The sequence below is a fragment of the Flavihumibacter profundi genome (assembly GCF_020076305.1).
GTDB classification, from domain to species: domain Bacteria; phylum Bacteroidota; class Bacteroidia; order Chitinophagales; family Chitinophagaceae; genus Flavihumibacter; species Flavihumibacter profundi.
On record NZ_JAIQXE010000001.1, the window covers coordinates 2075104 to 2132774 of the forward strand.

General features: G+C 43.1%; 52 protein-coding genes, 1 tRNA gene, 1 rRNA gene and 1 riboswitch (1 of these 55 running past the window's edge). Of the genes, 23 read left to right on the forward strand and 31 right to left on the reverse strand.

The annotated features are described in order from the left end of the window. Both LAQ65_RS08955 and glmS read left to right on the forward strand, forming a co-directional pair. Nucleotides 1-330: the end of a S9 family peptidase gene (locus LAQ65_RS08955; protein WP_224116614.1), read on the forward strand. It extends 2025 nt beyond the left edge of the window; 330 of the gene's 2355 nt are visible here — the last part of the coding sequence; the start codon falls outside the window, past its left edge; its stop codon occupies nucleotides 328-330. A gap of 92 nt (nucleotides 331-422) precedes the next feature. Beyond that, a complete protein-coding gene (glmS, locus tag LAQ65_RS08960; protein WP_224116615.1) occupies nucleotides 423-2258 on the forward strand; it encodes a glutamine--fructose-6-phosphate transaminase (isomerizing) in 1836 nt (611 codons plus the stop codon). Nucleotide 2259: 1 nt separating this feature from the next. Here glmS and LAQ65_RS08965 read toward each other — a convergent pair whose 3' ends face one another. Then, complete coding sequence (locus LAQ65_RS08965; protein ID WP_224116616.1) at nucleotides 2260-3783, reverse strand: ADP-ribosylglycohydrolase family protein; 1524 nt, start codon at nucleotides 3781-3783, stop codon at nucleotides 2260-2262. Between the two features lie 121 nt (nucleotides 3784-3904). On the opposite strand from LAQ65_RS08965, the gene LAQ65_RS08970 reads away from it, so the two are divergent. Continuing rightward, entirely contained in the window at nucleotides 3905-6100 is a 2196-nt protein-coding gene (locus LAQ65_RS08970; RefSeq protein ID WP_224116617.1) for a DUF4954 family protein, read from the forward strand. On the opposite strand, the gene LAQ65_RS08975 is transcribed toward LAQ65_RS08970, so the two are convergent. The 7 genes from LAQ65_RS08975 to LAQ65_RS09005 form a co-directional block, all read right to left on the reverse strand. Further along, nucleotides 6089-8164 (reverse strand): T9SS type A sorting domain-containing protein, encoded by a 2076-nt coding sequence (locus tag LAQ65_RS08975; RefSeq protein ID WP_224116618.1) that lies wholly within the window; start codon nucleotides 8162-8164, stop codon nucleotides 6089-6091. The two genes, LAQ65_RS08970 and LAQ65_RS08975, sit on opposite strands and share 12 nt — an antisense overlap. 160 nt (nucleotides 8165-8324) lie before the next feature. Beyond that, nucleotides 8325-8516: a hypothetical protein gene (locus tag LAQ65_RS08980; RefSeq protein ID WP_224116619.1), complete on the reverse strand. Its 192-nt coding sequence runs from the start codon at nucleotides 8514-8516 to the stop codon at nucleotides 8325-8327. A gap of 97 nt (nucleotides 8517-8613) precedes the next feature. Continuing rightward, nucleotides 8614-9927, reverse strand: a complete 1314-nt coding sequence (gene der, locus LAQ65_RS08985) for a ribosome biogenesis GTPase Der (RefSeq protein ID WP_317196992.1) — start codon at nucleotides 9925-9927, stop codon at nucleotides 8614-8616. 62 nt (nucleotides 9928-9989) lie between these two features. Then, complete coding sequence (gene era / locus LAQ65_RS08990) at nucleotides 9990-10859, reverse strand: GTPase Era (RefSeq protein ID WP_224116620.1); 870 nt, start codon at nucleotides 10857-10859, stop codon at nucleotides 9990-9992. A gap of 229 nt (nucleotides 10860-11088) precedes the next feature. Further along, a tRNA-Met gene (locus LAQ65_RS08995) sits at nucleotides 11089-11163 on the reverse strand. Nucleotides 11164-11273: 110 nt separating this feature from the next. Next, nucleotides 11274-11993: a head GIN domain-containing protein gene (locus LAQ65_RS09000; protein ID WP_224116621.1), complete on the reverse strand. Its 720-nt coding sequence runs from the start codon at nucleotides 11991-11993 to the stop codon at nucleotides 11274-11276. An 18-nt stretch (nucleotides 11994-12011) separates the two neighbouring features. After that, nucleotides 12012-12731: a head GIN domain-containing protein gene (locus tag LAQ65_RS09005; protein WP_224116622.1), complete on the reverse strand. Its 720-nt coding sequence runs from the start codon at nucleotides 12729-12731 to the stop codon at nucleotides 12012-12014. 108 nt (nucleotides 12732-12839) lie between these two features. Beyond that, a riboswitch (TPP riboswitch) is annotated at nucleotides 12840-12953 on the forward strand. Between the two features lie 61 nt (nucleotides 12954-13014). Between LAQ65_RS09005 and LAQ65_RS09010 the strand changes: the two genes are divergently transcribed. Beyond that, nucleotides 13015-15360 (forward strand): TonB-dependent receptor, encoded by a 2346-nt coding sequence (locus LAQ65_RS09010; protein ID WP_224116623.1) that lies wholly within the window; start codon nucleotides 13015-13017, stop codon nucleotides 15358-15360. 226 nt (nucleotides 15361-15586) lie between these two features. Here LAQ65_RS09010 and LAQ65_RS09015 read toward each other — a convergent pair whose 3' ends face one another. The 4 genes from LAQ65_RS09015 to LAQ65_RS09030 form a co-directional block, all read right to left on the reverse strand. Beyond that, nucleotides 15587-15904, reverse strand: coding sequence for a rhodanese-like domain-containing protein (locus LAQ65_RS09015; RefSeq protein ID WP_224116624.1), 318 nt, complete (start codon nucleotides 15902-15904; stop codon nucleotides 15587-15589). Between the two features lie 16 nt (nucleotides 15905-15920). Further along, the gene (locus LAQ65_RS09020; RefSeq protein WP_224116625.1) at nucleotides 15921-16742 is read right to left on the reverse strand and encodes a PASTA domain-containing protein; all 822 of its coding nucleotides are present in this window, start codon (nucleotides 16740-16742) and stop codon (nucleotides 15921-15923) included. 43 nt (nucleotides 16743-16785) lie between these two features. Further along, nucleotides 16786-17778, reverse strand: a complete 993-nt coding sequence (locus tag LAQ65_RS09025; RefSeq protein ID WP_224116626.1) for a D-alanine--D-alanine ligase — start codon at nucleotides 17776-17778, stop codon at nucleotides 16786-16788. A gap of 165 nt (nucleotides 17779-17943) precedes the next feature. Beyond that, nucleotides 17944-18291, reverse strand: coding sequence for a 4Fe-4S dicluster domain-containing protein (locus tag LAQ65_RS09030; RefSeq protein WP_224116627.1), 348 nt, complete (start codon nucleotides 18289-18291; stop codon nucleotides 17944-17946). Nucleotides 18292-18349: 58 nt separating this feature from the next. Here LAQ65_RS09030 and LAQ65_RS09035 point away from each other — a divergent pair, with 58 nt between their 5' ends. The 4 genes from LAQ65_RS09035 (at nucleotide 18350) to LAQ65_RS09050 (ending at nucleotide 23423) form a co-directional block, all read left to right on the forward strand. Then, complete coding sequence (locus LAQ65_RS09035; protein WP_224116628.1) at nucleotides 18350-19357, forward strand: acyl-CoA reductase; 1008 nt, start codon at nucleotides 18350-18352, stop codon at nucleotides 19355-19357. 168 nt (nucleotides 19358-19525) lie between these two features. Then, entirely contained in the window at nucleotides 19526-21016 is a 1491-nt protein-coding gene (locus LAQ65_RS09040) for a trypsin-like peptidase domain-containing protein (protein ID WP_224116629.1), read from the forward strand. Between the two features lie 159 nt (nucleotides 21017-21175). Further along, entirely contained in the window at nucleotides 21176-22729 is a 1554-nt protein-coding gene (locus tag LAQ65_RS09045) for a sensor histidine kinase (protein ID WP_224116630.1), read from the forward strand. Nucleotide 22730: 1 nt separating this feature from the next. After that, the gene (locus tag LAQ65_RS09050; RefSeq protein ID WP_224116631.1) at nucleotides 22731-23423 is read left to right on the forward strand and encodes a LytR/AlgR family response regulator transcription factor; all 693 of its coding nucleotides are present in this window, start codon (nucleotides 22731-22733) and stop codon (nucleotides 23421-23423) included. Between the two features lie 88 nt (nucleotides 23424-23511). Here LAQ65_RS09050 and LAQ65_RS09055 read toward each other — a convergent pair whose 3' ends face one another. Continuing rightward, nucleotides 23512-24081, reverse strand: a complete 570-nt coding sequence (locus LAQ65_RS09055; RefSeq protein ID WP_224116632.1) for a hypothetical protein — start codon at nucleotides 24079-24081, stop codon at nucleotides 23512-23514. Nucleotides 24082-24456: 375 nt separating this feature from the next. On the opposite strand from LAQ65_RS09055, the gene LAQ65_RS09060 reads away from it, so the two are divergent. Then, a complete protein-coding gene (locus LAQ65_RS09060) occupies nucleotides 24457-24816 on the forward strand; it encodes a LytR/AlgR family response regulator transcription factor (RefSeq protein ID WP_224116633.1) in 360 nt (119 codons plus the stop codon). A 51-nt stretch (nucleotides 24817-24867) separates the two neighbouring features. Here the strand turns inward: LAQ65_RS09060 and LAQ65_RS09065 are convergent, their stop codons facing one another. Then, nucleotides 24868-25032 carry a hypothetical protein gene (locus LAQ65_RS09065; RefSeq protein WP_224116634.1) on the reverse strand — a complete coding sequence of 55 codons (165 nt, stop codon included), beginning with the start codon at nucleotides 25030-25032 and terminating at the stop codon, nucleotides 24868-24870. A gap of 197 nt (nucleotides 25033-25229) precedes the next feature. On the opposite strand from LAQ65_RS09065, the gene LAQ65_RS09070 reads away from it, so the two are divergent. Together LAQ65_RS09070 and LAQ65_RS09075 are read left to right on the forward strand one after the other, a co-directional pair. Continuing rightward, nucleotides 25230-26429 (forward strand): 4-hydroxy-3-methylbut-2-enyl diphosphate reductase, encoded by a 1200-nt coding sequence (locus LAQ65_RS09070; RefSeq protein ID WP_224116635.1) that lies wholly within the window; start codon nucleotides 25230-25232, stop codon nucleotides 26427-26429. Between the two features lie 834 nt (nucleotides 26430-27263). Further along, nucleotides 27264-28100 carry a sensor histidine kinase gene (locus tag LAQ65_RS09075; RefSeq protein WP_224116636.1) on the forward strand — a complete coding sequence of 279 codons (837 nt, stop codon included), beginning with the start codon at nucleotides 27264-27266 and terminating at the stop codon, nucleotides 28098-28100. Here LAQ65_RS09075 and LAQ65_RS09080 read toward each other — a convergent pair. Beyond that, entirely contained in the window at nucleotides 28062-28721 is a 660-nt protein-coding gene (locus LAQ65_RS09080) for a response regulator transcription factor (RefSeq protein ID WP_224116637.1), read from the reverse strand. The genes LAQ65_RS09075 and LAQ65_RS09080 overlap by 39 nt on opposite strands. Nucleotides 28722-29196: 475 nt before the next feature. Between LAQ65_RS09080 and LAQ65_RS09085 the strand changes: the two genes are divergently transcribed. The 3 genes from LAQ65_RS09085 to LAQ65_RS09095 all read left to right on the forward strand — a co-directional run bounded on the left by LAQ65_RS09085 (nucleotide 29197) and on the right by LAQ65_RS09095 (nucleotide 31948). Continuing rightward, a complete protein-coding gene (locus LAQ65_RS09085; RefSeq protein ID WP_224116638.1) occupies nucleotides 29197-29586 on the forward strand; it encodes a hypothetical protein in 390 nt (129 codons plus the stop codon). An 823-nt stretch (nucleotides 29587-30409) separates the two neighbouring features. Beyond that, the gene (locus LAQ65_RS09090; protein WP_224116639.1) at nucleotides 30410-31237 is read left to right on the forward strand and encodes a sensor histidine kinase; all 828 of its coding nucleotides are present in this window, start codon (nucleotides 30410-30412) and stop codon (nucleotides 31235-31237) included. A gap of 60 nt (nucleotides 31238-31297) precedes the next feature. Beyond that, on the forward strand, nucleotides 31298-31948 hold the full coding sequence (locus tag LAQ65_RS09095; RefSeq protein ID WP_224116640.1) for a response regulator transcription factor: 651 nt from the start codon (nucleotides 31298-31300) through the stop codon (nucleotides 31946-31948). Here the strand turns inward: LAQ65_RS09095 and LAQ65_RS09100 are convergent. The 9 genes from LAQ65_RS09100 to LAQ65_RS09140 form a co-directional block, all read right to left on the reverse strand. Next, a complete protein-coding gene (locus LAQ65_RS09100) occupies nucleotides 31945-32601 on the reverse strand; it encodes a 3-oxoacid CoA-transferase subunit B (protein WP_224116641.1) in 657 nt (218 codons plus the stop codon). The genes LAQ65_RS09095 and LAQ65_RS09100 overlap by 4 nt on opposite strands. Continuing rightward, complete coding sequence (locus LAQ65_RS09105) at nucleotides 32601-33350, reverse strand: hypothetical protein (RefSeq protein WP_224116642.1); 750 nt, start codon at nucleotides 33348-33350, stop codon at nucleotides 32601-32603. Before LAQ65_RS09105 ends, LAQ65_RS09100 begins: the two co-directional genes overlap by 1 nt. A gap of 16 nt (nucleotides 33351-33366) precedes the next feature. Beyond that, the gene (locus tag LAQ65_RS09110) at nucleotides 33367-34071 is read right to left on the reverse strand and encodes a CoA transferase subunit A (RefSeq protein WP_224116643.1); all 705 of its coding nucleotides are present in this window, start codon (nucleotides 34069-34071) and stop codon (nucleotides 33367-33369) included. A 43-nt stretch (nucleotides 34072-34114) separates the two neighbouring features. After that, nucleotides 34115-34513 (reverse strand): DUF4296 domain-containing protein, encoded by a 399-nt coding sequence (locus LAQ65_RS09115; RefSeq protein ID WP_224116644.1) that lies wholly within the window; start codon nucleotides 34511-34513, stop codon nucleotides 34115-34117. Further along, nucleotides 34510-35430: a type IX secretion system protein PorD gene (porD, locus tag LAQ65_RS09120; RefSeq protein ID WP_224116645.1), complete on the reverse strand. Its 921-nt coding sequence runs from the start codon at nucleotides 35428-35430 to the stop codon at nucleotides 34510-34512. The genes LAQ65_RS09115 and porD overlap by 4 nt, the downstream gene beginning before the upstream one ends. Continuing rightward, entirely contained in the window at nucleotides 35423-36619 is a 1197-nt protein-coding gene (coaBC, locus tag LAQ65_RS09125; protein WP_224116646.1) for a bifunctional phosphopantothenoylcysteine decarboxylase/phosphopantothenate--cysteine ligase CoaBC, read from the reverse strand. The genes porD and coaBC overlap by 8 nt, the downstream gene beginning before the upstream one ends. 95 nt (nucleotides 36620-36714) lie before the next feature. Next, a complete protein-coding gene (locus LAQ65_RS09130) occupies nucleotides 36715-37056 on the reverse strand; it encodes a DNA-directed RNA polymerase subunit omega (protein ID WP_224116647.1) in 342 nt (113 codons plus the stop codon). Then, nucleotides 37031-37846, reverse strand: a complete 816-nt coding sequence (locus tag LAQ65_RS09135) for an outer membrane protein assembly factor BamD (RefSeq protein ID WP_224116648.1) — start codon at nucleotides 37844-37846, stop codon at nucleotides 37031-37033. The genes LAQ65_RS09130 and LAQ65_RS09135 overlap by 26 nt, the downstream gene beginning before the upstream one ends. An 82-nt stretch (nucleotides 37847-37928) precedes the next feature. Further along, the gene (locus LAQ65_RS09140; RefSeq protein ID WP_224116649.1) at nucleotides 37929-39581 is read right to left on the reverse strand and encodes an OmpA family protein; all 1653 of its coding nucleotides are present in this window, start codon (nucleotides 39579-39581) and stop codon (nucleotides 37929-37931) included. 212 nt (nucleotides 39582-39793) lie between these two features. On the opposite strand from LAQ65_RS09140, the gene LAQ65_RS09145 reads away from it, so the two are divergent. Continuing rightward, on the forward strand, nucleotides 39794-40756 hold the full coding sequence (locus LAQ65_RS09145) for a polyprenyl synthetase family protein (protein ID WP_224116650.1): 963 nt from the start codon (nucleotides 39794-39796) through the stop codon (nucleotides 40754-40756). A 5-nt stretch (nucleotides 40757-40761) separates the two neighbouring features. After that, on the forward strand, nucleotides 40762-42471 hold the full coding sequence (gene recJ, locus LAQ65_RS09150) for a single-stranded-DNA-specific exonuclease RecJ (RefSeq protein ID WP_224116651.1): 1710 nt from the start codon (nucleotides 40762-40764) through the stop codon (nucleotides 42469-42471). Nucleotides 42472-42493: 22 nt separating this feature from the next. Here the strand turns inward: recJ and htpG are convergent, their stop codons facing one another. Then, a complete protein-coding gene (gene htpG, locus LAQ65_RS09155; protein WP_224116652.1) occupies nucleotides 42494-44341 on the reverse strand; it encodes a molecular chaperone HtpG in 1848 nt (615 codons plus the stop codon). Nucleotides 44342-44564: 223 nt separating this feature from the next. On the opposite strand from htpG, the gene rpsF reads away from it, so the two are divergent. The 5 genes from rpsF (at nucleotide 44565) to LAQ65_RS09180 (ending at nucleotide 47335) form a co-directional block, all read left to right on the forward strand. Beyond that, a complete protein-coding gene (rpsF, locus tag LAQ65_RS09160) occupies nucleotides 44565-44918 on the forward strand; it encodes a 30S ribosomal protein S6 (RefSeq protein ID WP_224116653.1) in 354 nt (117 codons plus the stop codon). A gap of 2 nt (nucleotides 44919-44920) precedes the next feature. Further along, nucleotides 44921-45184, forward strand: a complete 264-nt coding sequence (gene rpsR, locus LAQ65_RS09165; RefSeq protein ID WP_039144160.1) for a 30S ribosomal protein S18 — start codon at nucleotides 44921-44923, stop codon at nucleotides 45182-45184. Between the two features lie 93 nt (nucleotides 45185-45277). Continuing rightward, nucleotides 45278-45724 carry a 50S ribosomal protein L9 gene (gene rplI, locus LAQ65_RS09170; protein ID WP_224116654.1) on the forward strand — a complete coding sequence of 149 codons (447 nt, stop codon included), beginning with the start codon at nucleotides 45278-45280 and terminating at the stop codon, nucleotides 45722-45724. 223 nt (nucleotides 45725-45947) lie between these two features. Next, nucleotides 45948-46394 carry an RNA recognition motif domain-containing protein gene (locus LAQ65_RS09175; RefSeq protein ID WP_224116655.1) on the forward strand — a complete coding sequence of 149 codons (447 nt, stop codon included), beginning with the start codon at nucleotides 45948-45950 and terminating at the stop codon, nucleotides 46392-46394. Between the two features lie 65 nt (nucleotides 46395-46459). Then, on the forward strand, nucleotides 46460-47335 hold the full coding sequence (locus LAQ65_RS09180) for an aldo/keto reductase (RefSeq protein ID WP_224116656.1): 876 nt from the start codon (nucleotides 46460-46462) through the stop codon (nucleotides 47333-47335). 10 nt (nucleotides 47336-47345) lie between these two features. Here LAQ65_RS09180 and LAQ65_RS09185 read toward each other — a convergent pair whose 3' ends face one another. The 4 genes from LAQ65_RS09185 to LAQ65_RS09200 all read right to left on the reverse strand — a co-directional run bounded on the left by LAQ65_RS09185 (nucleotide 47346) and on the right by LAQ65_RS09200 (nucleotide 52001). Then, entirely contained in the window at nucleotides 47346-49991 is a 2646-nt protein-coding gene (locus LAQ65_RS09185) for an MGH1-like glycoside hydrolase domain-containing protein (protein WP_224116657.1), read from the reverse strand. 16 nt (nucleotides 49992-50007) lie between these two features. Continuing rightward, nucleotides 50008-50850 carry a diacylglycerol/lipid kinase family protein gene (locus tag LAQ65_RS09190; RefSeq protein ID WP_224116658.1) on the reverse strand — a complete coding sequence of 281 codons (843 nt, stop codon included), beginning with the start codon at nucleotides 50848-50850 and terminating at the stop codon, nucleotides 50008-50010. A 322-nt stretch (nucleotides 50851-51172) separates the two neighbouring features. Further along, a complete protein-coding gene (locus LAQ65_RS09195; protein WP_224116659.1) occupies nucleotides 51173-51430 on the reverse strand; it encodes a hypothetical protein in 258 nt (85 codons plus the stop codon). Between the two features lie 103 nt (nucleotides 51431-51533). Next, nucleotides 51534-52001, reverse strand: coding sequence for a hypothetical protein (locus LAQ65_RS09200; RefSeq protein WP_224116660.1), 468 nt, complete (start codon nucleotides 51999-52001; stop codon nucleotides 51534-51536). 221 nt (nucleotides 52002-52222) lie between these two features. Between LAQ65_RS09200 and LAQ65_RS09205 the strand changes: the two genes are divergently transcribed. Both LAQ65_RS09205 and LAQ65_RS09210 read left to right on the forward strand, forming a co-directional pair. Further along, a complete protein-coding gene (locus LAQ65_RS09205; protein WP_224116661.1) occupies nucleotides 52223-53335 on the forward strand; it encodes a sensor histidine kinase in 1113 nt (370 codons plus the stop codon). Continuing rightward, complete coding sequence (locus tag LAQ65_RS09210; RefSeq protein WP_224116662.1) at nucleotides 53332-54045, forward strand: LytR/AlgR family response regulator transcription factor; 714 nt, start codon at nucleotides 53332-53334, stop codon at nucleotides 54043-54045. The genes LAQ65_RS09205 and LAQ65_RS09210 overlap by 4 nt, the downstream gene beginning before the upstream one ends. 7 nt (nucleotides 54046-54052) lie before the next feature. Here the strand turns inward: LAQ65_RS09210 and LAQ65_RS09215 are convergent, their stop codons facing one another. Both LAQ65_RS09215 and rrf read right to left on the reverse strand, forming a co-directional pair. Beyond that, nucleotides 54053-57334 carry a TonB-dependent receptor gene (locus LAQ65_RS09215; protein ID WP_224116663.1) on the reverse strand — a complete coding sequence of 1094 codons (3282 nt, stop codon included), beginning with the start codon at nucleotides 57332-57334 and terminating at the stop codon, nucleotides 54053-54055. A gap of 173 nt (nucleotides 57335-57507) precedes the next feature. Beyond that, nucleotides 57508-57619, reverse strand: a 5S ribosomal RNA gene (rrf, locus tag LAQ65_RS09220). Nucleotides 57620-57671 lie beyond the last annotated feature (52 nt).

Here is a 57671-nt window from a genome sequence, read left to right on the forward strand (position 1 = left end):
CCGGTTACCGACTGGGCCCACTATAACCACGGCTACACATCAAATATCCTTAATGAACCCTTTACCGATAGTGTCGCTTACCGGCGAAGCTCCCCGATATACCATGCAGCCGGCCTCTGTGGCAAACTGTTAATCTGCCATGGCATGATTGACACCAATGTACATTTCGAAGATGTGGTTCGCCTAAGCCAGCGCCTGATTGAATTAGGCAAAGACAACTGGGAAATTGCCGCTTACCCGCTTGAAGACCATGGTTTTGTGGAACCCAGTAGCTGGACTGATGAATATAAGCGCATCTTCAGGCTCTTCGAAACAACATTAAAACAATAAATAATGTTACGAGGCGTTCGCTTTAAGGTATAGCTAATATTAACTATTATTGCCTCAAAATTACCTCATTTCGCCAAAGTCAACTGAATATCATGTGTGGAATTGTTGCTTATATTGGACACAGGGAAGCCTACCCGGTTATACTAAAGGGACTTAAAAGACTTGAATACCGTGGCTACGACAGTTCAGGTGTGGCCCTCATTAATAATGGACTGAGAGTATTTAAAAAACAGGGTAAAGTTGCCGAACTGGAAGAAACCCTGGTTGGCAAAGACCTGCATGCAAATATTGGCATTGGCCATACCCGTTGGGCAACCCATGGCGAACCCTGCGACCGCAATGCCCACCCGCATGTTTCCCGAAGCGGAAAACTGGCGATGATCCATAATGGCATTATCGAAAACTACATGCAATTAAAGCAGGACCTGGTAAAAAAAGGATACGAATTTACCAGTGATACTGACACCGAAGTTTTACTGAATTTCATCGACGATATCCATTCCAACAATGGCGGCGAACTGGAAGAAGCAATACGTATTGCCTTGAAACGTGTTGTCGGTGCATATGTTATTGTGGTCATCGACGAAGACCACCCGGATACTTTAATCGCGGCACGCAAAGGCTCACCGCTGGTAATCGGGATTGGCAAGGGTGAACATTTCCTGGCAAGTGATGCTTCCCCGATTATCGAATATACCAAAGAAGTGGTGTACGTCAATGACTATGAACTGGCCATCATCAAATCTGATGAGCTGATCCTTAAAAACCTGGGTAACGAAAAAATTACCCCCTTCATAACCAAACTGGATATGGAACTGGCTGCAATTGAAAAAGGTGGCTATGACCATTTTATGCTGAAGGAAATTTTTGAGCAGCCCAATACTATTTTTGATTGCCTGCGCGGAAGGCTTGATGCTGCTAACGGCAGTATCACCATGAGTGGCATCCAGCAATATGCAGAACAACTCACTACTGCCAGCCGCATTATAATTATTGCCTGTGGTACCAGCTGGCATGCCGGACTGATTGCAGAATACATTTTTGAAGAAGTGACCCGTATACCTGTTGAAGTGGAATATGCTTCAGAGTTCCGGTACAGGAACCCCATCGTAAATAAAGGTGATGTTATTATTGCGATTTCGCAAAGCGGGGAAACTGCTGATACCCTGGTGGCTATCGAAAGCGCAAAAGAAAAAGGGGCGATCATCCTGGGTGTAGTGAATGTAGTTGGTTCTTCCATTGCCCGTACCTCTCACGCTGGCGCTTATACGCATGCCGGCCCGGAGATAGGCGTAGCAAGTACAAAAGCATTTACGGCACAGCTTGCCGTGCTGACCATGATGGCACTGAAAATAGGCTACCTTAAAGGCACTCTTCCTGAAAAAAGATACATGCACCTGCTTACAGAATTGAATGATGTTCCGGAAAAAGTTGGGGCTGCATTATTAAACAAGGAAAATATCGAAAGAATTGCCTTGAAATACAAAGATGCTACAGATGCGCTCTTCCTTGGACGCGGTTATAATTTCCCGGTTGCCCTTGAAGGCGCCCTTAAACTCAAGGAAATATCATACATACACGCTGAAGGGTACCCTGCAGCAGAAATGAAACATGGCCCCATTGCGCTTGTTGATAATAAACTCCCCGTCTTTTTCGTGGCTACAAAAGACAGCTTCCATGAAAAAGTTTTGAGCAATATGCAGGAAATCAAAGCACGAAAAGGGAAGATTATTGCAATAGTCAGTGAAGGTGATGATGCCGCTAATTCCCTGGCTGATGACCTTATAGTTGTGCCTTATGCCGATGAGTTGATCGCACCAATTATAAATGCCATACCCATGCAATTAATTGCCTACTATATCGGCGTTGCCAAGGGCTATGATGTCGACAAACCCCGTAACCTGGCAAAAAGCGTAACTGTAGAATAATTTACTTTGTTTTTTGTACCGGCTTTGTTCCGTATATAAGGATATCAGATATCCGGCACTGTTCACCTGCAACCGGGTTCAGCAGTTTTAACCTGACCAGGTGTTTCCCCAAGGGCAACTTATATTTCCAGGTCAGTTCATGGCGGCGCGTAGTATAAGCAACAGGCAGTTTCGCTTTTTCAAATAGCTGGTTATCGATATACACTTCCAATTCAAAAACATACTGGCTGGTTGAATTCCACCTTGCAGTTTCACCTTTTACAACAAAACCTGTCCCCGTAAAATCAAAATTGTACTCACCCTCCAGCGCCTTGTTTACAAATTGCTGGGAAATTGGGTAAGCATCGCCGAAACTCTGCTCCAATTTTACTGCCTTGGGGGCTTCATAAGGCAGGCTGATAACATCTTTGCTGATATCCCCGCCATTCTTTGCAATATTCTGCAAGGCATGCTTGTAGCCAATTTCATAAACATCAGCCAATGAAGTGGAAGTATACTTGAAATCTATCTGCTCGGCATCTTTCAAGCCTTTTTTCCAGTAATCCGGAATTTTATTATAGCCCAGAATCGTACCCAGTATTCCTCCTGCGGAAGAAGGATTACAATCGGCATCCTGTCCGCATCGCGTTGTAATATCCATAGTTTTTGAAAAATCACCATTGCCATACAATAACCCGATCACTACATAGGCAGAGTTTATGGTTGCATCAATGTTGAAAGGTGCAAAAACGCCATCCGGGCAACCGATATCCTGGGCCCATTTTTTTTGCAATTCAAACCATGTCTTTGTCCAGTCTGTGGGATAAGCCTTATGCCAGCGAATCACATCCGAAATACATTGGTAATATTTGCTTTGCGAAGGAATTGTCTTCAGCGCTTCATTAATAATTTGCGGAATATCACTGGAAACAAAAGCCAGGGTATAACAGGATCCAAGGAACACACCACCATAATATCCATCACCATAATTCATGATATGCCCGATCTTATCTGAAATTTTCGCAGCCACATTTGGCATCCCTGGAGACATCAGTCCGGCGAAATCACTTTCGATCTGGTAATCGATACAATCGGCATGCGGATTATTTTCCCAGTACCCCGATTGAGGCGGCATTATGCCCTGCAAAATATTGTACCGTGCGGCCTGGTTAGCATGCCAAAGCGCATAACCTGCGTTGGCAAAGGCTTTCGCATGCGATGCAACCGGTGCATCCAATCCCTCTTTTTCAAACACTTCAACAAAAGTGAGGTCCATATACAGGTCATCATATAAGCCAGGGCTCTCCAGCATTGTTTTCTTCACATAGCCATCATACCAGGGAATAGGCTGGTATGCATTAATCATGGTACCACAATACCGAAACTCCATAGGTCCGCCATAGGTAACGCCAATAGTCTGGCCGGCCCATCCCCCTTTAATTTTATCCTTTAAGGCCAGCTTACTTATACTGTATTTTTTTTGCTGTGCGGTTACAACTCCGCAGGCAAATAATAGGCAAACAAAAAAAACAGCGGTTTTATGCATACAAAATATATTGAAGGCTGATTCAATGCGGAGAAATTACGAAATAAACCACTCCCGGTAAAATCGGGTTGTGTTATCTTTAATTCCGGTTGAATCCGCTTCACTAAACCATTGTAGTTGTATGAACCTTATACGAAAAAGCCCATTGCAGGCCCTGGGTTATGATTTTATTCCCGCCCCTTATCTTCCTGCAGGGAAAAACGAATACTACCTGCGTAACCAGCAGAATAAGAGTGGTATCAGCTACCGGCAATTAAGCGCGTACGAAATTGAGGTGCTGGTACGCAACCGCAACCAGAGTGACGACTGGAATAAAATTTTAGTGTCGGATGCTTTTAATCCGGAGCTCGTAAAGAATTGTAAATTCTTTGGACTTGTACGCATAGGGAAACTGGAACCCTATTGCATGGAATTCAACAACCTCCGCATGGCAGTTGGCTTATACAACAGTACTATTATCAGTTGCGATTTTGGTGACAACGTTGTGGTTGATAATGTGAATTACATGGCGCATTATATTATTGGGAATGAAGTGATGCTCGTCAACGTCAATGAACTGGCAACCACAAGCCATTCCAAATTCGGCAATGGCATAATAAAGGAAGGAGAAGATGAGAAAGTACGGATCTGGCTGGAAGTATGCAATGAAAACGGAGGCCGCAGTATCCTGCCATTTGATGGCATGCTGGCCGGCGATGCTTATTTATGGAGCCGAAACCGGAATGACAAATCCCTACAACAAAAATTTATTGATTTTACTGCCAGTCGCTTTGACACAAGGCGGGGTTATTATGGAATGATAGGTGATCGCACAGTTGTTAAAAACAGCCGTATACTAAAAGATACCTGGATCGGACAGGATGCTTACATTAAAGGAGCAAACAAAATAAAAAATGTAACTATTCATTCCATTCCTGATGCCCGCACACAAATCGGTGAAGGATGCGAACTGGTGAATGGAATCATTGGTGTTGGCTGCAGGGTCTTCTACGGGGTTAAGGCAGTAAGGTTTGTGATGGCATCCCACTCACAACTTAAATACGGCGCCCGCCTTATTAACTCTTACCTGGGAAACAATGCCACCATCTCCTGCTGTGAAGTTTTGAATTCCTTAATCTTCCCGGCTCATGAACAACACCACAATAATTCATTCTTATGTGCAGCACTGGTAATGGGACAAAGCAATATGGCTGCAGGAGCAACCATTGGTTCCAACCATAATTCACGAAGTGCAGACGGAGAACTGATTGCCGGAAGGGGCTTCTGGCCAGGCCTGTGTGTAAGCCTTAAACACAATTCAAAATTCGCTTCTTTTGCCATTCTTGCAAAAGGCGACTACCCTGCCGAACTAAATATTGAACTGCCTTTTTCACTAATCAGTAATGATGCAGCCAATGACCGGCTTGTTATTATGCCCGGTTATTGGTTCCAGTACAATATGTATGCCCTGGCCAGGAACGCGTGGAAATATGTTGACCGCGATAACCGCATTGACAAAACCCAACACCTGGAATTTGATTACCTGGCGCCTGATACAGCGAATGAAATGGTAAGAGCTGTTGCCCTGTTGGAAAAAATTACTGGTGAGGCCTACTATCGTTCTTCAGGCAAGGAGGTATCGGAACCAGTTGCCAGGAAAAAAGGGAAAGCCCTGCTTGAAGCAGGTGATGATGCGATTGCCCAACTTAATATCGAACTACACGGAGCAGAAAACAGCAGCCGCCCGGTTATAGTTTTAAAAGCCGCTATGGGTTACCGATGGTACCTTAGCCTGCTGGACCACTATGCTGCTAAAGAAATTTTACATTTCCAGCAAAGGCATGCTTTTTCAAGTGTTTTAAAACTATGCAACAAACTTCCAATGGCCGGCAAACCCAAAGAATGGGAAAACATAGGTGGCCAGTTGATCGAAAAGGATGCTGTGAATGCCTGCCTTGCACAAATTAAAAAAGGCAGCCTGAACAGCTGGGATGCCCTGCATGCTTTTTACAAAAAACAATCCGCGGGATATGGTGATCAGAAGCTGGCCCATGCCCTGGCCATATACAAGACAATTCATGGCGAAGACCTTTCGAAAAATAAAAACAAGGTCGTTCAACTGCTTGAAGAGAGTATCAGCTTCCGTAAGGAAATTACAGACCTGATCTTCGAGTCCAGGGAAAAAGACTACCAGAATCCATTCCGCCTGATGGTATATAATAATCCGGAGGAAATGGATGCAGTAGTAGGCAAGCTCGACCAAAACAGCTTTATACTGGAAGAGCAGAAATCATTCAGGAATTATAAGAAAATGGTGACTACGCTTTTAAAAAAATAATTTTTTAACCTGAACCTGACCTTGCTTATCCTTCAGTTGCAAAAAATAAATACCCGGTGGTAATGAAATCCCGGATAAGGTATAACCTGTAACACCGGGGTGCAACCGAAGGTTATCCCGGACAATTATTCTTCCGCCCTGGTCAAGCAATTGCATGGCCACAACCCGTTCCCTATCTGAATTAAACTGGATAAAATTTGTTCCTGCGGGATGAAGCACAGATACTTCCTGCACATCAGGATAGCTTTGTCCAAAACGCATCACATCCCCATGCATCGCAGATCCCTGGCGGTTAATAACACGGATGCGGCAAAACCCGGACTTCCACATAGCGGGAATAACCTGCTGGTACAGTTGCTGGTTACGGATGGCCTTTACCTCGGCAACTGTATTATATGACAAACCATTTCCTGATAGTTCAATTGCAAAATAGTCGGCTTCCGGATTACCATCCACTTTCCAATTACAAAACCAGCGATCCAGCTTCTGGTCCATCCATTGCATCTCCATTAAAACAGGCAATACATTTGTTAAGCTGCTGGAACTGGCCAGTGTGAAAAATTTCCCGGATACACCTACACCATTCAACAAAATGCTTACAACAGAACCGTCCCCAGAAGCAGCGCCTGTTGTTGCCTGGTTACCCGCATCATTCCATTGACCGCCACTCCATGCCGCAACCCGCAAACTGGCCAGGTCAGATACGCCGCCACTGAGTTCATTATTAAAGGATAAACCAACATGCGCTACTGTTGCCGATTCGCCCAGCAATGACCAGTATTCAAGTTTTGAAATATGATCCAGAGCAGGGTCAAGTGTATTACCAATAGCATAAGCTGATCCAGGGTGATATTCTGCGGTAATGTCTCCACTTGCATTTTGCAGGGATAACCAGCGAAGGGAACCATTCCTGCCAACAGGAAATAAAAAGTAGCTGTTTGCAAGCCCTATTTTCTTTATTGGTCCATTGATATAACTGGATAGTATTGATGAATCAGCTTTTACAACCCCTCGCGCGCCAATTGTCAGTAATTGTGTCGTACTGGTAGTTAGAATTCCCTCATCAAGTTTAAGTATATAAGGGAGGCTCAACGGGTTTTGCAGTATAGCACCTGCCTTATTTTTGAGCACAACAATGATACTATCGGTAACACCCCCGGTGCATTGTATTTTTTGCAATGCCGAACCCTGCAGGAGAATCGTCCCGGTTTTTTGCTGGAGGTTGGTTTCTGCAATTGCCCCTCCTGTTTGCAGCCAATCCCCTGCAAGTTGTAGTACTGAAGACCGGTTGCCACTGGCCATATTAAAAACAGCATTGTTCATGACAAGGTTTCCCGAAACCATTATCGTGTCGTCTAGGTTAATAGCAAAAGAAACACCCTGTTCTAACGCCAGGTCACCTCTTATTATAACCGGGTTGGTTCCTGAAGCAGAATAAGTGGTTGTTCCATTCGCGGTAGCCGCGGCAGACAATTGCAGGCTGCCATACACCCTTCCGCTCAGGGAAACAATTGATGCCGCATCAGTATTTTCAAAACGGAAAACACCATTTTCTGTCCCGGTTTTCCTGCTCAGGAATTGCACCAGTTCAGCATGCCCGGTTCTCGTACGATGAATATACGTGCCGCCATTGTCTACCCGCAGGGAATCATTCAACCTCAATGAATAACCGCTACTGCTTCCCGATGCATTTATAAATACTGCACCCCTTCCAATAATTAAGGAATACCCGTTTCCGGTGGTTGTTAATGCACGTTCTGCAAGGCTGCCCGACGCACTGCTTACCAGGTTGGTAATCGGCAGCTCTGCGATTATTGCATTAAATGGGCCGGGAACAACCTGGAGCGACCGGACGGTAACTGCAAAATCGGGCAGGCGTACTGTGTAATCTGCTGCCAGTAAACTGTTATCAAGAATAACATCATCAGCATTCCCCGGCAGGATACCATTCTCCCAATTCCCGGGATCAGCCCAAAGCCCGTTTCCGGTAACACCGGTCCACCTGATTTCTGCACCTGCTTCCAAAGAAAGCAGGCAAAGCAACACCAAACATCTGCAATTCATACTTCACTTTTTTGCCTGGCACAAAGTACAAAGCAAAATAAGCGGAAGCAAGCGCCAATGCAGGTATGGGTGAAAAAACGGTTGGCCTATGTGCAATAAAAAACCCCTTTCGTTTGGAAAGGGGCCTTCTTGCAAGAAGTTATGATAACGAAAGAAGCAATTACTTCTTCAGGGTATCAACAGCAGCTTTAACTGTAGAATCGATTTTTGCAGCAGCTGTATCAACAACAGCAGCAGCTGTATCAACTACTGCAGCAGCAGTAGAATCAACTTTAGCTTCAGTTGTAGAAGCAGAATTGTTACAAGCAGCGATTGTAGCGGCGATAGCCAGAACAGCAAATACTTTTTTCATGATTGTTATGTTTTTTATGCGGTTTGTTTTTTCCGCGTGCAAAATTACACATTTTTCCCAACAAAACAAATTCCAGGCCATTTTTTTAGCCTCCGGCCTATTTTTTTCGGAAAAATATCCGCACCGGCACTCCTTTGAAGTTGAAATTTTCCCTTAGCTGGTTTTCAAGGTAGTTCCTGTAAGGCGCTTTTACATCATCAGGGTAATTACAAAAAAATGCGAATGAAGGCACTACAGTAGGCAATTGTGTCACATATTTAATGCTCACCGGGTTTCCCCTTACAACCGGCGGATGGTAAGCTGAAATAGCTTTAAGCATGGTATCATTCAGTTGTGAAGTAGGTATCTTGCGCTTCCTGTTTTCCACAACTTCCAGCCCTATTTCAATAGCTTTGAATATCCTCGTCTTGTCTTTCGCAGAAATGAATAAAACAGGCACATCAGTAAATGGCGCAAGCCTTTCCTTCAGTTTCTTCTCATAATCCCTGGCAGTATTGGTGGATTTCTCCATCAGGTCCCATTTGTTAACCAATATCACGATCCCCTTTCCTTTTTTTGCTGCAAGGCTGAAAATGGTGAGGTCCTGGGCTGCAATCCCTTTTTCAGCGTCTAAAACTATAAGGCACACATCGGCTTCATCCATGGCCTTTATAGCCCTGATCACTGAATAAAACTCGAGGTCTTCGTTCACTTTTTGCTTGCGTCTTATGCCTGCTGTATCAATGAGTATAAATTCCTTCTGGAAGAGGTTATAATGGGTATGGATGGTATCCCGTGTGGTCCCTGCTATATCACTTACGATGGTCCGTTCCTGGCCTACCAGTGCATTTAACAATGACGATTTACCTACATTTGGCTGACCGATAATGGCAAATTTCGGAATGCCTTCTCCTTCGTTTTCCGCATAGCGGTCTTCAGGAATTTTCTCTACAACAGCGTCCAGTAATTCCCCTGTGCCGCTTCCGCTGATGGCAGACAAGAAAAATATATGCTCAAACCCAAGGCTATAGAACTCTGATGCTTCCAGCAGGCGCTGGTTATTATCCACCTTGTTCACCACCAGGTAAACAGGTTTTGTTGAACGCCTTAATACATCTGCCATGGCTTCGTCAAGGTCGGTAATACCGGTAGAGGTATCCGTCATAAAGATGAGCGCATCTGCTTCGTCAAGTGCAATCAATACCTGCTTTTTGATCTCCTGTTCAAATACGTCATTACTGCGGGGTACGAATCCACCGGTGTCAATCACGTTGAAAGTCTTGCCGGTCCATTCTGCCACGCCATACTGGCGATCACGCGTTACACCACTTATGTCATCTACAATAGCTTTTCTCTGTTCGAGCAAACGATTGAAAAAAGTACTCTTTCCCACATTCGGCCTGCCAACAATGGCAACTGTATATCCAGCCATATTACAATGGTTTGTTATTTCTAAATTTTTCTTCTCTTACCGCTCACCGCTCACCGCTTACCCTAATTATACCCATACTCCCGCAAATGCAAATCATTATCCCGCCATTTCGGCCGCACTTTTACAAAGAGTTCCAAAAACACTTTTTGCCCCAGGAATTTCTCAATTTCTATCCGGGATCGTGTGCCTAATTCCCTTATCATTTTGCCTTTCTCCCCTAACACAATCCCTTTCTGGGTATCACGCTGCACAATGATATCAGCCATAATCTTTACCAGGGTCGATTTCTCCTTAAACTCCTGCACCAATACAGCAGTATGGTAGGGAATTTCATCCTGGTATAACTGGAATATCTGTTCCCGGATCAGCTCTCCCACAAAAAAGCGGGTAGGCAGGTCAGTTAGGTTGTCTTCATCAAAGAATGGTTCCCCTTCCGGCAACAGGGAAATTATTTTCTGCAGCAATTCATCTATGCCTTCTTTTTTCAGGGCTGAAACTGCTACGACTTCCTTTACATATGGCTTGCCTGTAAAAAATTGGCGCGCTTCTTCCAGCCTGCTTTTAGTGAGGCCATCGATCTTATTCAAAACCAGTAGCGCAGGCATCCTCAGGCGGAGCGAGGAAAAAATCGCATCGCTTTCAGCCCAGTCGTCATAAATATCCACCAGTAACAAGGCCAGGTCAGCATCTTCCAATGCGCCTTTTACAGCCTGCATCATTTTTTCATGCAGCCTGTACTTTGGCTCAATTATACCGGGAGTATCGGAAAAAATTACCTGGTAACCAGGCTCTGACAATATGCCTTTGATACGGTGACGGGTTGTTTGCACTTTTGGGGAAACAATTGCCAGTTTCTCTCCCATAAACGCATTCAGCAAAGTGCTCTTACCCGCGTTAGGCTTTCCGAAAATATTTACAAATCCTGCTTTCATCTTTAGTGTTTGCTGGCAACAATTCATACGCTAAAGAATACAGGAGGTAGTCAGATTCTGCCGCGTGGCATTGCCGCCATTAGCATAATAAAGAGCGCAAAGGTAGGCCAAATCAGCCGGATAAGGAAATGATTCACTTCTTCCCGGGTTAGCGGCTTGTTATCAACGCTTTATCTTGCGTTGAAAAAGAAAAAGCAGAAATATGGAATTCCATTATTTCTGCTTTCTTTGGTTGCGAAGCCAGGGATCGAACCTGGGACCTTCGGGTTATGAGCCCGACGAGCTACCGCTGCTCTACTTCGCGATGCAAAGGTAATAGGCCGGGGCTTCCATTCCAAATAAATCTGATCATTTACATGCATTAAATGGGAAAGTCCCGGCTGGCGGGACTTTCAAAGATGTACACTATTTTATTCATCCATCCTTTCTGTTGATACTACTTGCCCCGCTCGATTTCATTTCCCTGATTACGCCATTTCCCTTATAGTTAACATCACTGGCACCATTGGCCTTTACTTTCATTTCCTTATTTACAATAACGTTTATGGATGATGCACCACTGGCGTCAATATCACAATTCTCAGCAACCAGTCCCCAGCCTTTTATAGAACTGGCACCGCTTAGCTTAACAGATACATTGCCTACATTACCACTGAGTTTGGTGTCACTTGCCCCGGAAACATCCATATCCAGGTTATTGCATTCCAACTCACCCGACAAATCACTGGCACCGCTCAGGTCAATGGATAACCTTTCTGCCTTAACCTTACCCATAAACTTCACATCACAGGCGCCATCAGCCTTAATCATTTCAAGGGTTTTTACAGATACATAAGCCTTCATATGCTTATTTCCCTTCCAGTCATTCCAGCCTTTGCCATCAAACCAGATATTCAAAACCCCGTCTTTTACTTCAGTCATAATCCGGTCACGCACTTTTGTATCTGTTGAACTCACGGCTACGCCAATTTCATTACCCTGGGAAATATATAAATCAATTGCACTGGATACATGAACACCCGAAAACTCATTAACCTGCCTGGCAACGGCATTGGCATCATTTACGACAAACTTTTGTGCATTTGCGGTCAAACCAGCCAGGACAACCAACCCGAATACGATTATTTTTTTCATATAAACTGTTTAAAAAGATCAACTATTTGATTTCACGCTACCACCACTGCTGGTATGTAATTTACGGATCACTGCACCACCTTTGTAATCAATCATACCACCACTGCTGGCTTCGGCATTTAATTCCTTGGTAACTGTAGTATTTATCATTCCGCCGCTGCTGGCATCTGCAGAGCAATTGGTAGAGGAAAGGTCAAAGCCTTTGAAAATAGCGCCGCTGCTGGCTTCTACTTCAAGCATTTCTACATTGCCTTTCAATGTGGTTATTGCCCCGCTGCTATTGTCTACACTAATACTCTGCCCTTTAAATTCTGCTTCAATGATTGCGCCGGAACTGCAGTCTATATCCAGCTTGTTTACATTTACCACCGCCCCGGTTTTTACTGTTGAACCGGATGAGGCCGACAATTTATCCAGCTGCCGGATTGAAACATACGCTTTGAACTTTACATTCCTGCGCCAATGCGAATCACTATAAACATTATCAATAGAAATTTTCAACACGCCTCCTTCCACAACAGTCTTGATCCTGTCCTGGTATTCCGGACGGCTACAACTCACGGCAACGGCATCCTTATCACCCTGCTGCAACAACAATTCAATGCCCGCAGATACCTTCACACCAGTAAATGCACCAACCTCACGCACACGTGCGTTTGGATCATTCACCGTTGTCGTTTGGGCCCGTACACCCGCCGTGGCCAGCAATAAAAATGCGATCGTCAATATTTTTTTCATTGTATTTCTTTTAGGTTATGAAGGTGTGACGGGCACCAATTACAAAATGTTACAGTAATTAGGAAAAAATGCCTTTATTTTTGCTTTTCGATTACCAAAGTAATCGAAACAGTTTCCTCGGGGTGCTGCTGGAATGGTAACAATAACTTTTCAGATGCTGAGATAATACCCGTAGAACCTGGACAGGGTAATGCCTGCGCAGGGAAGGTGGCCGGATATTCTATTCCTCCTTTTGCTTTCGCAGCATTTCTCTCAAATCATTTTTTCAAATTAATGTAACAACATGAAAAAATTGTTTTTGGGGATTTGCGCTTTAATGACTGTATTTCCCCTCCTGGCGCAACAACGCCGGATCATTGTTTCAGACGCCCAAACCAGGCAGCCTCTTGCGGGTGCCACTATTGAACTGACAGATGGCACCAGCATGGTTGCTGACCAGGATGGCAGGATCCTGCTGCCCATTGGCGCCAGCAAACTGGCAGTTAGCTGTATTGGCTATCGCACCAACAAACTTGCCCTTGCCGGCCAGGATACCATCCTGCTTGAAAGGCTTAACCTTTTCCTTCAGCCCGTTGAAGTGAAAGCGATGAGGGCGGGTGACAAAGCCCCATTTGCCAGGACCAACCTAACGGCAAAAGACATTGAAAAACAAAACCTGGGCCAGGACCTGCCTTTCCTGCTGAACCAAACACCTTCAGTAGTGGTCAATTCAGACGCCGGCAACGGGGTTGGCTATACCGGTATCCGAATCCGTGGCACAGACGCAACCAGGATCAACATGACCCTGAACGGCATCCCTTATAACGATGCAGAAAGCCAGGGCCTTTACTTTGTCGACCTTCCAGATTTTGCCTCTTCAGTAAACAGCATCCAAATCCAGCGGGGCGTTGGCACTTCGAGTAACGGTGCCGGTGCATTCGGTGCAACCCTTAGCCTGGGAACCAATGAATTCAACGAATCACCATATGGTGAACTAAACAATAGTTATGGCTCTTTCAATACCTGGAAGAATACGGTTAAAGCCGGCAGCGGACTGATCAATAACCATTTTACCATAGATGCCCGGCTTTCGCGCATCAGCAGCGATGGCTACATGGACCGTGCGAATTCAAACCTTGGCTCCTTCTATCTTTCAGGTGCCTACCTCTCAAAAAAATCAAGCCTTCGCCTGAATATATTTTCAGGGAAGGAAAAGACCTACCAGGTATGGAATGGGGTATTACAGTCCGACCTGGAAAATTGCCGTACCTGCAATAGCGCCGGTACTGAAAAACCCGGTAAACCATACGAAAACCAAACCGACAATTACCAGCAGGACCATTACCAGCTGTTTTTCAACCATGCTTTCACTGACAAACTTTCCCTGAACACAGCTGCCTTCCTGTCCAGGGGCCGTGGATACTATGAAGAATACAAAGCAGGCCAGGCTTATGCCGATTATGGACTTCCAAACCCGGTTTTCGGCGATACCACACTTGAAAACACAGACCTGGTGCGGCAACTGTGGCTCGACAATTATTACTATGGTGGCATTTATTCACTGCACTATAAAAATAAAGGCACCCAATTGACATTTGGCGGCGGCTATAACCAGTATAAAGGCCGGCATTACGGTAAAATCATCTGGGCCGGCGCCGGCATTCCCGATAACTATAAGTGGTATGACCTCGATGCCCTGAAAACCGACCTCAGTTTTTATGGCAAATGGCAACAACAGGTTTTTGGCCATTGGCAAACATTCCTTGACCTCCAGTACAGAAGGGTGAAATATGATATCAATGGCTTCGAGGACAATCCCAGCCTTTTGGTCAGCAATACCTACAATTTCCTGAATCCCAAAGCGGGCATAAGCTATAGTAAAAACTACTGGACTGTATTTGGCTCATTTTCCGCAGCGAGTAAAGAGCCCAACCGCGATGATTTTGAAGCGGACCTGAACCACCAGCCCAAAAAAGAAACACTGAATGATTATGAATTCGGGGTTGAACACAGAAGAGCAACAACAAACTGGAGCGCCAATTTATATTACATGAATTATCATGATCAGCTTGTATTAACAGGAAAGCTGAATGATGTTGGTGCCTATACGCGCACAAATATTGATCGCAGCTACCGGCTGGGCGTTGAACTACAGGGCAGCATACGCCCGGTGGAATGGATGCAGTTAAGCGGTAATATGACACTTAGTGAAAATAAAGTACTGGATTTTAAGGAATACCTTGATGATTATGACGAAGGTGGCCAGAAAATAAATCAATACCATAAAACAGATATTTCTTTTTCACCGGCATTTATCGCAGGGGCTACAGCCAGTTTCATTCCTATCCGCCAGGGTGAAATCGCCCTTATCGGGAAGTATGTCGGCCGCCAATTCCTCGACAATACCTCCAACACGCAAAGAAGCCTTAATGCATTTTATGTGCAGGACCTTCGATTACGCTATACCGTTAAAGAGAAACTGTTGCACGAAATCAATTTCATTTTCCAGGTGAACAACCTGTTCAATAAACTGTACGAACCAAATGGATATACGTTTAGTTACATCTACAACAAAACCACAAATACGGAGAATTACGTATACCCAATGGCAGGAATCAACTGTATGGCAGCCGTAAATATCCGGTTATAATAACAGTTCGTAAAAATCCATGTATTAATCCTATGTGGATAAGTCGGGTTTGGCATCATTTTGATGGATAAAAAATGTCAAATCATCCATAACCGATGAAGAAAACCATTGTAATGAATGTGATTTTCATTCTGCTGTTCTTCCTGTTCTTTTTCTATGCAGGCGGGAAATAGCAAGGAAACGTAAATAGGTGGATAGGTCAATAAAGGAGTGTTGACCTGTTCACCTATTTTTTGGTCGCACCAAATTTCTCCTGCCAGGCAAGCATACCGCCTTCAAGGTTTTTGGTATTTTTAAAGCCCATTGTCTCCAGGAACATACAGGCAGTCATGCTTCTTTTACCACTGCGGCAATGGATAATCAACTCTTCATTCTGAAGGCCATCCAGCTCGTCGATCTGCATCGCCTGGATCTTACCTAATGGCACCAGCAGTGCGCCAATATTAAAATCAGCATATTCCTCCGGTTCACGCACATCAATTATGTGGAGATGCTCACCCGCATCCATACGCGCTTTTAGTTCATCTACAGTAATAATTTCCATAATTGTAATTTTAAAATTAAAAGTTGTTTTCGACTGGACTTATATTGCGGTTGGTAGTATCCCGCTGCGGTTTTTTGGCACTTAACCAAACATCAATCATCTGACCCTGCCTGATCCGGTTTACCCTGAAATCGGGCGTGTTGCGATCGGGACTTTGCCGGTAAATATAAGCACTGGAAGTATCCTTCACATCAGGATCCAGCACTTTAGCGCCGAAACTAATACCAGTGGTACTTAAGAAGGATGCAGCTTCCCCATAGGTCATACCGAATAAATCAGGAACTGACATATCAATATCAGACAAGCCGCTTCCCAGCACCAACGATATGGGTGTACCCATCGGAAGCTTGGTACCCGGTTTAATTTCCTTACTGTTCATCAGTTGGCTGAGTATAGAATTCTTGGCAAAATCCGGGCGATATGTAGTGTCGCCCAATTTCAATCCGAATTGCCGCAATATGATTGCTGCATTCCTTAAACTCATCCCAACAAGGTTTGGCATTACCACTTCGGGCGCCACAGCCCTGTTCACCGTAAGGTAAACTGTACGGTTAACTTTCACGCTGGCTTCCGCTTCAGGAAATTGTTTCACCACAGCAAGCGCAGCGATTGTATCGCGGTAAACCGAATCCTGGATGACTACTTCAAAGCCTTGGGCTTCTAACTCCTTCTTCGCCTGATCAAAAGATTTGCCTGTTACCGAAGGCACTGCAATGACCTCTCCATGGCGGGTAAAAAAATCAAGGGTCCCGAAAAACAATAAGGCCAGGAGGGCTACAAGGCCAATAGCAATCAGCAGGTTGACCCAAAGCGGTTTTTTAGAAATAGATGCGAGCACTTGATCAATTTTATTTTGGGAATGGATTCAAAGAAAACGAAAATTATTTATGTTCCAGGGCATCTTCTATTAAAGCTGAATAGAAGTCCTTTAAAGTCCAGCCCATCGCTTTTACCTGCTGGGGTACAATACTGGCTTCGCTTTGTCCGGGTACCGTATTGATCTCCAGCATAAAAGGTTCACCCCTGGCTTCATTATAAATAAAGTCGATCCGTACAATACCCCGGCAATTAAAAACCTGGTAAACCTTAAGGGCAGCCGACCTCACCTTTTCAGCAATGGCTTCGTCAACCATGGCAGGGGTGATTTCTTCACTTTTGCCATGGTACTTGGCTTCAAAATCGAAGAACTCATTTTTAGCAATCACTTCAGTAAAAGGGAGGGTTATAATCTTACCCTTACTGCGAAATACACCAATCGTAAACTCGCGGCCTGAGATGAATTCTTCTACCAGGACCTGGTCATCTTCCATGAAAGCCTTTGCCAGTGCAGCTTCAAGGTCATCACCACTTTTAACCTTACTCATACCGATACTACTCCCCCCGTTATTAGGTTTTACAAATACCGGAAAATGTAATTGCGCTGCGATAACAGCAGCATCAACGGGCCTGTCCTTAAAGAGGTGCAAAGACTTTGCCACATGAATTCCCGCAAATGCCGCTACGGCTACAGTATACCGTTTGTTAAAGGTAAGCGCCGATGTAGCTGCATCACAACTTGTATATGGAATCCCCAGCATGTCGAAATACCCCTGTAATTTCCCATCCTCGCCTGGGGTTCCATGGATACCAACCAGCACAGCATCAAAATAAATTTTGTTACCGTTTATTAAAAGGCTGAAATCATTTTTGTCAATCATATACAGCCCTCCATCAGCATGTGTATACAACCAGCCGTCCTTACGGATATCAATTTTGTATACTTCAAACTTAGAAGTGTCAATATTTTTTTCGATGGTAATAGCGCTTTTGTAGGAGATCTCTGCCTCACCGGAATACCCCCCGGTTATAAAGGCGATGATGGGTCTCGCATGCATATTGGTAGACTTGGTTTTAAAAAAAAGGTGAAGGAGCTATTCCTTCACCTGTTACATAGTGGGAAATATCACCCACCTATACGAAGTAGCTCTCGCTACTGTTAAACTTCTGTACAGTTAAGGTACAATTTTCATTCCTTTCCTGCAAACAATCGGCCAAAAAAATCAGACGTGCAAACGCTCTTTTTTTGCCATCAGCTGTTCTACCGTTTCCACATACATTTCGTCAGGAACGCAACAGTCTACAGGGCAAACCGCCGCGCATTGTGGTTCCTCATGAAAACCCTGGCATTCCGTGCATTTATTGGGTACAATATAATAGGTATCTACACTTACCGGGGCATTCCGCTTATCTGCATCCAAAACGGATCCGTCCAGCAGGGTGAAACTGCCTTTCACCGTTGTACCATCGCTTAAGGCCCATTCTACACCACCTTCATAAATGGCATTATTAGGACACTCGGGCTCACAGGCCCCGCAATTGATACATTCTTCGGTTATTTTAATAGCCATCAGTACAAATTTTTAATGGGTTTTTTATGAATTAACTTGCATACAAATTTATAGGGACATGTTGAATTTACAACACCGGATTGATTTATTGATTGAACTAAGCAAATATATTAGGAATAATAGTCCCGAATGGCAGGCCGCCAAACTAAGTGCGAGCCAGTATAACGGATGGTTTACCCCCGAATTTATTGATGCCGCTGCCGGAAATATTGCCACATGCTTCCTTTCGGAGCAAGCCCTGTACGAAATTGCAAAAAAATACCAATTAACAGATATTCCCCAAAAAACTACCTCCGTCGGTATCGTTATGGCCGGCAATATACCCCTGGTCGGATTCCACGACTGGCTTTGCATTTTCCTGAGCGGCCATAACTCGCTGGTAAAACTTTCTTCCAAAGACAATATCCTTTTCCAACACCTGCTTGGGAAGCTTTCCGAATGGGAGCCGACCATACAAAGTAATACCGGCTTCGCAGAAATGCTGAAAGGCTGCGACGCTTATATCGCCACCGGCAGCGACAACAGTGCCCGGTATTTCGACTATTATTTCCGGCGTTTCCCAAGTATTATCCGGCGCAACCGTACTTCCGTTGCTATTTTAACCGGGGAGGAATCTGCTGACGAACTAACCAGCCTGGCTGATGATACCCACCTTTATTTCGGGCTGGGGTGCCGCAACGTGACCAAAATTTATGTGCCTTCCGGATACGATTTTGTTCCTATGCTCGAAGCCATGCGGAAATACAGCTACTTCAGCGAACATGGCAAATACAAGCATAATTACGACTACCAGCTGGCCATCCACCTGCTCAATAAACAATACTATATGACCAATGGATCAGTCCTTCTTTCAGAAAACAGTTCGTTGTTTTCACCGATCAGCCAACTGAACTATGAATTTTATGCTGATAAAGAAAAGGCGCTGATTGAACTTTCCAACAATAATTCAGTCCAATGTATCGTTGGACACGGTCAGCTTCCCTTTGGCAAGGCGCAAAGCCCTGATTGGGAAGATTATGCCGACGGTGTAAATACAATGGCATTTTTGCAGGAATTAAATCGCTGATGTCATAAAAGCAGGAATTGAAGTACTTTTAGGTGGCATCTACGAAGACCTTAGTAAAACTATTGTTAAACTCCCGGTTCGGTGAACTGAAAAGATGTCGCCTTCGTTAAATTGTAACAGGTTAGGCACAAGCTTTGACTTATTAAAGAACAAAAAAGGATTAATCATATGAAACTGCAGCAAATTGTACCCGTAATTCTTGTCAGTGCGGTTACATCAGTTGGAAGTATGTGGGCTTACAATAAATATGTAAGCAATGATGTGTATACTTACCGGGCTTCTGATAGTAACACCAACCACATCCCTGCCAATTATGCCGGATTTTTTGACGGCATCAATGGCACCCCTACCGATTTTACCGACGCAGCAAGCACATCAATCCCCGCTACTGTACACATTAAAACAAAGGCGACCCGTACCGCCAGCAATAACCTGCCAAAACGCAGTCCCTTGTTCGACCTGTTTGGTTTCGACTGGGACGAAGGCATGGCACCCCGCAGTCTTCCGCAGATGGCTTCAGGATCAGGCGCAATCATCAGCCAGGATGGTTATATCGTCACCAACAACCACGTTGTAGACGGCGCAGATGAAATAACCGTTAACCTGGCCGATAAAAAGACTTTCAAAGCAAAGCTGGTTGGTGCCGACCCGAGCAGCGACCTGGCTGTGATCAAAATTGATGCAAAAAACCTTCCTTTCCTGCTTTACGGTAATTCCGATGAAGTAAAAGTTGGCCAGTGGGTACTTGCGGTTGGTTATCCCCTGAACCTGGAAGCCACTGTAACTGCTGGTATCGTGAGTGCAAAAAGCCGCACCCTCGATATCAACCGCCGGCAAAGCAAAAGCCCGATTGAATCTTTCATACAGACCGATGCTGCCGTTAACCCCGGTAACAGTGGAGGTCCATTAATTAATACATCCGGACAGTTAATCGGTATCAACTCTGCCATCGCTTCCCCTACCGGGTCATATGCAGGTTATTCCTTTACCATCCCGGTTAACGTGGTAAAGAAAATCGTAGCTGACCTAATGAAATTTGGCACTGTTCAAAGGGCTTACCTGGGTATTAATTATGCCCCGGACAACCTGAGTGATGAAGTGAAAAAACAGGAAGGTATCAAAGACGGCGAGGGCGTTTATGTGCTGGATGTAACCAAAGACGGCGCTGCCGCTGCTTCTGGTATCCGCAAAGGCGATTTCATTACACAAATCAATAACATCCCCGTAAAATCAGGCGCTGAAATGGTTGGCCAGATTGCTACCTACCGCCCCGGCGATAAAATAAAAATCGTTTACCACAGGGATGGCCGCAATTATACCAGTGACGTGGTTTTGCGAAACAGCAGCGGAAACACAGATGTAGTTAAAACTACCGTCATTGATAAACTGGGTGCCGACCTGGCCACAATCGATAGTAAAATGGCTAAGGAAATGGGCATCAAAGGCGGTGTAATGGTAAAAGGTATCGATGAAAATGGTGCCTTTAGCAAAACCCGTATGGAAGAAGGATTCGTTATCCTTAAAGTGAATGGAAAAGAAGTGACCAGCGTTGAACAGTTCCAGGCCGAAATGGAGAAAGCCGGAAATTCCGTAACCCTTGATGGCATGTACCCGGGTTATGAGGGCGTGTTCAGGTATCCGATGAAAATCAGCGAATAGCAAGGACGAATAATCTTCTATAAAAGCTACCGGTTAAAATAGCCGGTAGCTTTTTTATTACACCACTTTCAAGCGTTTTCATCACATTTATGGCTGGTTTAATCACATATCCAAAAACAGCCACCGAAGGCTCGCTAGCTTTGGTGAAAATTAACAGGTATGAAAATCAGGTGGCGGGAACATGAATTACTTTTGATAACGATTTTAGCGGTCGTCCAGGTCATTAATATACTGATGAATGCATACCACGCCGGTTATGAAGACATCAGGCAATTAACGGAAAGGTTCAGCCAGGCAGCCCTGGACTTCAATTATGGCTGGAATGTATTATTGCCCAAGGTCGGATCTGTTGTACTTTTCTACTGCACATACCTGGCCATTAACAAGCTGTTGATTCCCTTATTACGCAAGATCTCGTTCAATGAAATTGAAAAAATATTATCTGCAAGTATTGCCCGGGCATTCGCCCTGGTGATCACTTTTAGTTTCTTACTAGCACTGGGCGCTAATCTTTTTTCCTATTTTGGGCGGCCGGATTTCTTTAATTACGCGGAATACGGGCTCCTGGCCCTGCTTGGCTATAACGACCAGCCGCTGACAGATATCTTCTTCGGCTTCCAAAGGGCTTTAGGCATTGTACTGACCATATTATCCTTCGGGATCTTACGGGAGCTGGCCATTTCCCGCATTGAAAGGGATGGCCCCCAAAAGGACTACCGGATCTTAATGGCGAACAATATTACCCTGATCATTTCCATTTACCTGATCATCATCTCTTTTATCAATCCATTGCATATTACATTTATCCGGCTGCTATTTACGGGAATCGCCGGACTGCTATTTTATATCTATACTACATTCTGGCTTTTCCCATTTAAGGCAGACAGGAAGTTCCGCAGCAAACCGGTATTAACCAGGTTATTGCTGGCTGCATTCTGCTGCTCCATCCCTTTTTGGTTTGTCTTTGATGGTGATGATGAGCGGCTGGCAATGTTTTTGAGGACCTGGGGTGCATTTGTTTTTATAGTTACACCAATTTTTTGGGTACTCTACCAATTAAGGAAAGACAACTTATTAGCACTTCGGGGAATCCGGGCCGAGTTGGCCAATTCAACAGCTGACCTGCAATTCCTGCGCGCACAGATCAATCCGCATTTTTTGTTCAATGCGCTGAATACCTTGTATGGAACGGCATTGATGGAGAAATCCGAACTTACTGCCAATGGCATTCAAAAACTGGGCGACATGATGCGCTTCGTACTTCATGAAAATAATAAGGACTTTATTTCCATGCAAAAAGAAACGGAATACCTGTCCAACTATATTGACCTGCAAAAACTTCGCCTGCAGACCTCACCAGGCATCCTCATCGAAGATAATCTTGAAGAAACCAATTGCAGGCAGCAAATCGCCCCCATGCTATTGATCCCCTTAGTGGAGAATGCTTTTAAACATGGTATCAGTCACCAGGAAAAATCATGGATTCATATACGACTGGAATGCGGGGATAACACCATCTATTTTGAAGTGAAGAACAGCTTGCATAAAAACAGGGACACCATCCAGGATAATGATGCCTCAGGAATTGGATTGGCCAATGTCAGGGAAAGACTCAACCTGATCTATCCCAACAGGCATGAATTGTATATCCACCAGGATGCCCGTGAATTTATCGCCAGGCTATTGATCAAAGAAACCTCATCAATACATTAGTATGCTAAAAGCAATTGTGCTGGACGATGAGCCCCTGGCCCTGGAAGTCGTGAAAAGCATGACGGAAAAAGTAAGTTTTGTTGATGTACTTGCTTACTTCGCCAATGCCTTTGAAGCGATGGATTTCCTGAAAAAAAATCCGGTTGACCTGGTCTTCCTTGATATTAAAATGCCCGACATCACAGGTATTGATTTCCTGAAATCCTTAGCCAATCCCCCAATGGTCATATTCACTACTGCATATAGCGAACATGCTGTGGAAAGTTTTGAACTCGACGCGATAGATTACCTGCTAAAACCTTTTTCAATGGTCCGGTTCCTGAAAGCCTGCAACAAAGCTTATGAAGCAGATGGCCGCAGGGCAAGGCAAACAGAAGAGAATAAAAAGCCCGATTATATTTTTATCAAAAGCGGCTATGAGCAGATCCGCATCCTGCTGGCTGATATCCTGTATGCAGAAGGCAGCGGTAACTATGTTCAATTTGTATTGGACAACAAGAAGATTGCCTCAAGGCTAACCATGGGTGAAGCTGAAGAGATATTGCCAAAATCAGCATTCATCAGAATACACAGATCCTATATTGTCGCAAAACAACACATCCAAAAAATAGACCGCAAATCGGTGTGGACCAACATAACAGAATTGCCAATTGGACCGGCATACCTCACTGAAATAGAAAAAATAACCCGCTAAATCATGAAAGATTACCCACCAGCAAATTATCAATACAACTGCCATGAAAAGAAATCCCCCGGCGCTAGCCTCCGGGGGATTACTTTTTTTACAGGGTAATGTCCAATTTCCCCTCGTTGCCTGGGATATCCCTGGCCGTGGCACTGATACTGCAGCCAGCCACCAACGGGTTTTCCTTTACCGTCGTATATCCCCACCTGTTGCGGTGGATGGGATTCAGGATGGCATTACCTTCTTCCACCAATTCGCCGGTGGCCGTGCGAATGCTAACAAAGACACTGGCCACACGGAAATCATCTTTTGCATTAATCTCAATCAATGCTCCCGGAAGTCCGGCATATTTTCCCGGGTCGATACCTTTCACAACCGGCGCTTTCAGGGCATCCCTGAAGGCCATGTTATGGGCGGTTTTGCCCGACGGGGCTTTTCTTTCATACTCTGCTTTCAACTCGGGCGAAGCCATTGCACCTGTAGCATAAGCCGAAGCATCCGCAAATTTGTCACGTACCCTGACCTGGTTTTCGGTGGGGACTGTGTTTTTGTCGATGGTGGGCATCAGCGCGATGTGCGTGTTCTTCCCCCTTTTTTTGTAAACGAATTGTTTACCTACATTTCCACGCGCTCCATTTACAAGCGCATTTTTTGTAACTCTGGCCATTTTTTTGTTTTTTAGTTTTTAATAAAAATTGGGTTTTTTGTGTTTGCTGCAGAAGGAAGCCTGGCGGGTCACAACTCCCGTTTCAGCTTATGTGATGCTCCTCAGCAATAACAACAACCAAAAATAATTAGCCAGAAAATAGTTTTTCAGTCTTTGGTACTGGCTATACTCATTTCCGGTACCGGATATAGAGAAATCAGGGACGTACCGGTTTTTGAGGGGGCATAAAGCATGTATTCGCAGCCGTTGAAAGAAGTCCGGACCATGTGCCATCCATGTGCCATCCATGTGAAAAATGCCTATTTTACGCAGGAAAGCACATGGTTGGCACATGGTTGGCACATGGATCAGGCTAAAAAAACTTAACCGATCAATATGACAAAATCAATCTATTTCTACCGGAACAATGGCACCTTGCAAAGGATCGACCTCGATGAAGTTTTCGCCCTGGAAACGGCTAAGAATTATGTGAAATTTTATACCCCCGAAGGAAAACACGTGGTGCGCATTTCACTTGAAACGGCCATGAAACAATTGAAGGATAAAGGCTTTGTACAGATCCATCGGTATTATGCAGTAGCCATCGAAAAGATCCATGTCATCGATAAAGAGAATGTATATTTTAGTCAAAATAAAGAAGACAACCTGCCGGTCACAAAAAGTTATTATGCGAATTTGATCAGTCGATTAAAAATGCTTGGGGAAGACGGGGAAACCGATAACGAAATAGGATAGCATCACCAGATTAATGAGTATTCCTGGCATACACCTGGTATCCCCAGGCAGTTAAGCTGTTATTATGATCATGGTTGGTCTTTGCAGCATTACCATACTTTTCAAACTCAGGGCGGTTGGTGCAAAAATGCCTTCTGCAGTATATTGCCGCAAGTTCACTTCATAAATATTGGTAGTATGGTTCCAACCAGGAGGTGCAAAAAACAAAGTACTCATGGTTGCAGAATTACCAGGTTTCAATTTAGCAGCTTGTTTATTAGTGGATAACAAAGTAAATGCCAGCAGAGCCAGCGGCAGTTTCTGCAGTATACTCTGGTTTTTGGTGAAAATAAGATAATCACACACCCACTTCCTTACGTAACAAACAAAGTACATTTGCAGCTGTTAAAGAGAGATTACACAACTAACCAGTAATGAAACAATTTGAAGTGCCGGTTAAATACCGGAGCCCTATAATATCAGCCATCAAGAATAAACGGAAACAGGAAGACCGGTTAAAAAAGGATTTTTCCCCGACCATGCTGGATTTAGGTGCTGTAAAAATTTACCTGGCCCGGCACTTTGGTTTCTGCTATGGGGTTGAAAATGCTATCGAAATCGCTTTTCGTACAGTGGAAGAGAACCCCGGCAAACGGATTTTCCTGTTAAGTGAAATGATCCATAACCCACAGGTAAATGCCGATCTCCAGTCTTATGGGGTTCGGTTTTTACAAGACACTTACGGAAAGCAGTTGATTTCTTTTGACGATGTTACACCTGAAGATATAGTAGTAATACCAGCTTTTGGAACCACCCTGGCTATAGAACAAATGCTTCGGGAAAAAGGGATTCAGACAGAAAAATATAATACGACCTGCCCATTTGTGGAGAAGGTTTGGAACCGGAGTGAGCAGATTGCTGCCAAAGGATACAGCATAGTAATTCACGGAAAGCCCATGCACGAAGAAACCAGGGCAACCTTTTCACATGCTGCAGCCAATGCACCGGTTGTGATTGTAAATGACATGCAGGATGCAAAAATCCTGGGGCAATACATTACCGGGGAACATGCACCGGAAAGTTTTTATGAAACATTTAAGGGGAAATATTCCAAGGGGTTTGATATTACCCGCGACCTGGAGCGATTTGGTGTAGTCAACCAGACCACGCAACTGGCGAGTGATACGCAGGCAATCGCAGAATACCTGAAAGCGCTGGTCATGAAACATTATGGACTAACGGCATCCAGCATTGGGGAAAGATTTGCCGACACACGCGATACTTTATGTTATGCCACCAGTGACAACCAGACAGCAGTTACCAGGATGCTTGAAACTCCAGCCGACCTGGCAATTGTAGTTGGTGGCTACAACTCTTCAAATACTACGCACCTGGTGGAACTTTGCGAAGAAAAGCTTCCAACCTATTTTATAAGCAATGCGGAAAAGATCATATCTGCTGAAGAAATTCTCCATTTCAATTTCCATACAAAGGCTGAACTAATCACAGGCAAATTCCTTCCTGAAAAATCTCCAATAAATATCCTGCTAACCAGCGGCGCTTCCTGCCCTGATGCAGTTGTAGAGGAAGTAATCAAACGATTGGCCGAGGTGAAAGGCGTGGCAATCCAATGATTATGAGGTTCTGATTACAGTTTAGAGGCTAAAAAGGGTGAAAACACCCTTGCGGGAAGTAATTGAGTTATTTAAATTTAAATAAACATTACTTCGAAATCAATGGAGCTATATCAGAAAATTCAAGTAGTACAATTTATTGTAATAATAATAACATGTTGCTTTGGGATATTTCTACTTTGGAATAAAAAAAGCCCTGAGCGAAAATTTATATTAATATTTTGTTTAATCGACATTCCAGTAATGGCATTTACGATTTATCAATATTATATTAAAATTTATTTTAGTTCATTTTGGTTATCTACAGTTATTTTTAGTTGGTGCGAAATATTTTTTCTGTCATACTATATCTCAGAAATTATCTCAAAAAGGAAGACAATAATTATCCCAATAATCATTTGCCTAACTTGTCCAATCATATCGTCTATATTATTAAAAAACATACATGAAATACCTCTTCTTGTAAGCAATATATATATAACCTATTATGTATTTCTTTACTTTCAATGGGTTTTCACAAAACAGTCTAATTGTAAATTAATAAACACTAGCCATTTTTGGATAATTCTTGGTCTTCTCTTATGCTATTCAACAACAATTCCAATCTGGATTTCAGAATTGGTCATATGGTCCTGGGGTAATTGGGACCTACACATTAAAGTTGATCTAAACTTGCTTATAATATTCACCATTTTAAATATGATTATGTATATATTATTTATTCGTTCATTTTTTTTAGTAAAATCAAACTCAAATTAATATAGAAGTTAAAACCTCGAAAACTCACGTTACAGAATCCTAAGAAATATTTTCTCCAATTTCAAAAAAAATGAAATGTCGCCTACCACAATATTACTCATCATTGTTATGGGATCTATATTTATTCTAATAGTTTTTTCAATTTTTATACTTCATTTAATTAAACTTTATAATAATAGACAAATTGAGTTTACAAACAATATGATGCTTAATCAAATAGAAAATGAAAAGCGAATATTAAGTACTAGAATAGAAGTTTATGAAGAAACAATCCAGAATATTTCAAGAGAAATTCATGATAATGTTAACCAATTATTGACTCTGTCAAAATTGAACTTAAACTCAATTGACAACACAAGTAATAATGAAAATAGAATACAAATAGCAAAGGACCTTATAACTACAGCTATTGGGGAATTGACAAATATTTCAAGAAGTTTAAGTGCGGAAATTCTAAATGAAGTAGGTTTATTCAGATCTATTGAAATTGAAACCGAAAGATTGAATAAAATAAATTTAATTGAAATTGAAACAGATCTAAGATGTAATGTACCAGCCTTAAATCCGGATTTGCAGTTAATAATATATAGAATTTTTCAAGAATCATTACGTAATTCAATAATTCATGGAAAGGCATCTAAAATAAAAATTGAACTAGAGCTATTAAATCAAAATCTATTATTGACCATTACGGATAATGGCAAAGGGTTTGATTATACAAAATTTTTTGAGTCTGAAAATTTTGTCCACCAAGGGCTTAAAAACATGAAAAAAAGAATTGAATTAGTAAACGGTAAAATGATTATTAATTCCAAATTAGAACAAGGTACAGTATTAGTTTTCGAAATACCAATTATGACAAATCAGAAGGATTCAATCAATAATTTTATTTCGCATCCCATACATAATTAATCCAGCAATAGTTTTTGCGCCAACCTTTGATTTCATGTTCTGCCGTATCGTTTCAATTGTTCTTGGGCTTAAAAAAACTTCCTTGGATATTTCTTCTGTGGTTTTATCTTCAGCCAGAAGTTTTAAAATCCGGGTTTCCTTTTCGGAAAACTTTATGGGATTGGGATAAAATTGACGGACAGTTTTTTTTGTCTGCAGCTTGGATAAGACCGCTTTATTAACGAGATCATTAAAATAAAAATCCTCATTCATACAGGCCAGGATTGCCTGGTAAATTTCTTCGGGGTCAGAAGTTTTTGTTAAGTAGGCATTTGCACCCATCTCCATCATCTTAGTTATCATCTCCTGGTCATCATACATTGTAAGCACAATAATCCTTACATCATCATATTCCTTCCGGAGCATACCAATAGCATTTACACCATCAACTTCAGGCATCCTGATATCCATTAATAAAACATCAGGCTTTTTGAGTTGCATTTTGTGCATCAAATCACGACCATCTTCAGCTTCCCATAAGATTTTCAGGTATTCTTTCCCCTTCAGGGCCATTTTTATGCCGTCACGAAAGATTTTATGATCATCGGCCAGACTAACCTTGATACTTAACTCAGCGCTCATGGGTTTGGGTAGTTTTTATTAGGATGTTCAGTTTTGGTTGAATATTAACGTATAAGATTACAATATCGTATTTCCACTCGATTTTTTCAGTAATTCTAAACCTAAGTTCCTTTCTTAAATACGTGATATAAGTGGAAAATACTATGCCAAATCATCAAATAAATCAAAAAATTAAAGCTTTTGACAAATAGAATAATTCCCTCTATTCTACCCAATCGCCCCTAATATCTATTTTTTTTATTATTAAAATCGTAAACTTACAAAAACATAGATAGTAATTATACGGTTTTTATAACGTATTTTTACTTATTTTTACTTCGTATCTTTACTATACTTTTCTTCGTAAATCCACTATGGTATTGAATTACAGCCAAATTAGAACAATTTCTATTAGAAATAGCCCATTGCCGTATTTTTTTTTTTACTGGTTATTCACAGTACGAAATCAATCCACTTCTTACTAAAACTTACAATTATGCTTAAAAATGAAATTTTGACTCCCTCACTGGAGACTATTGGCGAAGAAATCGGCCAAGAGTTGGGCGCCAAAATGGTTAAGGACTTCCAGGATGCTTATCCCGCAGAAATGAAAACCTTTCTGATTGGCAAGAATATTTTAGAACAAATTCTAAACCAGCCAGGATGCGTTGCCATTCGTTTTTACGGCGGGCTTAATGAATTGGGCCAAAAAACGTTTGTTTATGTTGGAGTAAATGAAAAAGATGAGATAATTACAGAATACCCAATAATTAATGTTGAAGGTAAAATTGAAATGAATAAAGGAATAGTTGCTGATAGGATTGGCGGTAATGGTAAAGGTTCCTCAACTACAACGACAACAACTTCAGTTAATTGGTCTAGTTGATATTTTCACTATTATAACTAAATAAGGGCTAGGATTATGTTATACCGCAGGTATTATTATATTTGATTGATAATACTAACTGTGGTTTTCCTAAAAACTTTAGCTTATATAACACTTGTATTACCCTTGGTGGTTTATTTAATCCTCAATAAAAGGAATAACAATAAACCATCAAGGGTAATATTTTATTATTTAGTATACTCCATTGTTCATGAAATATTGGTATACTATCTAACTAATTTTACCGATAATATATCAGATTCAAACGCTATTCCATTATTATATGCGATTTTTACTATTATTGAATTTTTTTTCCTGGGATATTATATATACGATTCACTAAAAAATAAGTTGTTTAAAAAAGTTCTTCTTCTCTGTTCTATCATATTCCTAATTACAGCTCTAATTAATCTTTTTTTCATAATATCTTCAGGAGTAAATAATCAATTAATTGATACAATTCCTGTATCGACAAGCGCGATTTTATTAATAATTTTTTCGATTCTTTATTTATTTGAAGAAATCCAAGCACCAAAAATTGGATTTATATACAGTAATCCTAAATTTTGGATTATTGTTGGGATTATGATTTATTTTACTGGTACTTTTTTTTTCTTCCTTTTATTTTCTGATTTATCTGGCAAAGACCAATATAATTATTGGATAATAAATCTTATATGCATTATTTTAAAAAATATATTCTTTACCATTTCGTTCTTTCTACCATTGGAAAATGAAAATTCAAATGAATTTGATTCTTCATTTGGTATAAATCATTATAATACAATTAAATAACAAATATTAATACTCCTACCCCCAATAAATGTTTCTCTTACAGGTAAATAACCAACATTCTGACGTTTCTGTAGTGCTTTTTTTTGGTACTATAGGAATGTTGGCACTAACAATTGGCCTCATCGTCTTTATCATCTTCCACCAACGTAAAGTCATTAAATACCAGATGACTTTGCAAAAAATGGAGAATGAGCAGCAGAAGATGTTACTGAATGCCTCTATCCGCCTGCAGGAAGAGGAAAGGCAGCGTATTGCGGCAGACCTGCACGATGATGCCGGCCCTTTGCTGGCTACCGCCAGGCTGTACCTGAATGAGAACCTGGTGAATATGGATAAAACCACCCAGTTGCAAAGTATCTACAATGCAAAGCAGATTATAGATGATACCATACAGCTAATCCGTAATATCTCCCATAGCCTGATGCCGCCAACACTAAAAAACTTTGGCCTGGAGTCGGCTGTAAATGATACTTTCCAGAAAATAAGCGGATCGGGAAACCTTAATGCAAGCGCCCGTTTTCATGATTACCGCGAACGCCTGCCCCTGGATAACGAACTGATTGTTTTCAGGGTAATCCAGGAACTGATCAATAATATTCTTAAACACAGCAACGCCAGTTTCATACACCTTACCCAGAATACCAATGGCAACAAATTCTATATCAGGATGCACCACGACGGGAAAGGTATGACCCAGGCCGATTTTGAAAGATTAACCAAAAGCGCCGCAGGCCTCGGACTTAAAAATATCCAGAGCCGGTTAAAGGTATTACAGGGTCGTATTTTCTTTGAAAAAGACCCTTCCCAGACTTATTACAAGGTGACAATCGAATTAAACAGGGAGGAACCCCAATAATTCATTTACTTCCTACGTTCGGATGTATTAATTTTAAGGCGACGCCAACTGCAATATCCAATGACCGTAATTAAAGTAGCCATTGCTGACGACCATAAGATTTTTCGTAAAGGAGTAATTCTTTCACTTCGGCCCTTCACTAATATCAAATTTGTTCAGGAAGCTGAAAACGGCCAGGAACTGATCGATGGCCTTCCAAGTTCTGAACCGGATGTTATCCTGATGGACCTGAGAATGCCACAGAAAGACGGCATCGAAACCACCAAAGTAATCGCTAAACAATACCCGAACATTCATATTGTCGTCCTCACCATGTTTGAAGATGAACGCTTTGTAACCCACCTTATGGAGATCGGGGCTAATGGTTACCTGCTTAAAAGTGCAGATCCAACCGAAATAAGGAGGGCCATTATGGATGTGGCTGAAAAAGGCTACTACCTCAATAATTTCGTAAACCGCATACTCCTCAAAAAATCTCACGCTAAACAAAAAGTGGTTCCCAGCCTTAGTAGCGAGATTACCCTAACCGATCGGGAAAAAGATGTCATAAAATTCATCTGTATGGAATTTACAGCGCAGGAAATTGCCCAGAAAATGGATGTAAGTCCGCGTACAGTAGAAGCTATTAAAGACCGGCTAATGGAGAAATTTGGCAGTAAAAACACTGCAGGACTCGTATTTTTTGCGGTAAAGAATAACCTGATCGATTAAATTGAAATTTCGGGTATCTCACCTTCCACAATGAGTTTTCCGGCTGTTTTCTGGCGGATCTCTTCAACAGTTACTCCCGGAGCCCTTTCCAGCAAGCGGAAGCCCAGTGGTGTTATATCCAGCACCGCCAGTTCGGTAACCACTTTCCGGACACAGCCAACCCCGGTAAGCGGCAATTCGCAGGCTGGCAATAACTTTGATTCTCCTTTGGGATTGGTATGCATCATCGCAACGATAATATTCTTAGCACTCGCCACCAGGTCCATAGCCCCGCCCATGCCCTTCACCATCTTACCCGGAATTTTCCAGTTCGCAATATCACCCTGTTCGCTCACTTCCATGGCTCCCAACACGGTTAAATCTACCTTCCCTGCCCTGATCATACCAAAACTTTCAGCACTGTCAAAGAATGCACCACCTGGCAAAATCGTCACTGTTTCCTTCCCAGCATTGATCAGGTCTGCATCAATTTCATCTTCAACTGGATATGGACCCATACCCAGCATGCCATTTTCACTTTGCAGCATAATAAACATGCCTTCCGGGATGTAATTAGCCACGAGGGTAGGAATCCCAATACCCAGGTTTACATACATGCCGTCCTTTAGCTCCTTTGCAATCCGCCTGGCAATGCCATATTTATCAAGTGCCATTATTTTTCGTTTAATATTAATTGAAAATAAGTGGACTGTTTTTTTTGATCCAGCATCGACCTGAAAAAATTTCCAAGTAAGGGATTTACAGCTGAAATAGCAGCAAAATTATTATCCAGCAAATCTATTGCTTTACGCACCCCTTCTGTATCATATCCGAAATGCGACAAGGAATTCTCTTCCTGATTATCCTGGTCCTCCTGCAGATCCATGATATCATCCAGCAATAAAAATGAAGGAACTAACAGGTACCAATAAGCTATTATTTTTTTTATAATGTCAGCATGGGCATCCAAAACTGTAAGCAGGTAAAGCAAGGCATCTCCCCTGTTCATTGCAGGAATTCCGGTTCCCAGTATCCCATAAGCATCCAGTGGTCGTTGTTTAAAATAGGTGCTCAGGTTTTCGAGCAATTCCGGTTGAACACTTTTCGCCCTCACGAGTTCCTCAATAAACCCGATATGTGCTTCAAAATCCATTTTTTTCAACTCGTATTGTGCCGCGAAATCAAGGATTTTTTCCATAAGCTGCACATAACTTTCATCCAGTAAAATTTTACGATCGATCCCGGCCCTTAACTGCAGGTCAAAAAACAAGGGAATGAAAAGAAAGCCCGTTCCGCGGGCAACATAGAGGTATTTGCCTTTCCAATATTGATTACCAGCAGGTATTTTACGATCTACAAAAAAAGCGGCTATTTCAGGATCAACGCCCATAGCACCTGATAACTCTTGTTTACTGGTAAACATGGTAATTAAAATTATATTAGGATTTACCGGATAACTGTACGGTTCTTTTTTCAATCCGTTTTTCGTAGTGGTCGCCCTGAAATATGCGGTGCACAAAAATACCGGGAACATGAATCTCGTCGGGGTCAAGCATGCCCGGACCGACCAATTCTTCCACTTCTGCAATTGTAATATTTCCTGCGCGCGCCATCGATGTGGAAAAATTACGTGTCGTCTTCCGGAATACAAGGTTGCCATAGCGGTCACCCTTCCACGCCTTAACGATCGCGAAATCGGCATGCAGCGCTTCTTCCATTAAATAATGTTTCCCATTAAATACCCTCACTTCTTTCCCCGATGCAATTTCAGTTCCAAATCCGGCAGGTGTAAAAAAAGCTGGAATCCCCATCCCGGCCATTTGTATCCGTGTAGCCAAAGTTCCCTGGGGGATAAGGTCAACTTCCAATTCGCCTGACAGCAACTGTCTTTCGAACTCAGCATTCTCACCAACATAGGAGCTCATCATTTTCTTTATTTGCCGGGTCTTCAGTAACAGGCCCAATCCAAAATCATCAACTCCTGCATTGTTCGAAATACAGGTCAACCCTTTTACGCCCTTCCTAACCAAAGCTGTGATGCTGTTTTCGGGGATTCCGCAAAGCCCGAATCCTCCCAGCATAATTGTTACATTATCGGCAATGTCTGCTATAGCTTCATCAGCATTATTCAATACTTTATTCATACTATAGGAATTAAACTGTTCCTGAAAAAAAACTGAACTGCGCCTATTTGGGGTTTGCCGGTTTTTTGTAGATATCCATTTGTTTTAATGGCCTGACAAATTCCAACCTGTTGCGGCTTCCCATCGCTTCGACCGAATCAAAAATTATTTTCAACTCGTTCGGATGTCCAAGGTAATAGCTATAACTATCCGCAAATGTCTTTTGGTCGATTTTGTGCAGTTGAAAAACCTGCTGGTACTTTACGGAGCGCAATTCCGGAAGCACCAGTGTAGTATCCCTTCCCTTTAAGGCAATACTACATTCTTCACTAAGTAATAATTCATAAATAACCGGCACCATTTCCTTATCGGATAATGCAGGCTTTACAACAGCCTTATTATTCTGGCAAGCACCCAAAAAGCTGCATAAAAGGATTATTATGCCATGCCATTTTAACCTCATTGCATTTCTTGTTTGTAGGTGTTGGCATTGGAAATATCCAGCCTGGTCAGCAAGTCAAGGGCAACTGACTTTTCTTCAGGGGGCGATTTCTTAAACATGCGCGATAACTCAGCAGTCCTGCCCTGGAAAAAAAATGGCAATATCATTGAATTAGGCGTTTCGCCATTTACGGTATTCAGTTGCTGCAATGCCGTAATTACTGCTTTACGTGCATCCGGTTCTTTTTCATAAAACTGGTCCAGCCCCAGCCTGAAGTAGCCATAAAAAGCGTCATGAACAAGTGTATACTTACTGCTGGTCAGGTTTTCCATTAACCAATACCGGTTTCTTTGTCCGTCAAATGCTTTCCACCCAAGGATATCCCTGCTTTCAGGGGAGTTGTTCACAATATTCTGTGCCTTGACAAAATATGGATCGCCTCCCTTTAAAGAAAAAGAATCACCATCCATACCCAGGATAATATTGACATAAAAGGCCAATACCGCCGGAAGGTTTGAAACCAGAGGATCATTCCCCGTAACACGGTTTTCATTAAATTCAATTTGCTGGAACTCTACATACCGAAAAAGCAGGTTCTCGTCAATATAGTTCACCAGGGGGCTCATATAGGCCGTATTGTAAACGGGACGGGCTGCCTGAACAGTAAGCTTAGCCCGGTAAATATTACCGTCTGCAGCTTCGCTTACGTTGATCAGGAAATTACAAAGGATCTTTTCATTAGGCTGGTAAGTATCGCGGCTCCACTTGCGGTTATTTATAAAAGTATTCAGTGCACTTTGGAGGGTATTGAAAACCTTACGATCAACCTTAGTGTTTACCTGGTTGGCCATTACCACTACTTTCGCCTGAAATTCCTGGGCCCTGACCGGTAAAAGATATGCCACCAGCAGTGCAAAAAATAAAAGTCTTTTAAGCATATATTTTTTTGATAATCATACCAACGATATCAGCGGCCACTGCTGATTTTGACTTAAGCGGAAAAATATGTTCGCCGCCTTCCCTGTCATAAATGGTTATTTTATTGGTGTCATTTCCGAAACCAGCCCCTTCATCTTTCAATGAGTTCAATACAATCAGATCTGCATTTTTTGCGGACAGTTTCTCAAGGGCGTTGGCCTTTTCGTTATTTGTCTCCAATGCAAAGCCTACGAGGAACTGGCCTTTCTTTTTCCTATTGCCCAATTCCTTAAGGATATCTTTAGTCTTCTGCAATTCAAGCACAAGCCCACCCTCTTTTTTCTTAATTTTTTCCCCGGCCACTGTTACGGGAGAATAATCGGCTACTGCAGCTGCCATAACAGCGATATCTGCTGCTTCAAAAGCCTGAAGGCATGCTGAATACATTTCAGCAGCAGTATTAACCCGTATTACCTGTATGTGGGGCCGTGCAGGGGCAGTTACCCCAGGACCTGCAACCAATTGCACTTCCGCCCCCCTGGCGGCTAATTCATGGGCAATAGCCAAACCCATTTTACCGGATGAATGATTGCCGATAAACCGAACCGGGTCAATAGGTTCGTAGGTTGGTCCGGCGGTAACCAGGACTTTTTTCCCTGCAAGTTTTCCGGATTCTGCAAAATGAATTTGAATTTGTAGTAAAATGTCTTCAGGTTCAGCCATTCTTCCGGGCCCAACCAGGCCGCTGGCCAATTCCCCGGTATTTACAGGAATAACATGGTTACCAAAGCCCTGAAGCATAGCAAGGTTGCGAATGGTGGTTGGATGCTGCCACATATCTTCATCCATGGCTGGTGCAACCCAAACCGGGCATGTGGCAGATAAATAAGTTGCCAGTAACAGGTTGTCGCAAATGCCCATAGCCATTTTCGCCAGTGTATTGCAACTTAAGGGAGCGACAACAAAAAGGTCCGCCCACCTGCCCAGCATTACATGGTTTGCCCAGGCTGCTTCATCAAAAAGGTCAACAAGTACGGTGTTGTGGGAAAGTGTTGACAAAGTGAGCGGTGAAACAAAATCACGCGCGGCGGGCGTCATTACGATTTTTACATCAGCGCCGCTCTTAACAAGCAGGCGCAGGAGAGTGATGGATTTATAGGCGGCTATGCTACCTGAAATGCCCAGCAGAATTTTCTTTCCGTGCAACATGTTCTAAAATTATAGTTTTTTCAGCAGCGGCCTCCAATTCTCTCATAAAAAAAGCGACAGCCGGGCTGTCGCTTTAACAAATTTATAAGCAGCGATTAGCTGAACAGCTTATCTTCATTTTTCCTGTAATACACTTTCTCTTCCATAAACTCCTGGGTGGCCAGTAAAGCCGGGTTTGGCATACGCTCATAGGCACGGGAAATTTCAATCTGTTCTTTATTCTCATGGATTTCCTCCAGGCTATCAGTATGGGTGGCAAACTCTTCCAACTTGTTATGCAACTCTTCTTTCAGAGCGATATTGATTTGGTTGGCCCTTTTGGCAATAACTGCAATCGATTCATAAAGATTACCTGTTTTGCCTTTAATATCTGCCAGGTTTTTAGCTTCAGCAACATTACTTGTGTTGGAACTAAGCTGACGTCTTAACTTGCTCATTTTTTGCGAGTTTAATATTGTTTTGCGATAAATTAAAATACTTTTCTACATCTTTTTTCAACTTGCTATCCGGGAACCGGTCAGTAAATTCATTACACTGTTCCAGTACTTTTCCAAATCTCTGTTCCTTTTTCTCTTCAATGCTAAATGCAGCATACTCGTAATAAGACCTTATAATTTTCAACTTGTATTCATCTCCTTTCTGTGAATCCGGATAATTATTCATCAGGTTCTCAAAAGCAATGGCAGCAGCTTTAAATTGCCTCAGGTTAAAATACAATTCAGCACTTTCCTGTTCCTTCATTTCAAGTTTTGTATGGCACTTATCAATAATCTCTGTAGCCTCTTTATTTTTCTCAGACCCGGGATGCGTATTAATAAAAGCCTGCATTAAACCGATAGTGCGCGAGGTATTGGTCTGGTCTAGCTGCACTTTAGGCGACTGCTTATAATAACAATACGCCCGCATATATTCCATTTCTTCTGCCCTTTTACTCGTTGGAAACACCTCGGTAAATCCTTTGAACAGGTTCTCCGCATTAGTATAATCACGCTGGTTGTATGCACAATAGGCGAAATTATAATAGACATTTTCAAACTTATCATTCCCTTTCAACAAAGGAAAAAGTTCTTCATATAATTGCTGGGCCTGGTTGTACTTCTTTTTTACATAGTACTGGTCAGCCATGCGCAACTTATAATCGTAGTCTGTACTTTTCTGCACTTTAGCGAATTGGGAACAGCCAGTGCCCAAAAACGCAACCAGGATAATTAAACAAAATATTCTCATAAAGGCCTGCAAAGTTAACTGATTTACCCAAATATAAAAAAACCCCGCCGAAGCGGGGTTCAATTATCTAATAATTAACGATTTATCCCTTTTTACGGAGGTTCGGGTGCGGTGCAGGTACTGCATTCGGACCTTCCTCTGCGGTTCCGTCGCGAAGATCCACAGTATTTGGATCCCCACCACCTTCACCATATTTGAAGATAAAGCGGTCGGCACTGATACCTTCTTTCTCAACCAGGTAGTTGATTACTGCGTTCACGCGATCCCAACTTAACTGCTGTGCAGATTTGCTTGATTCGCCGTAACCAATTACTGCAATCTTACAATTCGGGTTGTTGCGGATTTTCTCAGCAACGCTGGCCAGGACTGCTTTGGAATCATTATCCAGGCTTACTGTGCGGCCCGGGAAGGTAATGCTTGGCAGATCACCGATGCTACATGCAGCTTTTGACTGGAAGCCACCCTCGCGAAGTTCTTTACAACAAGGCGGTTCCGGACACTTACCAATACCATCAGCATCTACCGGCTGACATTGTGTTGGTGTGATCAGTTCCTTGTCTTTAAAGTCAGGAACACCATCACCATCAGTATCCTTACTTACACCATGGCTGTCAACAGGGGCGCCTTGTGGTGTATTGGGTTCAAGGTCAAACTGGTCTGTAACACCGTCACCATCGGCATCATCCAGGATAGGCTTTGGCAGCTTCATATGCTTGGGTGAATTCAGCTCGCTGTATGGGTAAGCCAGCGGGTTCAGCCAATACATAGGTTCAACAGAATTTTTGCCGAGATTGAAATTGAGGCCTACAGTAAAATAATTGTAGGTATCATAATCCGGTGTCAGCACATTAGAATACGGGGAATTGTTATTAGTCCGGGTATTCTGGTAGCGCACACCATCCAGCAGATCACTTTTGGTAACAGTAAACCTGTCTTCCACTGAAAGGTTAATCTTGGGACTAAGCTTGTAAGCAAAGCCTGCTCCAAACTGAAAGTTAGGTTTTAAGGTATTACCGCTTAATTTAGCACTTGCTTCACCATCTGTTTCACCTGGAGATTCATAAGAATCATCCATGATTGCTTTCAACTGGTCCTTAGTCTTCTTCCTGTCTGAATAAACATTCGGATTAGTTACAGTACTGTAATTATAGGGGTTACCCGAAGCATCTTTCGCGTTAACCATAGTCTTCCACCAGGAAAGGCCTCCACCAATTAAGGCATAAACATCCCATTTGGATTTGTCCCTGTGGAAATTGATATTATTCAAACTAATCAGCGCCTGGAGGTTCAGGTCCTTCATCGTAGTTTTATAATTATCGAAGAAAACCGGTGCTGCAGCAGTACCATAGCCTGCATCCCTGGCCGGCTGACTGAATCCGGAAGTCCTTTCTTTCCAGTTCAACCCCTTTCCTACACCATACATGAATTCCCCGCGGAGGGAGAACACATAGCCCAGGGATTTTCTAACGTGAACCCCACCCCCAAAATTCAAGGGGTTTGAGGGCACATCGCCGAAAATATTAAACAATCCCCCTTTAATACCAACTTCCCACTGGCTGCGGGGTTTGGCAGGAAAAGGATAAGCATTGTTCATGAATTCGTTGTGCTGAGGAAGTCTTTTACGCGGAATCAGCGAGGAATCTTGCACATCGTAACTCGTACCTATCTGGGAAAACGAGCTGGACGCAAACAAGCACAGTAAACCCAAAAGTGCTGTGAATTTTTTGTTTGCCATAAAGAGATTTTATAAGTAATGGTGAATGAATTGACAGGATACGGGAGTTCAAAATCTAAGCAAAAATATCAATTGCGAATTAAAAACCAAATAAAATAACCGCCGAAAATCTATTTAACCCAAAGAGAATCAATATAAAGACATATTATGGATTGTTTCTGTTGCTTGAAAATGACCTGCATTGTAGTAATTTGCCCCGGTTATCCGAAATAATGAGAATATCACAATCAGTAATAGCCGAAGAACTGGAATTATTTGAAAGCCGATTCAAGGAGGCTGTCAAAAGCCAGGTGCCCATGCTTGACCGAATTACCAGTTTTATCGTTAAAAGGAAGGGGAAACAGCTGAGACCCATGTTTGTGTTGCTTACGGCCAAATTATGCGGCGGGATCACCGAAAGCACCTACAGGGCCGCATCCCTGGTGGAATTATTGCATACTGCAACACTGGTTCACGATGATGTGGTAGACGAGTCCATGGAAAGGAGGGGTTTTTTTTCTACTTATGCCCTTTGGAAGACAAAAGTTTCGGTACTGATTGGTGATTACCTGCTGGCAAAAGGCCTGTTACTTTCCCTTGACAATAATGATTTCAGGATACTCCAGCTTCTTTCGGAGGCTGTCAGAAGGATGAGCGAAGGTGAATTGTTACAAATTGAGAAATCACGCACCCTCAACCTCGATGAATCTGTATATTTTGAAATAATCAGCAATAAAACGGCTTCGTTGTTGGCCTCGGCCTGTGCAGCAGGGGCTTTTTCAGCCCAATTCAGTGAAGCAGATGCTGAAAAACTGCGGAATTTCGGGGAAAAAGTAGGTATTGCTTTCCAAATCAAGGATGACCTTTTTGATTACGGGTCAGCAGATGTGGGTAAACCGACCGGTAACGATATCAAGGAAAAAAAACTTACCTTACCGCTTATATATACGCTCAACCAGGCCGATAAATCCACCCGAAGGAAAATTATCGCCACCATAAAAAACGACAGCAGGAATTCCGATAAGGTTAAAGAGGTAATCTCAATAGTTACAGCTACCGGCGGTATTCAGTACGCTGCAGATAAAATGAACCAGTACCGCGATGAGGCCTTGGCAATTTTACACGGATTCCCCGAAAGCGAAGCCCGGAATGCCCTTGAAGAACTGGTCAGGTTTACTACCGACCGTAAATATTAATGGCCATGCAGAAGAGATGGAAATTGTTGGAAGCGGCGGAGCCTGAAGTAGAATTCCTGCACCAGAAACTGGGTATCAGCAAATCGATCTGTAAAATCCTTGTACAAAGAGGCATACGCGATTTTGAATCTGCCCGCAATTTTTTCAGGCCCGATCTCGAAAAACTGCACGATCCCATGTTAATGAAAGACATGGATAAAGCAGTTGACAGGATTTTGGATGCCATGCAAAAAAGGGAAAAAATCCTGGTTTTTGGTGATTATGATGTTGATGGCACAACAGCTGTCGCCTCGATGTACCAGTTTTTGCTGGAGGCTTATGAATCAGACCGTATCGATTATTACATACCCCATCGCTACAGGGAAGGTTACGGCGTATCCCAAAAAGGGATCGAATATGCTGCGTCAACAGGAGTCAGCCTGATTATATCCTTGGATTGTGGCATAAAATCAACCGACCTGGTCAGTTATGCCCTGAAACATGGTATAGATTTCATTATCTGCGACCATCATATGCCGGATCCGGTACTGCCACCTGCAACGGCAATTTTAAACCCCAAGCAGGCAGGATGCCAATACCCTTATAAAGACCTTTGCGGATGTGGGGTTGGATTTAAGCTGATTACTGCCCTTTGCCGGAAAATCGGCCTGGGCGATGAACACTACCTCTGCTACCTCGATCTCGTGGCTACTGCTATTGCTGCCGACATTGTTCCACTTACAGGGGAAAACAGGATTTTATCCTATTTCGGTTTGAAAAAGGTAAATGAAAATCCATCCCCAGGAATTAAAGCACTGATTGCGCTGGCAGGCTTAACAGGGCAGCCGATGCAGGCAAATAGCCTCATTTTTGTAATTGCCCCGCGGGTAAATGCCGCGGGAAGAATGGACGATGCCCGTTTGGCAGTACAGCTTTTTATTGAAAAGAATCCAGCGAAACTTACCGGATTTGCCAACCTGCTGCATTCCCACAATGACGACAGGAAAGAAGCCGACCTGCAGATCACAGAAGAAGCCCTGGCCATGATAGTTGCCGACCCGGAATTTGAAAGCAGGAAGTCAACCGTAGTATTCCAACCTCATTGGCATAAAGGTGTTGTTGGCATTGTAGCTTCGAGGCTTATAGACCGCTACTACAGGCCAACCATTGTTCTTACACAAAGCGGAGAAATTGTTGCCGGAAGCGCCCGCAGCGTATCCGGTTTTAACCTTTATGAAGCAGTGCATGCATGCCGTGAACACTTATTGGGTTACGGCGGACATTTTGCCGCTGCTGGAATGACCCTGCTTCCTGAAGAAGTTGAAGCCTTTCGGTCAAAGTTCGAAGCCGTGGTTACCGCCAATATAACAGAAGAACAACTGGTGCCAGAAATCCTGATAGATGGTGAAATTCAATTCACGGAGATTCGTCCTTCGTTTTACAATATCATCCGGCAGATGGAACCATTCGGGCCAGAAAACACTAACCCCCTTTGGCTGGCAAAGGGGGTCAGGAATAATGGTTGGTCACGTATTGTTAAAGACCAGCATATCAAATTCAGCCTGGTACAGGGAAATATAATTTTCTCCGGCATAGGATTCAATATGGCCTCTAAATTCCCCCTGCTGGAAAAGGATATTCCACTTGACGTTTTATTTACCCTCGATGAAAATGACTGGAACGGAAACAGGCACCTTCAGCTTAAGGTTGTTGATTTCCGGGAAAGCGAGGTTTGAATCCTGCGATTCACCATTCAAACTATCCGGCTACCTCCTCTTTTTCGGTCTGCTGTTTTCCCAAAAGCTCCACACTCCTTTCTATAAATGAGGTTAGCGCTGCACCTTTCAGTAAACCCTGCGACAATAAAGCAAGGTCTGCGAGGTTATGCGTCATTTTCTTCTGCTGGTCATCATCTGCCTGTGATAAAATCTGCTGGTATATTGCGTGGTTGCCATTTATGGTAAGCGTAACTTCATCGGGCATACCAGCATAGAAACTACCCATCGGCCCACTTACGGCAGCCATATCTTTCATCCGGCGCATGAACTCCGGACGCGTAGCCACAACTGGTGCTGCGTCCTTGCTTAGTCCTTTCACTTCAACAGTCAGGTGAAGTCCGGCTGCCTGTTGCTCAAATAGTTTTTTCAGTTTCTCTTCCTGTTCTTTCGTCAAAACAGACTCGTTACCCTCCTGCTTATCTACGAGGTTATCTGCAATATCGGCATCTACCCTAATGAAATGGACATCGTTCCATTTCATTTCCATCTGGTTAATAAATGCAGCATCCACAATGGTTTCCAGCTTAACAACCTTATAACCTTTATCAATAGCCGCTTTAATATACGAATCCTGCTGGACAGGCTCGGTGGAATAGATAATTACCTGCTTGCCTTCCTTGTTTTTCTGAAGATCGCCTGTGGCTGTTTTATATTCATCAACAGTATAAAATTGGCTGCCGCTGGCATCCTGCATAATATGGAACTTCAAAGCCTTCTCCAGGAATTTATCGTCAGTCATCATTCCGTACTTCACAAATAATCCCAGGTTCTCCCATTTTTCTTCAAACGCTGCCCTGTCATTATTGAAAATCTCTTCCAGTTTATCAGCAACTTTTTTGGTGATGTGATTATTGATTTTTTTCACATTGGGATCACCCTGCAAATAACTTCGGCTAACGTTGAGCGGTATATCCGGACTATCAATTACCCCCTGCAACAACATCAGGAATTCGGGTACAATATCTTTCACTTCATCTGTAACAAAAACCTGGTTGCTGTACAATTGTATTTTATCTTTCTGTATTTCAAAGCTTTGCTTGATTTTTGGAAAATACAGGATACCCGTCAGGTTAAAGGGATAGTCCACATTCAGGTGAATCCAGAACAACGGTGGTTCGTTAAACGGATAAAGTTCTTTATAAAAAGCCTGGTAGTCTTCTGTGGTTAATTCAGCCGGCTTGCGCGTCCAGGCCGGAGTTGGATTATTTACCTGCTCGCCTTCAAAGAATATAGGCACAGGCAGGAAACGGCAGAACCGGTTCAGCACTGTTTTAATGCGCGAAGGCTCCAGGAATTCACGGCTTTCTTCATTAATAAATAAAACCACGTCAGTTCCCCTCGATTCCTTATCTGTTTCATTGAGGGTATATTCCGGGCTGCCATCACATTCCCACTTAACAGCAGGTGCGTCTTTAAAGCTCCGGGTAACAAGTTCAACTTTATCGCTGACCATAAAAGAGGAATAAAACCCAAGGCCAAAATGGCCAATGATATTATTCTCATTTTGGCCCTTGTATTTATTAAGGAACTCTTCGGCGCCTGAAAATGCAACCTGGTTAATGTATTTATCCACTTCTTCGCCAGTCATACCCACACCTTTATCAGAAATGGTGATGGTTTTTGCTTCGGGGTCAATGGAGACCACGATGGACAGGTCGCCCAGTTCGCCCTTTGCTTCCCCGATAGATGACAGGGTTTTTAATTTCTGGGTGGCGTCTACAGCGTTACTGATAAGTTCCCGCAGGAAAATGTCGTGCTCGCTGTACAGGAATTTCTTAATAATGGGGAAAATGTTTTCCGTTTGTACTCTGATACTACCTTTTTGCATACGTTCTTTTTTTCAGTTTGGCTAACAGCGGGGTGTCAAATCAAGTGCCACAGGGTATTAAAGTCAAAAAAACAGCAAAATTGGCAGAGTACCGGTTCAGGTGGCAGTCTTCACTTGGCGGGTACTTCCCGGCGGGTGAAAAAAACCTTTGAAAGAATGGATTTTCAGCGATTTTAACCTACCTTTGCAGCCCATAATTTTTATTTAATCAAATCAGGGATTCATGAACAACTACGAATTGATGGTGATTTTTACCCCTGTTCTGAGTGAAGAGGACTACAAAGCAGCTCAGAAAAAATTCATTGACCTGGTTACCGCAAACGGTGGCCAATTGGTGAACACTAATCCTTGGGGATTAAAATCACTGGCGTATCCCATCCAGAAAAAAACCACTGGTTTATACTGGGTGATGGATTACAAAGCGCCATCCGACTTCAATGAGAAGCTGAAAATCCAGCTTCTGCGTGACGACAATGTCCTGCGTCACATGTTCACTGCACTCGACAAATACGCCGTCGAGTACAATGCTAAAAAGAGAAGTGGCGTACCAACCGGAACCGAAAAAGTGGAGGCTTAATCATGGCAAAAAATGAAATTAAGTACCTGACCGCTATCAAGACTGAAAAACGCGCGAAGAAATTCTGCCGTTTTAAGAAGTACGGTATCAAGTACGTAGACTACAAAGACGGTGAATTTTTAAAGAAATTCCTGAATGAACAAGGAAAGATGTTGCCGCGTCGTATTACCGGTAACAGCCTGAAATTTCAGCGTAAGGTTGCTGATGCAGTGAAAAAAGCCCGTCAGATGGCTATCCTGCCTTATGTAACCGACCTGTTGAAGTAAATCATTCAAGTAACCACTCCCTAACCCCGCGTAATGGCGGGAGACAGCAACCCGACAATGTTGCTGGGCGCCTGGGAACTTAAACAAGAAAAAATGCAAGTAATTCTCATTCAAGACGTAGATAACCTGGGCGGTGCCAATGAATTGGTTTCCGTAAAAAATGGCTATGCGCGTAACTTCCTCATTCCCAAGAAATTGGCTATTGAGGCTTCTCCATCAAACCTGAAACAGCTCGAAGAGAAACTTAAGGTTAAAAAGAAGAAAGAAGACAAAATGCTGGCTGAAATCAACCAGGTTATTGCCAAATTGCAGGATGGTGCGCTGAAATTGGGCGCTAAAACCGGCACAAGCGGCAAAATATTCGGTAGTGTTACCGCACTGCAGCTCTCCCGCGCTATCCGTGAGCAGAAAGGCTATGAAATTGACCGTAAAAGGATCCATATCACCGACGAGGTGAAGGAACTTGGCCAATACAAAGCTTCAATTGACTTTGGAAACGGGAAAAGCACTGAAGTTGAATTCGAGGTGGCAGCTGAATAAGCCCCCCTTAACTAATAATATAAAAAACCCCGAAAATTTCGGGGTTTTTTATATTATTTGAATTTGTATGTTTCAAAACAAATTTATTATCTTCGTTGCGGTTCCTTAATGATCTTTACAGTTTCAGACTTCCCAGAGCGTTTCAAAGTAAATGTAAATCATCTGGTTTTTCGTTACACTGTTCTTCATTATGGGTTATTTATTGGTTTTAAAAAATTAGAAAATGAACATTTACGTTGGCAATCTCAGTTGGGATCTCACTGAGCAGGATCTGTTGGAAATGTTCGCCCCTTATGGCGAAGTTATTTCAGCAAAAATCGTTACAGACAAATTCAACAACAATCGCAGCAAAGGTTTCGGTTTCGTAGAAATGGCTGATGCAGAAGCTGGTAATGCAGCTATTGCAGCGCTTCACGGAACTGAAGTTCAGGGCCGCAGCATTGTTGTGAACGAATCACAACCTCGCGAAGGCGGTTCAGGTGGTGGTGGATTCAAGAAGAAAAGCTTCGGTGGCGGCGGCGGCGGTAGTCGTGGCGGTTACGGTGGCGGCGGCGGCGGAAGTCGCGGCGGTAGCGGTTATGGCGGTGGCGGCGGCAACCGTAGTGGCGGTGGCGGTTACGGCGGCGGTGGCAGTCGTGGCGGTTACGGCGGTGGCGGTCGTGATTATTAATCATTGACGCAAATTCCCAAACATACAGGTCTGGCAACGCCAGACCTTTTTTGTTATTTCCCGGCATGGATAGAATACCAGAAATAATTACCGGCTGCATGAAATGGGGTTTATGGGGTGCTGCATTCAATACACAGCAATACCTTGAGGCTATCACCAGGAGTATAGAACTTGGAGCTAACTGTTTTGATCACGCCGATATTTATGGTGATTATACCACTGAAGCTGAATTTGGCACTGCACTTGCCCACCAACCTGCGTTGCGGGATAAGATGATCCTCATCTCTAAATGCGGTATCCGGATGATCAGCGAAAACAGGCCGGAACATCGTGTAAAGTCTTACAATACCTCCCGCGAACATATTATCACATCTGCTGAGCGCTCACTTAAAAACCTGCAGACCGATCGCCTTGATTACTTATTGATCCATCGTCCGGATCCTTTAATGCATGCTGATGAAATTGCAGAAGCCATTGAGCTATTGAAAAAACAGGGCAAAGTGCTGCAATTCGGAGTATCCAATTTCTCTGTCACACAAACGGCTTTAATACAGTCAAGAACTCCAGTTACTATCAACCAGGTTCAGGCTTCAATTGTACACCTGCATCCGTTTACTGATGGAACTTTTGATCAATGCCAGCAATTCGGCATAATACCCATGGCCTGGTCTCCCGTCGGTGGAGGAAATATATTTAGCGCATATGATGAGAGGAGTTTAAGGATCCTGGAAATTGCCAATGCATTGTCACCAAAATATGCACTAGGCCCTGACCAGATTTTACTGAGCTGGCTAATTACGCATCCATCAGGAATTCGTCCGGTAATAGGAACCGCAAAAATGGAAAGGATCTCTGCTGCAGTTATTGCTGCAGAAACAAAACTTGACCGGGAAGACTGGTTCTTATTATGGTCAGCCTCAACAGGTGTACCAGTTCCTTAATCGACAATTATTATTCCCATTCCCATGCATCATCATTGATGAGTTCTGCTACCAGTGCAGTCCATCCCGTCTGATGGGATGCGCCTACACCCCTTGAATTTTCACCATGAAAATATTCATAGAACAACACCAGGTCCACATTTTCAGGGCGACGATAAAATTCAGCATGGTCCTTGTGTACAGGCCTGTTACCCATGCTATCTTTCCTGAAAATACTGATAACGCGTTTGGATAATTCATTACTTATTTCACCAAGGTTCATCCAGTTACCCGATCCGGTTGGAAATTCCATTTTAAACTGGTCGCCATAAAACTGGTGGTATTTTTTGAGTGACTTAATTATCAGGTAATTTATTGGCAACCAGACAGGGCCCCTCCAATTGGAATTTCCACCGAACATATTCGTTGTGGATTCGGCCGGGTCATAACCGATGTCAAAATTTTTATCACCATAGCTATAGTGCCTGGGATGCTCAAGATGGTATTTCGATAACGCACGTATGCCACCCGGAGCAAGGAACTCATTCTCATCAAATAGTGTCTTCAGTATTTTTTCAAGTTTTACCTTATGGATCAGCGTTAGTAAAACCGCCTTATCCCCTTTTCTCTCCTCATTTGGCAGAAAACGGCCCCTCACTTTCCTGTTCTCCTTAAACCATTCCGTACGTCTTTCAAAGTCTTTCAGGGCCGACAAAGTTTCACCCGAAATGACAGACACCCCGAATAAAACACTAAGTCCAACAACAGACCTTACCTGGATGGGAAATAAACCACCCCCCGGATCGATCAGTACATCATAAAAAAAGTCATCTTCCATATGCCAGAGATGTGCCTCATTAAGGGATGCGGAAATGAGCGCGAAATGCTCATAAAATTTAGTGGCCACGTCTTCGAAAGTGCGATCAGTTTTGGCTATCTCCAGGGCAATATCCAGCATATTCAGGGCATACATGGCCATCCAGCTGGTGCCATCCACCTGCTCAAGCGTATACCCTTCCGGTATCTCATTCCGGTTAATTACGCCGATATTATCCAATCCAAGGAAGCCTCCTTCAAAGATATTATTACCATCTTTATCTTTTCGGTTAACCCACCATGTGAAATTGATGAGCAGCTTCTGAAAAACCCTTTTAAGGAAGTCAACATCGGCCCTTCCATGAACGGTTTTTTCTATCCTGTAAATATTCAGGCTGGACCAGGCATGAACTGGTGGATTAACATCCGAGAAATTCCATTCATAGGCAGGTAGCTGGCCCATCGGATTCATATACCATTCCCTCATTAATAAAATCATCTGGTGTTTTGCAAAAACCGGGTCCACAAATGCCATAGTAATACAGTGAAAAGCCAAATCCCAGGAAGCATACCAGGGGTACTCCCAGGTATCCGGCATCAGAATTATATCGCGGTTATTCAAAAAACCCCATTCATTGTTCCGGCCAGACTTTCTTTCCGGAGGAGGAGGTGGCATGGATTTATCACCATTCAGCCATTCATCGACATCGTAATAATAAAACTGCTTACTCCATAACAGGCCAGCAATAGCCTGGTTCATAATTGCAGCCAGGTCAGTATCTGCATTTAAGGGTGCGATGCACTTACCGAATTCATTCTTTTCAAGGATACGTTTCTCGAAAATTTTTCCCGGATCCTCCAGTGGAGAACCAGTAACCGGTTCATTGGACAATCTCAGGTAAATCTCTTCTTTACCGCCACCACGCACATTCAACCTGTAAACAGGAGAAGCCTTGGTGCCTTCCGTTTTTCCTTGCAATAAATCAGTGTTGCCACCAGCTATCACTTCATGAAATGCATCTTTTACATAGGGATGCGGATTGGGAATCCCATATAATTTCTGCTGGTTAGTTTCATTTTCCGTGAATAGAACAATATCGGCAGGCTGGTTAAAATACAATTGGTAATTACTGAGGTGCGGATGCTTTACGGAAATATATTCACCAAACTGGTTTTTTCCCAGCTTCAGAAGTGGCTTTTCAACATTCGGGTGAAAAGACCAGTTGTTCCTGAACCATAAGGTAGGCATCAACGTTAGTTCAGCGGTATCGGCTCCCCGGTTGATCACGGTAATGCGGATCATTATGTCTTCAGTCGCTAACTTGGCATATTCGGTGTATATATCGAAATACCGGTTATGCTCAAATATTCCGGTATCCAGCAATTCATATTCAGGTTCACTTTTACCACGATGTTGGTTTACCCTTACCAGTTCATCATAGGGATAAGCATCCTGCGGATATTTATACAACATCCGCATATAACTATGGGTAGGTGTATTATCCAGGAAATAATACAATTCCTTGCAGTCTTCCCCATGATTTCCCTCTGCATTAGTCAACCCGAACATTCTTTCTTTCAGGATGGGGTCCTTATGGTTCCAGAGAGCCAGGGCAAAACAGAGGTACTGGTTATAATCTGATATACCGGCAATGCCATCTTCCCCCCAGCGATAAGCTTTTGACCTTGCATGGTCGTGTGAAAGGTAATTCCAGGCATCCCCATCAGCACTATAGTCCTCACGAACTGTACCCCATTGCCGTTCACTCAGGTAGGGCCCCCAAAGTTCGAGCGGCGTAGTTTTCCTGGCATTCTCGTCAAGCCGCTTCTGTTCATCTGTATGGAAAAGGTTTTCTTTCATGTACTTTATTTGCCGGTTAAAATAAAAACTGGTAGCGGCCGGGCAATATATTGCAATCGAACCGCCTGCCAAATATTAATTCCCCATCGATCTGGGCAGCAACAGTCACTGCCGTTTCAACTGTAACTGATTGAACAGCCTGGTGATGAATAAATGGAAGTTGCAGGTGACTGCCCTTCCTGATGGAAGGAAGTGCAAAGAGTCGTTTAAGTCGCGAAAGAGGCTGGCAGGTAATTAAATTAAGTTTCCCATCACAGGAGTCAGCCATGGGTGAAACCACAAACCCGCCGCCGGTAGCAGGGGCATTACTTAACAAAACCAGCAGCAGCCTGCCACAAATTGTCGGTTGATGGTCCACGTGAATAGTATATTCGGGCTCAATAAAAGAGAATATATTTTTTATGATGGCAGTATAATAGCCCAGGAAGCTACCCATCCACCGGATGGTATTCATATTTTTAAGCACCTGCCCATCGAAACCGATACCGACGGTATTAACAAAGAGCTGGCCGTTACAGATGCCTGCATCAACGGGCCTTGGGGATGCATTTAAAATAATATTGACCATTTCTTCCGTTGAAGCAGCGCCATAGAGGTGCGTGGCAAAGTCGTTACCTGTTCCTCCCTTAAAGAGGGCGAGTGGCAGGTTCGCCTGTGGGAAATGATTAATGAAATAATTAAGGGTGCCATCGCCACCTATGAGCCAGACAGCTGAGAATTTTGAATAATCAATCGGCCATTCATTTGTAAATGCCTGGTAAGGAATCGCTTTTGCATTTAGCAAGGTGATGATGGAACGGAGGATCTTACCGGATTTGTTTTTTCCGGCCCTGGGGTTCAAGAGTATGCCGATGGGCAAATGCAAATGCTTTTAGTATTTCCCGGTAAGCTACTATATTTTATATTTTCTTTCATCAGGCTAAATACCAAAGCCGAACCAGAACCAGGATATCCCGTACGATAGTCCGCCATTGCTGATTAATGTACCGTTAAAAATCTGTTCGCCCGTAAAGTGTGGGGTGCAACGCGGGAACCTATTTTTTGACCGAGGGCTTCACCTTCCATGCATTGGGTTTGCTTTGATCAATGAGTTTACCCGCAATTTGATTCCAGCCGAATGCCGAATTCTAAAGCCCACCCGAAGCAATACAAACAGCAGATCCTAAACGTTTAATCACTTTTTAATCCCTGGCATATTCCGGGCTATTAATGTTATAAGGAGGCCGTACGGAAAACTGCGTACTATTCTGAATACCGAAAGTTTTGATCTCCCCCCATCCCGGAGAATCACAAAAGCCAATGAAAGTTGGTCCATCAAATGGAGCCGTAAACCCGTATTGGCCTGGCAGGGTTCCTGGTGTAACGGGAAATAGCGCATCGGCAATGCCATCATTGGCCTTGCTTTGTAAAACAGCCCATGCTGCACTATTGAAATTCATGAAGATTTAGCATTGCCATCAGGTATCGCAGCAAGCGATTGAATATTCAGGCTTTACATGTAATCCTGTACAGGTTGTGTGTAAAAAATGATGTGCAGGGATATTATCGGAGTGGATTATAATTGACAAATACTGAATCTGCGAAAGGTGTGTTTCCCGGTACCTTTTGAATCCACCATAACGAAATTGCTTTCGGCCTGCTGCTCGTATTTCCTGGTATATAATAATAGCCTGAGTCCCTTTGAAGGGAAATGGTGCCATTAAATGCCTTTTCCAAATTTCCCCCGGAGTTCACAAAGACACTGACAATATTTTCTGGCAGGAAATCCTGAAACTGATCAAAAGAAGGCGACCAACACCAGTATAATGAATCTTCGCCAGGCCCTCCAGAATATGGATAGGCCTCCCAGCCTTCAGATTTATAACTAATGGTTTTTATCGAATCCCGGTTAACTGCCGTTGTATCTGTAACCTGCACACCAGTATCGGAATTGTTCACCATAGAAGATTCTTTGGAACATCCCCATATGACCAGCAATATGGTGGTGATAAGCAATGCATTATTTTTCATGGCGGAGCATTTACCTGGCAGAAAATTACGGGATCAAATGCCAGCAACAATCACCAAATCTATTAAGCACATCATCCGGCGACAGTCAATTATTAAAGAAGTTAAACTTCATCTAAACCGGAATTTCGTTGTTAATCGAAAAACCATGCAGTTCATCATTTTGAGGGCCTGCAGCTTTAATTAGTGCACCCAAATCGTTAAATTGTAGTAACACCCAGATTATGGAAAGGTATAAGGAGAATCCCTTTGTGTTTTCGCCAAAATACAGGCTGTTGCGTCATGTTGTTTTCTGGATTACCCATATTTTGATTTTCTCCTTCCTTTTCAAATTGCCTGAACTGTCTTATTGGAAGATGCACCTGCTGTCAACTTTATGGGTGCCGGCATTTATCCTGTATAGTTACCCTGTCATGTATTGGTTCATCCCGGGTTTCCTGCTCAAAGAAAAATACCCGGCCTTCGTGGCCATTCTGATCTGCTGGTCAATATTCGGCTACTTCCTTAACTACCTTTTCAGAAGTTATATACTATTCCCTGTTTCGGATTACTTAGATAATCCCTCTATTTCAAGGAATCCATGGGCTGCAGGCAGCTTCCTGTCGATGAATGTGATGGCGGGCTTTGGATCAATGATCGTACTTTTTAAATACTGGTTTCAGAAACAAAAGGAATTTCTTTCCGCGGAAAAAGAAAAAGCAAATGCAGAATTGCAATTGCTGAAAGCACAGGTTCATCCCCATTTCCTGTTGAACACCCTGAACAACATCTATTCCTTTTCCCTGCAAAGTTCAGAGAAAACGCCTAAAATGGTACTTGACCTGACATCTTTGCTTGGTTACATCCTGTATGAGTGCAGGGCAAACGAGGTATTGCTGGAAAAAGAATTGAATATAATGAAGAATTATATTGACCTGGAAAAAGAACGCTACGCCAACAAACTGGAAATATCCGTTAATATCGAAGGGGATATCCGGCATAAATTCATTGCCCCCCTGCTCCTGTTACCCTTCCTTGAGAATGCATTTAAACATGGCACTTCAGAAGTCCTCGAAGCCCCCTGGTTAAGTATGGATATTGCAGTCAAAAACAATACCCTTCTGTGTAAAATTGTTAACAGCAAAAATGAGATGACGAATGCTGGCAAGCAAGGTATTGGTATCGGCAATGTGCAGAAAAGGCTTCAATATTTATATCCCGGCAAACATGAACTGAAACTGTCAGATGAAGGGGATTTCTTCGTAGTAGCATTATCCATTGACCTGTCTGCCGGTACATCCGGACCAGTTATCAGTCAAAATCCCATTGATCATCATCTTCAAAATTTACCCGTATGAAAATTAAATGTTTACTGATAGATGATGAACCGCCTGCATTAAAAATCCTGCAAAACTATATTTCCAATGTGAAGGGATTCGAGATTGTTGGTATGTGCAAGAATGCTATTGAAGCCCTTGATGTGATTCACGACAAAACGGTTGACCTTATCTTCCTGGATATAAAGATGCCTAAGTTATTAGGTACTGAATTTATAAAAAGCCTTGCCGTTCCGCCTATGTTCATTTTTGTTACGGCATACCGGGACTATGCCGCGGACAGTTATGAACTGGATGCCGTTGATTACCTGGTAAAGCCGGTATCATTTGAGCGTTTTATGAAATCCATATCCAGGGTTAAAAAACTGATGGGGCATACAATACAGGAGCAAACCCACACTTATTCGGAAAACCCCGCAGCCTTTGTATACCTGAAGGTGGATAAAAACATGCAGAAGATTTTAATTAACGAAATCCAATATATCGAAAGCTGGCGCGATTATGTAAAAGTATATTTAACCACCGGTAAAACTTTCCTGGTCAGGCAATCCATCAGTTCAATAGAAAACCTCTTATCAGAACACAGCTTCCTTCGGGTGCACCGATCCTATATGGTTTCCATCAAAAAGATTTCAGGATATAACCATGCAACTGTCCAGTTAGGATCACTAGAGATTCCAATCGGCCGCTTATATAAGCAACATGTGCTGGATGTGATAAATACCCGCTAAATAATAATCAGTTGAAGCCAATCCTTATACCCAGCTGTGCAATCCAATATGCGCTGCTACCGGGCGCTGTACTGGTCTGGATACCATAAACCCTGGTATCGACGGGATTGAACTGGTATTGGGGTGTCAGGTTATTCGGGTCAGCGTATCCTGCAAATGTGATCAGCGGATAATTATCGAATGCCAGGTAATATGTCCTGCCCCAGTTTTTATTCAGCATATTAGTGAAATTAAATACATCGAAAATAACACTGACCATTGTTCCATTTTTGCGGATAGGAAACCTGAAATCCTGTTGTATCCTGATATCCACAATATTTGAAAAAGGCAAGCGAGCCCCGTTCCTGGCAGCAAATTCCCCCCTGTGTTTATTCAGGTAAATATCCTGTTCAATGAATTGATTTAATAAAAATTTCTGCTGTTGGCCGGAATAAGTAATCCCATTAACGGTATTGTCAATGAAGATCATTTTATCCAAATCAGCAGGAGTGGGTATATAAATAAGGTCAAAATTCGTTTGATGGTTATCGTTGATCATTGAGCCGGCATATACATAACTATATGGTTGTCCTGATTGCCCATTATAAAATATGGTGAAAGAAGTTGCCATGCGGTTATGGTCATACTGTATTTTCTTTATGAGGCAACTGTAAATGCGGTGGCCCAAATCCATATCTGAAACCGACCTGGCAGTGTAGTTTTTACCATTTACCGTTTCGCTTTGTCCCCATTGTGTATCAATAGGACCAGCTGTAGCGGTTGGTTCAAACAAGGCCATAGAACGGCCGTAACTGTATCCAACCATCCAGGTAAAATCATGCCTGAAAGTTTTTTCAAGGTTGGCTGATACATTATAGGAATATCCTTCAGGACCATGATTGTTAGACAGCAAATGAATGCTGGTATAAGGATTGCTGCCATCCGGCAATAATGGGATCAGGCCTGTTTCTGTATTTACAGCATACACCCATCTTTGGCCAGGAGCAGCCGATTGCCGGGTTGGGGGAAGCAGGTTAATATTTGTGATTGTCCATTCCCGGATATTCCTGCTATACAGGAATGCGGTTGTAAAGGCCCAGCCCCCTGACCATTTCTTTTCAAACGCAAGGGAGGTACGGAATACAGCCGGATATTTGAAATGACGCGCCACCAGTACAGGACTTCCCTTGGCTGTTTCGGAAGATAGTCCGAGTGATGCATAATCTGGTTGCGCATAAGGATCAGGCACGAAATGCAGGTTATAGTTTTGCGGCCTGATATCTAAATTACCCAAGGCTGAATTATAGATACCTGATGCCCATAAATTCAGGATATGCCCGGTAAAGAACCCTGCGCCGCCTTGTATAGTTATTTTCCGGTCAGGCATGCGGAAGTTGAAGCCGATTCTCGGGTTAACCTGGTAGTCGGGTTGCATGGTTGTGCCTGACCTGGCCCCTTCGGGATCATAGTATTGCGAAATAATATTAATTGCAGTATCATTAAAGAAATTGTCTGCCGGATATGATTTAGGCAGGGCGTTGGCGTCAATCCTGAGCCCTAAATTAACATGCAGGTTATTACTTATGGAAATTTCATCATTGAGAAAAAATCCTGCCCTGCGGGTGGTGTAGCCTGATCCTGTGACTGCTGTTTCCGATTTAGGATAACTACCAGGTATAAACGACCTGTTATACCTTGACGGATAAGCATTGATTAAAAAATCATTCAGGTTCCGGAACTGGTAAGCACCAAAATAAGCCGGGATGACCAGGTCATTAATATCCGTGAAGTCCAGGTCCAACCCGGTAGCCAGCAAATGCCTGCCCATTACTATTTTCACGGTATTCAGGATAGCGAGGTCGGAAGCTTTAAATAAGCTAAACTGGGATGCGGCATGACTGCCAAAAAAAATCCTGCCCGGACCATCGGCTATGGTTACCTGCGGAAACGCTTCTCCAAGCGGCGCCCGGTCATCTTGTTCATTCGTATAAGCAATGAGCAGGCGATTAGTTACATCATGACCGAAATAGTGTCTCCATTCAAGGGAAGCGGCATGGGTGCGTGCTGGTACAATGAATCCGTTATTTTCAAAGGCAACAAGGTTAGTGCCGCTTTGCCTGTGGGTTGTTTTTTCAGCCAGGTTGAACCGGTATGAAAAGGTGAATTTATCCATTTGGGAAAGGTTCCAGTCAATTTTTAATAAAGTCCTTGTAGCGTTTACCGCTTCATTTGCAACCGTGTAACTACCGGGATCATAGTAATAACGTTGCTTTAATGTATCAGCAAGTGCCTGGAGCTGAAAGGCATTGGTTAGTCCATGGTAAGCTGACATATCAAATGACTGGGGATTTGATTCCAGTTGTCTTTCAATGGAAAGGAAATAGAAGAGTTTATTTTTCAGGATGGGGCCACTGGTCCAAATACCGGCAGTCTGGTTGAAGAAGGGTGAAAGTTTCGGGGACATGCCAGCAAGGTCTTCGTTGCGGAAATAATACCAGGCTGCAGCCTTTGGGGAATTGCTGCCAGACCTTGTGATGGCATTAATACTGCCACCCGTAAAATTGCTGTACTGCACATCATAAGGAGCCAATAAAACCCGGATTTCTTCCAGTGCTTCCATTGCAATTGGAGGAGTATTAGTCTGTCCCCCGCTGGTGCCGCTTAAAGCAATCCCCAGGATATCGTTATTATTAGCGCCGTCAATAAAAAATGCGTTGAACCTGTTATTTTGGCCAGCCAGGGAGATCATACCATCACCATTTACTTTGGATTGTGGAACCATTCGAATATAATCCTGCAGGTTGCGGGATATGGAAGGTAAGGCAGCCATCAGATTTTGTGAGATAGTCAATTCAGTACCGGGGGCATTCCCGGACCTGGGAGGTGCGGTAACCACTGCTTCGGGGAGTTGGGTTGGATTTTTGTACAGCACATATTCAAAAAGTTCACCAGAGCCCTGTTCAAAGAAGTGGCTGGTGGAATTGAATGCCAGGAACAGGTTTGATTTTTTTAATGGTTCAAAGCCGACAAAACTTATAATAATTGTGTAGGGGCCACCAGGCCGCAGATCGGCCAGAAAGAACTGACCATCATTACGTGTTTGTGTAACAAAGGTATTGTTGGTGGTTTCGTTGATAATTGTAACGGAAGCGCCCGGTAGGGGTTCAAGCAAGCCTGATTTGACCCTTCCGGTCAATTGGCTATTTGTTTCCTGGGAAAGGCAAAAAGCAGGAAGCAGTAAGAACAGGAAGGGGCCAACCAGCGAAGCGGGGGGAAGAAACAATTTCCTTTTACAAGAATCCGGTTTCATGGAAAGGCTGGTTCGGGGAATAACCTTAAGCTAAAAAAAAGATCTGGAAAAAGGAGGGTAATTCAGTGTATTTCATCGGTAAAAACAATGTTTCGTCGAAAAACCACTTATTGGGAATATTGGGAGATAGGTACAATAAAAAAGCCTCACGATAAACGTGAGGCTTTTAAAGAATATGGCACCTACCTACTCTCCCGCCTGGTATAGCAGTACCATCGGCCATGAGGGGCTTAACTTCTCTGTTCGGTATGGGAAGAGGTGAACACCCTCGGCATAAGCACCATAAGAATATTGTGGACTGGTCCACTTAATAAGATAACATATTGGGAGTTGTAAT

Coding starts and splice junctions, on each gene's coding strand:
- LAQ65_RS09210 (WP_224116662.1), top strand. CDS start 53,332: ATGAAAATTAAATGTTTACTGATAGATGATGAACCGCCTGCATTAAAA.
- LAQ65_RS08965 (WP_224116616.1), bottom strand. CDS start 3,783: ATGCATAAAACCGCTGTTTTTTTTGTTTGCCTATTATTTGCCTGCGGA.
- LAQ65_RS09005 (WP_224116622.1), bottom strand. CDS start 12,731: ATGAAAAAAATATTGACGATCGCATTTTTATTGCTGGCCACGGCGGGT.
- LAQ65_RS09085 (WP_224116638.1), top strand. CDS start 29,197: ATGCTTAAAAATGAAATTTTGACTCCCTCACTGGAGACTATTGGCGAA.
- LAQ65_RS09040 (WP_224116629.1), top strand. CDS start 19,526: ATGAAACTGCAGCAAATTGTACCCGTAATTCTTGTCAGTGCGGTTACA.
- LAQ65_RS09175 (WP_224116655.1), top strand. CDS start 45,948: ATGAACATTTACGTTGGCAATCTCAGTTGGGATCTCACTGAGCAGGAT.
- LAQ65_RS09075 (WP_224116636.1), top strand. CDS start 27,264: ATGTCGCCTACCACAATATTACTCATCATTGTTATGGGATCTATATTT.
- LAQ65_RS09180 (WP_224116656.1), top strand. CDS start 46,460: ATGGATAGAATACCAGAAATAATTACCGGCTGCATGAAATGGGGTTTA.
- LAQ65_RS09195 (WP_224116659.1), bottom strand. CDS start 51,430: ATGAATTTCAATAGTGCAGCATGGGCTGTTTTACAAAGCAAGGCCAAT.
- LAQ65_RS09035 (WP_224116628.1), top strand. CDS start 18,350: ATGTTGAATTTACAACACCGGATTGATTTATTGATTGAACTAAGCAAA.
- LAQ65_RS09200 (WP_224116660.1), bottom strand. CDS start 52,001: ATGAAAAATAATGCATTGCTTATCACCACCATATTGCTGGTCATATGG.
- rpsR (WP_039144160.1), top strand. CDS start 44,921: ATGGCAAAAAATGAAATTAAGTACCTGACCGCTATCAAGACTGAAAAA.
- LAQ65_RS09135 (WP_224116648.1), bottom strand. CDS start 37,846: ATGAGAATATTTTGTTTAATTATCCTGGTTGCGTTTTTGGGCACTGGC.
- LAQ65_RS08970 (WP_224116617.1), top strand. CDS start 3,905: ATGAACCTTATACGAAAAAGCCCATTGCAGGCCCTGGGTTATGATTTT.
- der (WP_317196992.1), bottom strand. CDS start 9,927: ATGGCTGGATATACAGTTGCCATTGTTGGCAGGCCGAATGTGGGAAAG.
- LAQ65_RS09010 (WP_224116623.1), top strand. CDS start 13,015: ATGAAAAAATTGTTTTTGGGGATTTGCGCTTTAATGACTGTATTTCCC.
- LAQ65_RS09130 (WP_224116647.1), bottom strand. CDS start 37,056: ATGAGCAAGTTAAGACGTCAGCTTAGTTCCAACACAAGTAATGTTGCT.
- LAQ65_RS09045 (WP_224116630.1), top strand. CDS start 21,176: ATGAAAATCAGGTGGCGGGAACATGAATTACTTTTGATAACGATTTTA.
- LAQ65_RS09000 (WP_224116621.1), bottom strand. CDS start 11,993: ATGAAAAAAATAATCGTATTCGGGTTGGTTGTCCTGGCTGGTTTGACC.
- era (WP_224116620.1), bottom strand. CDS start 10,859: ATGAAAGCAGGATTTGTAAATATTTTCGGAAAGCCTAACGCGGGTAAG.
- rpsF (WP_224116653.1), top strand. CDS start 44,565: ATGAACAACTACGAATTGATGGTGATTTTTACCCCTGTTCTGAGTGAA.
- LAQ65_RS09095 (WP_224116640.1), top strand. CDS start 31,298: ATGACCGTAATTAAAGTAGCCATTGCTGACGACCATAAGATTTTTCGT.
- LAQ65_RS09205 (WP_224116661.1), top strand. CDS start 52,223: ATGGAAAGGTATAAGGAGAATCCCTTTGTGTTTTCGCCAAAATACAGG.
- LAQ65_RS09070 (WP_224116635.1), top strand. CDS start 25,230: ATGAAACAATTTGAAGTGCCGGTTAAATACCGGAGCCCTATAATATCA.
- LAQ65_RS09090 (WP_224116639.1), top strand. CDS start 30,410: ATGTTTCTCTTACAGGTAAATAACCAACATTCTGACGTTTCTGTAGTG.
- LAQ65_RS09185 (WP_224116657.1), bottom strand. CDS start 49,991: ATGAAAGAAAACCTTTTCCATACAGATGAACAGAAGCGGCTTGACGAG.
- LAQ65_RS09115 (WP_224116644.1), bottom strand. CDS start 34,513: ATGAGGTTAAAATGGCATGGCATAATAATCCTTTTATGCAGCTTTTTG.
- LAQ65_RS09050 (WP_224116631.1), top strand. CDS start 22,731: ATGCTAAAAGCAATTGTGCTGGACGATGAGCCCCTGGCCCTGGAAGTC.
- htpG (WP_224116652.1), bottom strand. CDS start 44,341: ATGCAAAAAGGTAGTATCAGAGTACAAACGGAAAACATTTTCCCCATT.
- LAQ65_RS09215 (WP_224116663.1), bottom strand. CDS start 57,334: ATGAAACCGGATTCTTGTAAAAGGAAATTGTTTCTTCCCCCCGCTTCG.
- coaBC (WP_224116646.1), bottom strand. CDS start 36,619: ATGTTGCACGGAAAGAAAATTCTGCTGGGCATTTCAGGTAGCATAGCC.
- LAQ65_RS09060 (WP_224116633.1), top strand. CDS start 24,457: ATGACAAAATCAATCTATTTCTACCGGAACAATGGCACCTTGCAAAGG.
- LAQ65_RS08980 (WP_224116619.1), bottom strand. CDS start 8,516: ATGAAAAAAGTATTTGCTGTTCTGGCTATCGCCGCTACAATCGCTGCT.
- LAQ65_RS08975 (WP_224116618.1), bottom strand. CDS start 8,164: ATGAATTGCAGATGTTTGGTGTTGCTTTGCCTGCTTTCTTTGGAAGCA.
- rplI (WP_224116654.1), top strand. CDS start 45,278: ATGCAAGTAATTCTCATTCAAGACGTAGATAACCTGGGCGGTGCCAAT.
- LAQ65_RS09145 (WP_224116650.1), top strand. CDS start 39,794: ATGAGAATATCACAATCAGTAATAGCCGAAGAACTGGAATTATTTGAA.
- glmS (WP_224116615.1), top strand. CDS start 423: ATGTGTGGAATTGTTGCTTATATTGGACACAGGGAAGCCTACCCGGTT.
- LAQ65_RS09110 (WP_224116643.1), bottom strand. CDS start 34,071: ATGAATAAAGTATTGAATAATGCTGATGAAGCTATAGCAGACATTGCC.
- LAQ65_RS09105 (WP_224116642.1), bottom strand. CDS start 33,350: ATGTTTACCAGTAAACAAGAGTTATCAGGTGCTATGGGCGTTGATCCT.
- LAQ65_RS09025 (WP_224116626.1), bottom strand. CDS start 17,778: ATGCATGCGAGACCCATCATCGCCTTTATAACCGGGGGGTATTCCGGT.
- LAQ65_RS09080 (WP_224116637.1), bottom strand. CDS start 28,721: ATGAGCGCTGAGTTAAGTATCAAGGTTAGTCTGGCCGATGATCATAAA.
- LAQ65_RS09030 (WP_224116627.1), bottom strand. CDS start 18,291: ATGGCTATTAAAATAACCGAAGAATGTATCAATTGCGGGGCCTGTGAG.
- LAQ65_RS09100 (WP_224116641.1), bottom strand. CDS start 32,601: ATGGCACTTGATAAATATGGCATTGCCAGGCGGATTGCAAAGGAGCTA.
- porD (WP_224116645.1), bottom strand. CDS start 35,430: ATGCTTAAAAGACTTTTATTTTTTGCACTGCTGGTGGCATATCTTTTA.
- LAQ65_RS09140 (WP_224116649.1), bottom strand. CDS start 39,581: ATGGCAAACAAAAAATTCACAGCACTTTTGGGTTTACTGTGCTTGTTT.
- LAQ65_RS09065 (WP_224116634.1), bottom strand. CDS start 25,032: ATGAGTACTTTGTTTTTTGCACCTCCTGGTTGGAACCATACTACCAAT.
- recJ (WP_224116651.1), top strand. CDS start 40,762: ATGCAGAAGAGATGGAAATTGTTGGAAGCGGCGGAGCCTGAAGTAGAA.
- LAQ65_RS09015 (WP_224116624.1), bottom strand. CDS start 15,904: ATGGAAATTATTACTGTAGATGAACTAAAAGCGCGTATGGATGCGGGT.
- LAQ65_RS09055 (WP_224116632.1), bottom strand. CDS start 24,081: ATGGCCAGAGTTACAAAAAATGCGCTTGTAAATGGAGCGCGTGGAAAT.